This is a genomic window from Pseudomonas sp. B37(2017) (assembly GCF_002112885.1).
Lineage (GTDB): Bacteria > Pseudomonadota > Gammaproteobacteria > Pseudomonadales > Pseudomonadaceae > Aquipseudomonas > Aquipseudomonas paraglycinae.
The window spans coordinates 1-56123 of record NZ_NEIX01000011.1 but is presented as its reverse complement, the minus strand read 5'-3'; the positions used below and the strand labels follow the sequence as shown (position 1 = coordinate 56123).

Below are 56123 nucleotides of genomic sequence, written 5' to 3'. Positions count from 1 at the left end.
GTACTCGCGTGGCAGCGGCTCATGCCGGTTGGCGTGGGCTGGCGGCCGGCGTGCTGGAAGCCACACTCGACAGTCTGGACGTGCCCGCCGAAGACGTTCTGGTCTGGCTCGGTCCGGCCATCGGCCCGCAAGCCTTTGAAGTCGGCCCGGAAGTCCGGGAAGTCTTCATCAATCAATTGCCCGAAGCCGAGACAGCCTTTGTCCCGAGCCACAACGCCGGCAAGTTCATGGCCGACATCTATAAGCTGGCGCGGCTGCGTCTGGCGGCTCGTGGTGTCACCGCTGTTTATGGTGGCGGTTTCTGTACCGTGACCGATCCGCGCTTCTTCTCTTATCGCCGTGCATCGCGCACTGGTCGCTTCGCCTCCCTAGTCTGGCTTGAGGCGCCCAGCCTCACAAATACTGTTTCTTTTTGACGGCGTCTGTTTACATCATGCTGCGTTGCCGCTCCTCGCCATAGCGGGCTATGACTCGTCGCGGCGCCTTGCCTGACGAAAACAGCCACTCGCCAAAAGAGAAACGTATTTGCGAGGCTGGGCGCCCGCTAAGCTTGTCTGACCTGCATCAACTCCCTGACGCTTGAATCTTCCAGAATCGACCGCATCTATAGCGGTATCTGGCAGGTTTCTTTATTCAGGATGGTTTTTAGGTCCGGCCTGCTCAAAAGGAAGGTGACCCATGCGTATAGACCGTTTAACCAGCAAATTGCAGTTGGCGTTGTCCGATGCCCAATCCCTGGCTGTCGGCCACGATCATCCGGCCATCGAGCCGGCGCATTTGATGCAAGCCATGCTTGAACAGCAGGGTGGTTCGATCAAACCCCTGTTGATGCAGGTGGGCTTCGACGTCAACAGCTTGCGTAAAGAGCTGACCAAAGAGCTCGATCAATTACCGAAAATCCAGAACCCGACCGGCGACGTGAATATGTCGCAGGATCTGGCGCGTCTGCTCAACCAGGCCGACCGTCTGGCCCAGCAGAAGGGCGATCAGTTCATTTCCAGCGAGCTGGTGCTGCTCGCCGCGATGGACGAGAACAGCAAGCTCGGCAAGTTGCTGCTCGGCCAGGGTGTGAGCAAAAAGGCGCTGGAGAATGCGATCAACAACCTGCGCGGTGGCGAAGCCGTTAACGACGCCAACCACGAAGAGTCGCGTCAGGCACTGGATAAGTACACCGTCGACCTGACCAAGCGCGCCGAAGAAGGCAAGCTTGACCCGGTGATCGGCCGTGACGATGAAATCCGTCGCACCATTCAGGTTCTGCAACGCCGCACCAAGAACAACCCGGTGCTGATCGGCGAGCCAGGCGTGGGTAAAACCGCGATTGCCGAAGGTCTGGCCCAGCGCATCATCAACGGCGAAGTGCCGGATGGCCTGCGCGGCAAGCGTCTGCTGTCCCTCGATATGGGTGCGCTGATTGCCGGCGCCAAATATCGCGGCGAGTTCGAAGAGCGCCTGAAAGCGCTGCTCAACGAGCTGTCGAAGCAGGAAGGGCAGATCATTCTGTTCATCGACGAACTGCACACCATGGTCGGCGCCGGCAAGGGCGAGGGCTCGATGGACGCCGGCAACATGCTCAAACCGGCCCTGGCCCGTGGTGAACTGCATTGCGTCGGCGCCACCACGCTCAACGAGTACCGCCAATATATAGAGAAGGACGCGGCCCTCGAGCGGCGCTTCCAGAAAGTGCTGGTGGACGAACCGAGCGAAGAAGACACCATCGCGATCCTGCGTGGCCTCAAAGAGCGTTACGAGGTTCACCACAAGGTGGCGATCACTGACGGCGCGATCATCGCGGCGGCCAAGCTCAGCCATCGCTACATCACTGACCGGCAACTGCCGGACAAGGCGATCGACCTGATCGACGAAGCGGCCAGCCGCATCCGCATGGAGATCGACTCCAAGCCGGAAGTGCTGGATCGTCTGGAGCGGCGCCTGATTCAACTGAAAGTCGAATCCCAGGCGCTGAAGAAAGAAAGCGACGAAGCGGCGATCAAGCGCCTGGAAAAACTCCAGGAAGAAATCGTCCGTCACGAGCGTGAGTATTCGGATCTGGAAGAAATCTGGAACTCGGAAAAAGCCGAGGTGCAGGGTTCTGCGCAGATTCAGCAAAAGATCGAACAGTCCCGTCAGGAACTGGAAGCCGCGCGTCGTAAAGGCGACCTGAACCGCATGGCCGAGTTGCAGTACGGGGTGATCCCGGATCTGGAGCGCAGCCTGCAAATGGTCGACCAGCACGGCAAGAGCGAAAACCAGCTGCTGCGCAGCAAGGTGACTGAAGAGGAAATCGCCGAAGTCGTTTCGAAGTGGACCGGTATTCCGGTGTCGAAAATGCTCGAAGGCGAGCGCGACAAGCTGATGAAGATGGAAAGCCTGTTGCATCAACGCGTGATCGGCCAGGACGAAGCGGTGGTTGCAGTGGCCAACGCGGTGCGGCGTTCCCGTGCCGGGTTGTCCGACCCGAATCGCCCGAGCGGCTCGTTCATGTTCCTCGGCCCGACCGGTGTCGGTAAAACCGAGCTGTGCAAGGCGCTGGCCGAATTCCTCTTCGATACGGAAGAGGCGATGGTGCGGATCGACATGTCCGAGTTCATGGAGAAACATTCCGTGGCACGGCTGATCGGTGCGCCACCGGGCTACGTCGGCTATGAAGAGGGCGGTTATCTGACCGAAGCGGTACGGCGCAAGCCTTACTCGGTAATCCTGCTGGACGAAGTCGAGAAGGCGCACCCGGATGTGTTCAACATCCTGCTGCAGGTGCTGGAGGATGGACGCTTGACCGACAGCCACGGCCGTACGGTGGATTTCCGCAATACCGTGATCGTCATGACCTCCAACCTGGGTTCGATGCAGATCCAGGAACTGGTAGGCGATCGTGAAGCGCAACGGGCAGCGGTGATGGATGCGATTTCCACCCACTTCCGTCCGGAGTTCATCAACCGGGTCGACGAAGTGGTGATCTTCGAGCCATTGGCGCGGGATCAGATCGCGGGCATTACCGAGATCCAGCTGGGCCGTCTGCGCAGCCGTCTGGCCGAGCGCGAGCTGAAGCTGGAGCTGAGCCCGGAAGCGATGGACAAGCTGATTGCCGTCGGCTACGACCCGGTCTATGGCGCACGGCCGCTGAAGCGGGCGATCCAGCGCTGGATCGAGAACCCGTTGGCGCAGTTGATCCTGTCGGGACGTTTCCTGCCGGGCGAGACCGCGACCGGCGTCGTGGAGAACGACGAGATCACGTTCAACTGACGCTCGACGGTGGTGAAGTAATCAAGGCCTCGCACTGCGAGGCCTTTTTTTTCGTTAGGCTGTTGAACTCAAAGGAAAAGGCTTGTAAAGTGCGCCCCGCAGTCAGTCACCAAGACGGTTTCAGCTCACTGGGCAGAAATCTGAAATAAGTTGCAAATCATTAACTTGAAAGCAATTTAGGGGGTTGACAGAGGTGTTCTAGGTTGTAGAATAGCGCGCCTCAGACACACGAACGCAGCGATGCGAAAACGATGTCGAGAAGCTGCAAGTTTCACCGTTGTAAATTGAAATATGTAGTTCCGTGATAGCTCAGTCGGTAGAGCAAATGACTGTTAATCATTGGGTCCCAGGTTCGAGTCCTGGTCACGGAGCCAATTTCAAACCGGGGTATAGCGCAGTCCGGTAGCGCGCCTGCTTTGGGAGCAGGATGTCAGGAGTTCGAATCCCCTTACCCCGACCATTTTTGGGTCGTTAGCTCAGTTGGTAGAGCAGTTGGCTTTTAACCAATTGGTCGTAGGTTCGAATCCCACACGACCCACCATTTTTGAAACCAGGTAACACTGGGATCGAATCTTAAGATCAGAGGCCAAAAGCGCTGATCGAAGAAGGCGATCTTTGAAAGATCGCCTTTTTTTTACCGGGGTATAGCGCAGTCCGGTAGCGCGCCTGCTTTGGGAGCAGGATGTCAGGAGTTCGAATCCCCTTACCCCGACCATATTAAAAATCCTCGTATCGAAAGATACGGGGATTTTTTTTGCCCTCCGGAAATGTTTCATTCAAGTCGTCATACAACTTGCCGATAGCCCGCTAACTAAAGGGGCCTGCCATCGATCGCCCCTTGCATCCGGCCAATACAAGAAAAAGGGCGTTCGTCATGTTGCTTCGTCAGTTGAATATTGCTCCCCGTGCCGCCCTGGGCTTTGCCCTGATCGCGGTGCTGGTGGCGTTGCTCGGGGTGTTTGCGCTGGGGCAGATGTCGAGCATCCGCGACAGTGAAGTGGCGGTGGAGACACAGTGGCTGCCGAGCATTCGCGGCGGCGACGAGATTCGCGAGATCATGTTGCGCATCCGCACCATTTCCCTGCGCATGGCGCTGGATCAGGATCCGGCCAACATCGCCACGTACCGCAGCCAGATGGACACCCGCGACAAGGAGCTGAGCGAAAAAATCGCCGCCTACGACCGGCTGGTAACAACCCCGGAAGGGCAGCAGTTGTACGATCAGTTCAAGAAAACCTTTGCTGCCTACCGCACCGGCATCGCCCAGTCGTTCACCCTCGCCGAACAAGGCAAGCGCGATGAGCTGACCAAGCTGCTGCTGGTCGACATGAAAACCGTGGTCGACGGCTCCGGCAAACAACTCAATGACCTGGCCGACCTGTTCGCCCGCCAGGTCGCCGCCGAAAGCCAGAACTCTGCCGCCCACTACGAAACCTCGCGCACCATCGTGACCCTGTTCATCGCGCTGGCGGCGTTGGCGACCGTGGCCCTGGCCATGTTGCTGACCCGCAGCATCGTTCGCCCCCTGAGCGCCGCCGTCGACGCTGCTGAACACGTCGCCAGAGGCGATCTGACCCGTCCGATCGAAACCCACGGCAACGATGAGGTCAGCCGGTTGCTCAAGGCGTTGGCGACCATGCAGCAGAACCTGCGCGAAACCCTGCAGGGCATCAGCGGCTCGGCCACGCAACTGGCGACTGCTTCCGACGAACTGAGCGCGGTCACCCACGACAGCACGCAAGGGCTGCAACAGCAGAACAACGAAATCGAACAGGCCGCCACCGCCGTCAACGAAATGACCACGGCGGTCGAGGAAGTCGCCCGCAATGCGGTGTCGACGTCCGACGCCACCCGCCAGTCCAGCGAATCCGCGCAGTTGGGCCAGGAGCGGGTCAGCGAAACCGCCGGCGCCATCAACGCTTTGGCCAGCGAAGTCGAACACACCGGCGAGCTGGTGCAATCACTGGCCAATCAGTCGCAGGACATCGGCAAAGTGCTGGACGTGATCCGGGCGATCGCCGAACAGACCAACCTGCTGGCGCTCAACGCCGCCATCGAAGCGGCTCGGGCCGGGGAAAGCGGACGCGGGTTTGCCGTGGTCGCCGACGAAGTCCGGGCGCTGGCTTATCGCACGCAGCAATCGACCCAGGAAATCGAGCAGATGGTGCAGGGCATGCGCAGCGGTTCGAGCCTGGCGCTGGAATCAATGCAGGCCAGTGCCTCGCGGGCGGCCACCACGCTGGTGCTGGCCGAGCGGGCCGGTGAAGCGTTGCAGACGATCACGGCCTCGGTCCACGAAATCCACGAACGCAATCTGGTGATCGCCAGCGCCGCCGAAGAACAGGCGCAGGTGGCGCGGGAAGTGGATCGCAATCTGGTGAACATTCGCGATCTGTCGGTGCGCTCGGCGGCGGGTGCCGATCAAACCAACGCGTCGAGCCATGAGCTGTCGCAACTGGCCAACGCCCTGCAAGGCATGGTGCGGCGCTTCCAGCTGTAATCATGCAGGCGTGAAAAAGCCGCGCTTCTCATCAGGGAAAGCGCGGCTTTGTTTTGTCGGGCGTCTGAAAAATCAGGCACCGTCCTGGTCTTTCAGGTGTTCGAACAGGCCTTTCGGCATTTTCTTGCCATTGGCTTCGAAGTTGGCTTTGACGTTGTTGTACGCCTCTTGCTCGTCGATGAAGCCGTCGTGGTTGGTGTCGATCTTGTCGAAGTCGGACTTCGGCGCGACCTTCAGAAATTCGGCGCGCGAGACCTTGCCGTCGCCATCGGTGTCGGTCTTGGCCATCGACGCATCGCCGCATTTGCCTTCACCGCATTTGCCTTCCGGGGTTTTCACCGAGGTCTCGGCCGAAGCGACCATATAACCCTGGGCCAGCGGTTGTGCGGCGAACACCGAGCCGGACAGCATCAGGCCGCCGGCCAGTACGGCACCGACCAGGCCAAGGGAGTTTTTGCCGATTTTCGAAGTACGGGACATTGCATTCTCCTTCGGTTGCACAGCGCAACCACACGTTAAGGGCGATCAAGCCGGAGCAGGTGTGCTCGGGTGTGGCCATTAAGCGGTGGCGGTGTATCGCGTCTGTGTCGAGGAGCGGGGCGTTTGTAAGCGAAGGTGGGGAAAGCGGGGGGCAGATACAGTAGGAAACAGATCTTTCGATAAACACAAAACATTGTGGGAGCGAGCTTGCTCGCGAATGAGGCGGGTCAGCCGATGCATTTATCGACTGATCCACCGTCTTCGTGAGCAAGCTCACTCCTACAGGGTGTTACATCAGTGCAGCTTCAGGCGCGGCTCGGTGCCGCGTCCGATCTTGCTGCCCAGCATCAGCATCGCCGTGCGGAACGGCCCGTACAGCGCCATCTGGTGCATGCGGTACAGCGACACGTAAAACATCCGCGCCAGCCAGCCTTCGAGCATCACGCTGCCGGTCAGGTTGCCCATCAGGTTACCCACCGCCGAAAAACGCGACAGCGAAATCAGCGAGCCGTAGTCGGTGTATTTGTACTCCGGCAGGGTCTTGCCTTCGATGCGCAATTTCAGCGATTTGGCCAGCAGCGACGCCTGCTGGTGCGCAGCCTGGGCCCGTGGTGGAACGTTGCGATCGGAGCCCGGTTGCGGGCAGGCGGCGCAGTCACCGAAGGCGAAGATGTTTTCGTCGCGGGTGGTCTGCAGCGTCGGCAGCACTTGCAGCTGATTGATGCGGTTGGTTTCCAGACCGTCGATGTCCTTGAGGAAACCCGGTGCGCGGATCCCGGCGGCCCAGACTTTCAGACTGGCCTTGATCTCGTTGCCATCGGCGGTGATCAGGCTGTCGGCGGTGACCTGGCTGACCGAGGCGTTGGTCATTACATTGACCCCGAGTTTCTCCAGAGTCTTGTGTACCGGCCCGCTGATCCGTTCCGGCAGGGCTGGCAGCACCCGTGGCCCGGCTTCGATCAGGGTGATGTGCATGTTTTCCGGTTTGATCCGGTCCAGACCGTAAGCCGCGAGTTCGTGGGCGGCATTGTGCAGCTCGGCCGCGAGCTCAACACCCGTGGCGCCGGCGCCAACGATGGCCACACTGATCTGCTGGACCACATCGGTTTGCCCGGCGTGAGCACGCAGGTAGTGGTTGAGCAGTTGCTGGTGGAAACGCTCGGCCTGTTTGCGGGTGTCGAGGAACAGGCAGTGTTGCGCGGCGCCCTGGGTGCCGAAATCGTTGGTGGTGCTGCCGACCGCGATCACCAGCGAGTCGTAGGGCACTTCCCGTGCGGGGACCAGCTCGACGCCGTTTTCGTCGTAGGTGGCAGCCAGCTGGATCTTCTTCTGCTCACGATCGAGCCCGCTCATGCGCCCCAGCTGGAACTCGAAGTGGTTCCATTTGGCCTGGGCGACATAGTTGAGTTCGTCTTCGGAAGAGTTCAGCGATCCGGCGGCCACTTCGTGCAGCAGCGGTTTCCAGATGTGCGTGAGGTTCGCGTCGACCAGCATGATGCTGGCGGTGCCGCGTTTGCCCAGAGTCTTACCCAGACGGGTAGCTAACTCCAGGCCGCCGGCGCCGCCGCCGACAATGACAATACGATGGGACATAGGGATAGCTCGCAAGGTTTTGAAAGGAAATCGGTACGGCTACCCGAGCGAGCGCGATGCAGCTCATAGCGTCAGGTAACTGATAAATCGGCTCAACAGGCCCAGACCAATGGTCACTGCCAGCACCAGCACCAGGAGCATCCACGGCCGGAATGGCCGGCGCTCGACACGGTGTTGGGACAACTGCAGGTACTCTTCGACATGCTTCTGGTCTTCGGGGTTCAGGCGGCTGGTCATAAAGGCCTCGTCAGGTAGACGTTACTGAATGAGAACACGCTACAGCGGTTTTCAACCGGGATTGAACGCAGCATAGCCACTGTCCGGGACCGGTTCGACAGACACACTGTCCCCGAGGCGAATGATCCCGCTTTGTAACACTCGCGCGGTGATTCCGCCATGCCCGCGCACGGCCTGGAACGTTCCGGGGCCAAGGTTGTTTTGCAGACGCGCACACGGCTGGCACCAGCCTGTAGTTTCGAAAATCGCCTGACCAATGCGAAAGCGCCGCCCCTTGAGGCTGAACAGGTTGATCCCGCTTATAACGAGATTGCGCCGCAGATCTTCAGGCGTGACCGGTTGTTCGGCGGACCGGCCCATCAGGGCACTGATCACGGCCAGGTGTTCCCACTGAATCAGCGTCACCTGCCGCGCATTGCGTAACCCGGGCCGAGCGTGATCGCCGGTGAGCCCGGCTTCAAGCCGCGCCTCCACCGCATCGAGTGCGAGCATCGGCCCCCGTGACTCGGGGCGCACGCCAATCCAGCGCACGGATCCGATCCGCGGGACATCGGCAATCAATTGTTGAAGTGGTGTCATAGGCTGATCCCGACATCGAACACAATGCTGCGCCCCAGGTTGCCGCGCAGGAAATCCGGGGCATCGGGATGGGCGAAAAGCACTCGGGCAAAGGTCGGCCCGACCAGCGACAGCGAGCGCCAGCCCTGACGCAGGTATTCGGTGGGCGGCGGAAAATGGCTGTTCAGGTCGAGCACTTCGCGTTTGAGGCTGGCGAAGGCAATGATGTCCAGCTCGCCGAGATCCATGCCGCGTTCCTTGTAGTTGTGCGCTTTCTTGCGCAAGGTCGGCGCCAGTCTCAGCAGAAATTCATTGGCCGGAATCCGCCGTGGCTTGGCTTCACGCCGCACCAGTTGGCTGAGGGAAAACGCACTGCGCCGCCGTTGCAGCTCATCGCGCCATTCGTCGTTGAGCCGACGGCCCTCGTCGAGGACGAAAAACACCTCGAAATTGGCGTCGCGAAACAACACGTCCGGCGGCTCACCGGCGGGCGCGAATTCGTCGGCGCGATAAGGAATATTCAAGCCTTGCAGCAGGCGCTGGCAGACCCAACGCTCACGCTCCCATTTGCGGGCATTGGACAGGAAGGCGTTGGCTTGCTCGGCCGCGATGGTCAGCAGGCGTAAATAATCTGAGTCATCCATAGGCCCAAGCTTAGCGTTCAATTGCGACAAGCAGAAAGCTTTGCATCGGCAGATGTCCCGCCGCGCAGGTGTAGACTTCGCCGCAGGAGCGCCAATCAAGGGAGTCTGCGGTGCGAATGAAGGTGATGGGATCATGATCGGTGCAGAACTGCTGTCATCGACAAGTCTTACTTTCGGATGGCTGATTTACCTGCCGGTGCTGCTCTGGGCGATTGTCCGCGCACCGTGGGTCGAGCTGTTCAGCGACAACCGTCGTCAGCATTTGCTGTTCGGCACAGTGTTCGCGTTGTTTCTGCTGTGGCTGGTGCGCAGGGATTTCGACACCGGGGTGTCTTACCACTTCATCGGCATGACAGCGGTGACGCTGCTGCTGGACTGGCCGCTGGCGATCGTCGGCGGACTGGTGGCGCAACTGGGACTGGTGCTGTTGGGGCGTCAGGATCTGGTGGCCGTCGGGGTCAACGGCGCCTTGCTGATCCTGGTGCCGGTGCTGATCACCGAATGCGTGGCGATCCTGGTCGAGCGTGCGCAGCCGCGCAATCCGTTCGTGTACATCTTCTGTTCCGGCTTTTTTGCCGCCGCGCTGTCGGCGTTGTTCTGCCTGACGCTGAGCCTGACGTTGCTCTGGTACGACGGCCTCTTTGCCATGCCGGAATGGCTGGAGGATTTCATCGGTTACCTGTGGTTGCTGATTTTTCCCGAAGCCTTCATCAACGGCATGGTGGTCAGTGCCTTGGTGGTGTTCTGCCCGGAATGGCTGGAGACCTTCAACCGCACACGCTACCTTTCGGCGCCGTGGAAGGACGACGATCCCAAGTCTTGATCCACATCAAATCCACCCAGCGCGCCGCATTTCATGCTCGGCCAAATTCCTTCAGGAGCAGCGGTATGAGCGTGTACGAGTGGGCGAGGCAGGAAACCCGGCAGAGTCTGGAGATGGCACAGGAGGTGGGGTTCGATCCGGGCCTGAGCCTGCGCGCCTTGCTCAGTGCAGTGGTGCAGCAGAGCAAGGCGGTGCGCAACGCCGAAGAACTGGCCGACGAGTTGCGCTTCCTGGCGGAAAACCTCGACGACGATCAGGACTACGGCTTCATGCGGCCCTGAACGGGATCAGTGACGCGGATCGAAATCGCCGGAAAACAGTTCGTCCTCGGCATCCGGGGCCACGGGAATCTTGTGTTCTTCCGACGCCCAGGCGCCGAGGTCGATCAGTTTGCAGCGGTCCGAGCAGAACGGCCGGAATTTGTTCTCGGGGGTGAATTCCACGGGGGCGCCACAGGTTGGGCATTCTACGGTTGGGATCTGGCTCATGACTGGCCTCCGGATAAAGTCAGGTAAAAGTGATGCAGGCGCTCGACCTCGCTGTGCAGCCAGGCGAGGTCGCGGTCGTTGACCACCACGTCGTCGGCACGGCTGACGCGGTCTTCGCGGCTGGACTGGGCCTTGAGGATCGCCTGAACCTGCTGTTCGCTGGTCTGGTCACGCTGCAAGGTGCGTTCGATCTGCAGTTGTTGCGGGGCGTCGATCACCAGGATTCGCTGAGTCATCGCGTATTGCCCGGATTCGATCAAAAGCGGCGAGACCAGAATCGCGTAAGGCGATTGTGCCTGCGCCAGATGATGGGCGATTTCCTCGGCGATCAGCGGATGCAGCAGCGCTTCGAGCCAGCGCCGTTGCTCCGGCACCTCAAAGATCAGTTTGCGCAGGGCCGCACGATCCAGCGTGCCGTCGGCCTGCAACACATCGGGGCCGAAGTGTTCGGCGATCTTCGCCAGCGCCGGACGGCCCGGTTCGACCACCCAGCGCGCCGCGTGATCGGCGTCCACCACATGGATGCCGAGGTCGATGAAGTGCTGGGCGGCGGCGCTTTTGCCGCTGCCGATGCCGCCGGTCAGGCCGAGAATCCAGGGTTTTTCCACAGGGGTATTCATTTCAAACCGACAAACTGCCAATAGAAGCCGGTTATTTGACCACCCCAGAGCAAGGCAATCCAGCCGGCAATTGCCAGATACGGGCCGAAGGGGATCGGCGTCGAGGTTTTCTGGTCACGCAGCTTGAGCAAAATCACCCCGAGCACGGCGCCCACCAGCGAGGACAAGAGGATGGTCAGCGGCAAAATCTGCCAGCCGCCCCAGGCCCCGAGCAGTGCCAGCAGCTTGAAATCGCCGTGACCGATGCCGTCCTTGCCGGTGATCAGTTTGAACAGCCAGAACACCGACCACAGCGCCATGTAACCCAGCACCGCGCCCCACAGGGCATCGTGCAGCGGCACGAACAGCTCGAAGCTGTTGACGATCAATCCCAGCCACAGCAGCGGCAGCACCAGCACGTCGGGCAGCAATTGATGCTCGGTGTCGATCAGGCTCATGGCCAACAGGCCCCAGGTCAGCACGATCAGCAGGCACGCCGGCCAGCCGAAACCCAGGTGCCAGGCGATGAACGCCGAGAGCAGGCCGCAGGCCAGTTCGGTCAGCGGGTAACGCTTGCTGATCGGTGTGCTGCAACTTGAGCAGCGCCCGCGCAGGAACACGTAACTCAACACCGGGATGTTTTCCCACGCGCGGATCCGGTGGCCACAGTGCGGGCATTGCGAGTGCGGCAGCATCAGGTTGTAGGTGGGCAACGGCGCTTCACCGGGCAGCCCCAGCACATCGTGAGCCTGCTGGCGCCATTCGCGCTCGAGCATTTTCGGCAGGCGCCAGATCAACACGTTGAGAAAACTGCCGACCACCAGCCCCAGCAGCAGGGCGGTGATGACAAAGGCCAGCGGATAGAGACTGAAGAGTTCGTCGATAGGCATGTCAGATCGCTGAGCCGAGTTGGAAGATCGGCAGGTACATCGCCACTACGAGACCGCCGACGATCACCCCGAGCACCACCATGATGAACGGCTCCATCAGGCTGGTGAGGTTGTCGACCATGTTGTCCACTTCGTCCTCATAGAAACCCGCGACCTTGTCGAGCATCTCGTCCAATGCGCCGGACTCTTCGCCGATGGCGGTCATCTGCACCGCCATGTTCGGAAAGATGCCGGTGGAGCGCATCGAGAAGTTCAGCTGCATGCCGGTGGAAACGTCCTGACGGATACGCAGCACAGCGCGCTTGAACACCACGTTGCCGGTGGCCCCGGCCACCGAGTCCAGCGCTTCAACCAACGGCACACCGGCTGCGAAGGTGGTCGACAGGGTCCGGGCAAACCGCGCCACAGCGGACTTGTACATCAGCGTGCCCACCAGCGGCAGCTTGAGAAACCAGGCGTCGCGTCGGTCGCGCAGGGCCTGGGATTTTTTCAGGGCATGGCGGGTGCCGAAAAAACCGGCCACCAGCAAACCGAGAATCGCCCACCACCATTGCTGCATGAACTCGGACAGGCTGATCACCATCAACGTGAAGGCTGGCAGTTCGGCACCGAAGCCAGAGAACACCGACTGAAACTGCGGCACCACCTTGACCAGCAGAATCCCGGTAACCACCGCTGCCACCAGCACCACTGCGGACGGGTAGGTCATGGCCTTCTTGATCTTGGCCTTGAGGCTTTCGCTCTTTTCCTTGTAGGTCGCGACCCGTTCCAGCAGGGTGTCGAGCGCGCCGGACTGCTCACCGGCATCCACCAGGTTGCAGTACAACTCGTCAAAATACTGAGGCTTCTTGCGCAGCGCGGCGGCGAAGCTGTTGCCGGCGGCGACTTCCTGTTTCACCTCGTCGACCAGCTTGCGCATGGCCGGGTTCTCGAAGCCTTCGCCAATGATGTCGAACGACTGCAACAGCGGTACGCCGGCCTTCATCATGGTCGCCATCTGCCGGGTGAACAGGGCAATGTCCTGGGCCTTGATGCGCTTGCCGAAGCTCAGCAGCGAGGCGGATTTCTTGCGCACCTTCCCGGGGTTGATGCCTTGCTTGCGCAACTGGGCCTTGACCAGTGCGGGGTTCTGGCCGCTCAGCTCGCCGGTCACCTTGCTGCCTTTGCGGTCCGTGCCTTCCCAGGCGTAGACACTGACTTTCGCTGCCTTGACCGCCATGTTCAGTCCTTGGTGACCCGGTTGATTTCTTCAAGGCCGGTGATGCCTTGCATGGCCTTGATCAGGCCCGAGGTGCGCAGGTCGTTGAAGCCGTCCCGGCGCATCTGGGTATCGATTTCCAGTGAGTTGCCTTCGGCCATGATCAGCCGTTGCAGTTCGGGGGTGTTCTTCACCACTTCATAAATCCCCACGCGACCCTTGTACCCGCCGTTGCAGTGATCGCAACCAGAGGGCTCATAGATCGTGAAATGGCCGATGCGTTCCTCGGGGAAACCTTCCTTGATCAGGGTTTCGCGAGGGATTTCGATGGGTTTCTTGCAGTGGCTGCAGAGTTTTCGCGCCAGGCGCTGGGCAATGATCAGGCTCACCGAGGTCGCGATGTTGAAGCCGGGAATGCCCATGTTGTGCAGGCGGGTCAGAGTTTCCGCTGCGCTGTTGGTGTGCAGGGTAGACAACACGAGGTGCCCGGTCTGGGCGGCCTTGATCGCGATTTCGGCGGTTTCGAGGTCGCGGATCTCGCCGACCATGATCACGTCCGGGTCCTGACGCAGGAACGAGCGCAGGGCCTGGGCAAAGTCCAACCCTTGGCGTGGATTGACGTTGACCTGGTTGATGCCTTCCATGTTGATCTCCACCGGGTCTTCGGCGGTAGAAATGTTGATGTCGACGGTATTGAGGATGTTCAGCCCGGTGTACAGCGACACGGTCTTGCCCGAGCCGGTGGGGCCGGTCACCAGAATCATGCCTTGCGGCTGCTTGAGGGCGGCCATGTACAGGTCTTTCTGCTCCGGCTCGTAGCCGAGGGCATCGATGCCGATCTGGGCGCTGGACGGGTCGAGGATCCGCATCACCACTTTCTCGCCCCAGAGCGTGGGCAGAGTGTTGACCCGGAAATCGATCGACTTGCTCTTCGACAGACGCATCTTGATCCGCCCGTCCTGGGGTTTGCGCCGTTCCGAAATGTCGAGACTGGCCATGACTTTCAGGCGCGCGGCAATGCGCCCGGCGAGCTGAATCGGCGGCTTGGCCACTTCCCGCAGAATGCCGTCGGTGCGCACCCGCACCCGGTAATTCTTTTCGTAAGGCTCGAAGTGCAGGTCGGACGAGCCGCTCTTGATCGCGTCCAGCAGCATCTTGTGCACGAAGCGCACCACCGGGGCATCGTCCGCATCGATCCCGCCGAGCGTGTCCTGCTTGCTGTCGTCGACCGATTCGATATCCAGCCCGTCGAGGTCGACATCGGCCATCTCCTCCAGGCCGGTGGCGTGGGTGTCGAAGAATCTTTCAATGGCGTCGGTGAGTTTGTCGTCCTCGACCAGAATGGCTTCGGTGCTCAGCCCGGTGCTGAACTGAATGTCATTGATCGCCTGATGATTGCTCGGGTCGGAAATCCCCACGAACAGTTTGTTGCCGCGCCGCCAGAGGGGCAGGGCGTGGTGCTGACGCACCAGTTTTTCACTGACCAGGCCCTTGGGCTGGGTTTCCTTGTCGAGACAGTTGAGGTCGAGAAATGCCATGCCGAAATGCTCCGAGGCTATTTCGGCGACCTGCCAGCTCTTCACCAGTTTGTTCTGCACCAGGTAACTGACCAGCGACAGGCGATTGCGCTGCGCCTGTTGCCAGGCTTGCTGGGCACTCTTTTCCGTGAGCAATTCGGCCTGGACCAGTTGTTTGGCCAGACCGCTCAGAGCGATGTCATTCATGGGGTTTCCACATGCTTGCCGTTCATGACTTATAGCCTAGTCAAGTGACAGCGCCAAACGCGCGGGGTGCAGGTGACAAAAAGTGTCAGATAGTGCGGTTGCAGGTTGTAGGAATCGGCACGACAGCCGGATAGCGCCCAGCGGGCCGGGGCTCAAAGCGCTTGGCACGGGCTGTGCTGAGTCCTTTTCAGATCATGAGATTCCGACTCATGCATGGAGCGTGTCTATGAAGAAACAACAAGGTTTCACTCTGATCGAGCTGCTGATCGTTGTGGCGATCATCGGTATTCTCGCGACTGTGGCGCTGCCGCAGTACTCCAAATATCAGGCGCGGTCGAAGGTGACGGCGGGGCTGGCCGAGATCTCGGCGATGAAAGTGCCGTTCGAAGACATCATCAATCAAGGAACGAACCCCACACTGGCTGCCGTTAAAGGCGATGCGGGCACTACCACCTCCAACTGTGCACTGACCGCCTCGGGGACCGCTGCTGATGGAGCGGGCACCATCGTTTGTACGCTGGCCAATGCGCCAGCACCCGTAGTGGGCAAAACCATCACGCTCACACGTACTGCTGCCAACGGCTGGTCGTGTGCAACGACCGTTGCGCCGGACTACTCCCCTAAAGGCTGCGCAGCAAGCGGTACCTGATCCGCTTGGGAGTCCGAACGATGCCCCGCTCTGCGGGGCATTTTCGTCATGTCGACTACCTAGCAAAAGCTTCAATAATTTCAGGGTGTTAGGAACTTTCCGAAAAGCCGCAACTTGCATGTAGATATTTCACCGGTCATGCAATTTGCATGATTCCGAAAATATTCATAGTTTTTAAGTTGTTGATTTATAAGGTTTTATTGAGATTTTAAAAGTTGGCACAGCGTTCGCAATATCTCCAGTAACCCTGCTGACAAGACACGCAGCAGACTTTCCAGAAAAACAGGAGTTACTCGTATGAAGAAGTTCGCTATCACTGCCGCTGCTGCTACCGCGCTGACCCTGACCATGGCTTCGGGTGCATTTGCTCAATCGACTCAGACCACTCAGGCGCCAATGACCCTGGCTGCCGGTGAAGTCACCAAGGCGAAAGAAGCTACTTCCGATACCTGGATCACTACCAAAGTCAAAAGCGACCTGGTAACCGAAAAAGGCATTCCTGGTACCGACATCAAAGTCGAAACCAACAAAGGTGTGGTTTCCCTGTCCTCTGAGGTCGCCATCACCGAAGCCCAGAAAACCACCGCCGTGAACATCACCAAGAAAATCAAAGGCGTGAAAGCGGTCTCCGCTGACGGCCTGAAAGCCGAGTAAGGCAAGACTTCTCGCCTGAACCGGGAGAAGACGCGACAGGCGGGCCGAGCAATACGTCTGCCGCACTTTAGAGTTCATGCGAACGGCCACACGGAATGTGGCCATTACAGGCCCCGGCACATGTGTCGGGGCCTGTTCTATTTCAGGGGCAGGAAAAGTGCGGAGGTCAGTTGCCGCGCTTGCTGTTGATCTGCTTCAGGCGATTGCCTTCAAAGCGCAGGTATTGATACATGCCGTTGCTCGGGCCGTAGGTCCACTCCTCGACCTGAAACTCTTCACGACGGTTGGCGCTGCGCTTGTAACCGAGCAGATCGCGACTGACCGGCTCACCGCATTTCTGCAGCACCTCGCTGGCGCGGTCGCCAAGGCTCACCAGTTGGCTGCCGCAGCGCAGGGTATCGGACGCCGCAGCCTGGCTGGCGATCAACGCCAGCCCCAGTGCAGCCAGCCATTTGCAGTTCATCACTCGGCATCCAGATGCATTTGTGTCACCACTCGACCGTCGCTTTCCGCTTCTCCGAGATTGGCGTCGATGAAGTACACGCGATCGTCGGCCAGTTGGCCCTTGTCCACCAGGTAATCCTTGATGCTGCTGGCCCGGTCCTGACCGAGCTGGCGCAGCAGCACGTCGCTGGAGCTCCAGAACTTGATCACATCGGCGCGCATTTTCGCGGTGCGTTCTTCCTTGCCCAGATCCTTCCATTCGGCCGGGGGCTGGGTTTTCAGACGGGTGCGGTAGATGCCTTCGAGCAATGGACCTTTTTCGTTGTCCGGTACCTGGATCAGCGAAGCCTGAGCCGGCACCTTGTCGCCCCGGCGCTGGAGCATCTTGTAGTAGTTGTACTGGTATTCGCGTTCCAGGCGCTGTTCGGCGAGCAACGGACCGTCACTGCTTTTTGCCGCGGTGCCTTCGATTTCCAGGCGCAGGGCCGGCCGCTCCTTCAGCGCTTGCGACAGTTTCACCAGCGCCGCTTCGGCGTCTTTGCTCAGGTCGCTGGAACCCGGCGCGAAGGACACGGTGCCGAGGTCTTCCGAGCCACCACCACTGACCAGCCCGCCAATCAGCTTGAACGGTGCGGCGGCGGCCTTGACGATCAGGTTGCGCAGGGTCTGCCAGACAAGCGGCATCACGCTGAATTGCGGGTTGTTCAGGTCCCCGGTCACCGGCAGCTCGATGGAGATCTTGCCGTCGACGTCCTTGAGCAGGGCGATCGCCAGTTTCAGCGGCAGGCTCACGGCATCCGGGCTGTCGACTTTCTCACCCAGTTGCAGCTGCTCGACCACCACCTTGTTCTCGGCCTTGAGCTGGCCTTTGGTGATCAGGTAATGCAGGTCGAGGTTGAGCCGGCCCTTGCGGATCCGGTAGCCGGCGAACTTGCCGGAGTAGGGGGTCAGGGTGGTCAGTTCGACCCGTTTGAAACTGGTGGCGATGTCGAGGCTGGCCATCGGATCGAACGGGTTGACCGCGCCCTTGATGGTCACCGGCGCATAGCGGTCGACCTTGCCTTTGACGTCGACGCTGGCGGGCTTCGCCTGACGGCTGTCGATGGTGCCGATCTGGCCGTTGAGTTGCTGGATCGCGGTGGCAAAGTTCGGGGTCAGGCTGAAGTCGGCGAAGTTGGCCGAGCCGTCATTAATCGCTATGCCACCAATGTGAATGCCCAGAGGTTTGTCATTGCTCGCCGGCTTCGCCGCGGCGGTCTTCGCCCCGGAATCCGCCGGTTGCGGGATCAACAGGTCGTCGATGTTGGTGGTGCGGTCATCGTTGATCATGAACCGCGCGTACGGCTGGAACAGGTTGACCTTGTCGATCGACAGGCTGTCGCCGTGCTGATAATTCAGGCCTTCGACCACCACTTGCTGCCACTTGAGGAAGTCGCGGGTTTTCAGGGTGTCGAGGGTGTGCAGTTGATCGACCTGAGCGCGACCGGTGACGCTGAGGGCCAGCGGGTCAGTGCTTTTCAGGTTCACTTTCAGGTCGCTGCCGAGCATGCCGCTGCGCAGTTCGAGGCGAATGAACGGGTTGATGTAGGACTGGGCGACCCGCAGGTCGATGTCCTGGGTTTTCACGTTGAGCTGCGCGGTGACCGGGGCCAGGTTGACCACGCCGTCGGCGCTGATCTTGCCTTGCTTGCCCAGGCCGGTGTCGAGTTTGAGATTGAAAGGTGAGCCGTTGAGGCTGTCGAAATTTTGCAGATCGACGTTCAGCGGCGTGACATCCAGGGTGACTTCGGGCTTCGCCAAGCGGTCGGCCAGATGCACTTTGTAGTCACGCAGTTGCACGTCCTTGAGCAGCACTTGCCACGGCTTGCTCGGCGCGGTCGGCTCGGGTTTCGGCGAGTCGGCGGCCGCTGGTGTGCTTGCAGGTTCCGCAGCCGCTTTGGCGGCAGGTTTCGATGGCTGGCTGGCGAACAGTTTTTGCCAGTCCAGTTGTCCGTCCGCTTCCAGGGCTGCCCAGGTTTCCAGTTTCTGGCTGCGGATCTTGCCGACCACCACTTGCTGTTTGGCCAGGTCCACGGTGGTGTCGCTGACGTCGAGACGCTCGAGTTTCGCCAGTTGACGTCCGTCCGGCGCCTTGATGGCGAACGGCGCGATGTTGACCGCGACGTTGCTCAGCAGCAGTTCGGTTTCCTTGGACAGGTTGAGCTTGTAGTCGGTGCTCAGGCTGACGACACCCTCTTCCAGCACCAGTGGCACGGCGTCGCGCACGTAAGGCCAGAAGGCTTTCATCTTGCCGTCGGTGATCTTGAGGGTGCCTTCGGAGGCGATCGGAACCAGGCTGAAATTGCCTTTCCAGTCGATCTGCCCACCGGCCGGGCCGATCGCGACGAGGGTCATGTCGGCGTTGTCTTCAGGCAGGGTGCTGAGGTTTTTCAGCTCGAAATCGAGTTTGTCGTAAACGAATTCGATCGGCTCGCTGGGGCGCGCATCCACGAAGTGCAGGTTGCCGCCGGCCAGCTGGATCCGGTCGATGCGCAGTGGAAAGGGTTTGGCGTCGGGATCGGCCGGGGTGGGCTCGCTGGCCGGGAGCTTGAACAGACCGAGAAGATTGAGCTGACCGTCCTTGGCGAACAGGATCTCTGTTTTGGATTTTTCCAGTTCGATGTCGGATAGATGCAGGGCTTTGGTCCACAGACTGTCGAGTTGCAGGTTGGCGTACAGACGTTCGAAGCCGACCTGTTCCTTGCCCGGCTCGCCGATCACCAGGCCCCACAGTGTGAGTTCAAGGCTGAACGGGTTGAGTTCGATGCGCTGCAGATGCGCCGGCACCGTGGCGTAGTTGGCCAGTTGCTGATTCACCACCCTGAGCGCAATGCCCGGCAAAATCAGGAACCCCAGCAGGCTGTAGAGGGCCAGGGCAGTCAACAGGGCGCCAATCGCGCGAATCAATCCTTTGGGCATGTGCGGCTTCATCTGTCTGAATCGGAGTGCCTTGGAGTATGGCACGCGATTCCGGTTCCGAAGTACATCGCGCGAGACAGGATTGTTCAGATTTGTCTGCAATTTCTGTAGGAGCTTCCGAAGGCAGCTCCTGCAGGGGTAAAGGTCAGAGCTGCAGAATCAGTGTCTTCAACGGCGGTTGTTGATCCCGCGAAGGGAAGTCGGCACCTGGCGTCATCACGCTCCATTCACGCACCGGCCGCCCGGCTTTTTCGGCGCAGCGCAGCACCTGTTCGCGCCAGTCATCCATGCTGACTTTCGCCAGATTGTTGCAGCAGATCAGCACGCCATTCTCGGCGGTGGTCAGCAGGGCCGGCTTGAGCAGGCTTTGATAATCGCGCAGCAGGTCGACGGTGCCGAACGCGCTCTTGGCCCACGCGGGCGGGTCGAGCAGCACGAGGTCGTACTGGCGCTGTTCGAGGCGCTGATAGCTCGGCAGTTTCTGCCCGCGACGCTGACTGATCGGCAGGCCGGCCAGTTGGCGGATCGCCGGGAAGTAGTCGGACTGGATGAATTCCATGGTAGGCAGTTGCGGATTGAGCTGACCGTTCTCGCGCCCCACTGCCAGATTGCCCTCGGCGAAATCCAGGTTGCACACTTCGTGCGCCCCGCCGGCCGCTGCGCTCAGACCGACGCCGCAGGTGTAGGCAAACAGGTTGAGCACGCTTTTGCCCTTGGCGTGATCCTTGACCCAGCCGCGGGTGTTGCGCAGGTCGAGGAACAGCAGCGGATCCTGCCCGGCGTGGCGTCCGCGCACACGATAATTCAGGCCCCATTCGTGGCCGACCAGATCGGCCAGCGCGGCGTCGTCGGCGCGGTAGACGCTGTCTTCACGGTCGATTCGCGAGTTGCCACGGGAGCGGTCGTTGTAGACCAGCAGGGTTTCAAGGCCCAGGGTCTGGTTGACCATGGCGTGCAGTTGCAGCAGGTCTTCGCGCGCCAGGGTCTGGTGGAAACTTTGCACCATCAGTTGCGGGCCGTAGCGGTCGATGGTCAGGCCGCCGGCGCCTTCCTGGCTGCCATGGAACAACCGATAGCAGTCGGTGCCCTGGCGGTGCAGCTCGGCGAGCAGATCCTGGCGTTGATCGAGGGCGGCGCGCAGCGCCAGGTTCAAGGAAGACATGCGGGCGCCTTGCTGGAGGGAATCGGGGCGCGGGAGTTTAGCAGCAACTCGGCTGCAAGCGGCGAGCTTCAAAAGCTTGAGGCTCGCCACTTGCAGTTGCGCTTACTGGTTCAGGCGTTTATCGATCAAGCCCTGCACCACGCTCGGATCCGCCAGCGTCGAGGTGTCGCCGAGGCTGTCGAGTTCGTTGCAGGCGATCTTGCGCAGGATCCGCCGCATGATCTTGCCCGAGCGGGTCTTCGGCAGGGCCGGGGCCCACTGAATCAGGTCCGGTTTGGCGAAGCTGCCGATTTCCTTGCTGACGTGGGCCAGCAGTTCCTTTTTCAGCTCGTCGTTGGGCTCGGTGCCGTTCATCGGTGTGACGAACGCATAAATCCCCTGGCCTTTGACGTCGTGGGGATAACCGACCACGGCGGCTTCGGCGATGCTGTCGTGCAGCACCAGCGCACTTTCCACCTCGGCGGTACCGATGCGATGGCCGGAGACATTGATCACGTCATCGATGCGCCCGGTGATCCAGTAATCGCCGTCCTCGTCGCGGCGGGCGCCGTCGCCGGTGAAGTAGTAACCGGGATAGGGCTTGAAGTAGGTGTCGACCATGCGCTGCGGATCGCCGTATACGCTGCGGATCTGCGCCGGCCAGCTCGACTTGATCGCCAGCACGCCGCTGCCGGCGCCTTTGATTTCCTTGCCGTGCTCATCGAGCAGCACCGGTTGCACGCCGAACATCGGCTGTGTGGCGCAGCCCGGTTTGATCCGCTGGGCGCTGACCAGCGGGCTGAGCATGATGCCGCCGGTTTCGGTCTGCCACCACGTATCGACTATCGGGCAGCGTTGTTCGCCTACGACGTTGAAATACCATTCCCACGCTTCCGGGTTGATCGGCTCACCGACACTGCCGAGCAATCTGAGGCTTTGTCGCGAAGTTTCCTGCAAGGGGCCGGCGCCTTCACGCATCAACGCGCGCAGGGCGGTGGGGGCGGTGTAGAAAATGTTGACCTTGTGTTTGTCGATCACCTGCCAGAAACGCGAAGTGCTCGGGTAGCTCGGCACACCCTCGAAAATCAGCGTGGTGGCGCCGTTGGCCAGCGGGCCGTAGACGATATAGCTGTGGCCGGTGACCCAGCCGACGTCGGCGGTGCACCAGAACACTTCACCGTCGCGATAATCGAGGACGTACTTGAAGGTCATCGCCGCTTGCAGCAGGTAACCGCCGGTGGTGTGCAGCACGCCCTTGGGTTTGCCGGTGCTGCCGGAGGTGTAGAGGATGAACAGCGGGTCTTCGGCGTCCATCGGTTCCGGCGGGTAATCGTCGCTGACGTCGCGCACGGCCTGGTGATACCAGAGGTCGCGGCCTTCGACCCAGTCGACTTTGTTCTGGGTACGCTCGACCACCACGACGGTGCTGACATTCGGACAACTCTGGAGGGCCTTGTCGACGTTCTGTTTCAGCGGCACGAATTTGCCACCGCGCACGCCCTCGTCGGCGGTGATCACGGTGCGGCAGTCGGCGTCGAGAATGCGGTCGCGCAATGAGTCCGGGGAGAAACCGCCAAACACTACCGAGTGAATCGCGCCGATCCGTGCGCAGGCGAGCATGGCGTAGGCGGCTTCGGGGATCATCGGCATGTAGATGCACACCCGGTCGCCTTTTTTCACGCCACGGCTTTTCAGCACGTTGGCCAGGCGGCAGACGTGGTGATGGAGTTTGTTGTAGGTGATTTGCGTCGACTCGGCCGGGTCGTCGCCTTCCCAGAGGATGGCGGTCTGATCGCCGCGCGTTTCCAGATGGCGGTCGATGCAGTTGTAGCTGACGTTCAGCTTGCCACCGGCAAACCAGGCGGCGTCGCCGGTCTTCAGGTCATAGCGCTGGACGGTCTGCCACGGCGTGCTCCAGTCGAGGAAGCGGGTAGCCTGTTCGGCCCAGAAGGTGCTGGGGTGTTCAATGGATTCGCGGTACAGGCGCTGGTAGTCGTCCTGACTCAACTGTGCAGCCCGGCGGACGGCATCGGCTTTGGGGAACGTGCTGATATCGAACATGACGGTTCCTTATTCTTGTTGTGCGACAAGGATAAAGATGCGCCGAGAGCCGAGAGGGTTCAATACCTGTAAACAAACACCCCCTCATGGCGAGGGGGTGTATTCAGGGCAGGATCAGCCGCGGTGACGGCCGCGGAAGTAGTTGATCAGGCCTTGGGTGGACGGGTCTTCAGCGGCGGTTTCTTCGCTGCCGACCAGACGGTTGTACACGCCTTTGCCCAGTTCCTTGCCCAGCTCCACGCCCCACTGGTCGAAGGCGTTGATGCCCCAGACCACGCTTTGCACGAAGACTTTGTGTTCGTACATCGCCACCAGTGCGCCGAGACGGCGCGGGCTGATGCGCTCGACCACAAGGGTGTTGCTCGGACGGTTGCCCGGGATCACCTTGTGCGGTGCGAGTTTCTGCACCTGGTCTTCGCTCATGCCCTTGTCGCGCAGTTCCGCTTCGGCTTCCGGCAGGGTCTTGCCGAGCATCAGCGCCTGGCTCTGCGAGAGGCAGTTGGCGTACAGCCACTGGTGGTGGTCGGAGACCGGGTTGAAGCTGACGATCGGCACAATGAAGTCGGCCGGAATCAGTTGGGTGCCTTGGTGCAGCAACTGGTGGTAAGCATGCTGACCATTGCAGCCGACGCCGCCCCAGATCACCGGGCCAGTGTCGGTCGACACCGGGGTGCCGTCCTGACGTACGCTCTTGCCGTTGGATTCCATGTCCAGCTGTTGCAAGTGCTTGGTGATGTTACGCAGGTAGTGGTCGTACGGCAGGATCGCGTGGCTTTGCGCGCCCCAGAAGTTGCCGTACCACACGCCGAGCAGGGCCAGCAGTACCGGCATGTTCTGTTCGAACGGCGCGCTCTGGAAATGCTGGTCCATGGTGTAGGCACCGGACAGCAGTTCCTTGAAGTTTGACATGCCGATGGCCAGCGCGATTGGCAGGCCGATGGCCGACCACAGCGAGTAACGACCGCCGACCCAGTCCCACATCGGGAAGATGTTCTCTTCGCGGATACCGAAGGCCACGGCGGCGGCATTGTTGCTCGATACGGCGATGAAGTGGCGATACAGCTCGGCTTCCGAACCGCCCTGGGCCAGGTACCAGGCACGTGCGGCCTGGGCATTTTTCAGGGTTTCGAGGGTGTTGAACGACTTCGACGAAACGATGAACAGCGTGGTCTCGGCGCGCAGTTTCTGCGTCAGCTCGTGGAACTCGCTGCCGTCGATGTTCGCCAGGTAATGGCAACGCACGCCTTTCTGGGCGTAGGACAGCAGGGCTTCGGAGACCAGCTCGGGGCCGAGGAACGAGCCACCGATGCCGATGTTCACAACGTCAGTGATCGGCTTCTCGGTGTAACCGCGCCACAGACCGTCGTGGATGCGGCCCACGAGATCGGTGATCTGGTTCAGCACCTTGTGTACTTCAGGCATCACGTTGACGCCGTTGACCGACAGCTTGTCGCCAACCGGGCGACGCAGGGCGGTGTGCAGCGCCGGGCGGCCTTCGGAGGAGTTGACGATTTCGCCGTCGAACAGCGCCTTGATCGCGCCCTTGAGATCGACTTCATTGGCCAGACCCACCAGCAGGTTGCGGGTCTCGGCGTTGATCAGATTCTTCGAATAGTCGAGAAACAGTCCGCAGCTGCTGAGAGTGAACTGATTGAAGCGCTGCGGATCGGCGTTGAAGGCTTCGCGCATGCTGAAATCCTGCATGGCTTGGCGGTGGTCTTTCAACGCTTGCCAGGCAGGCAGAGCGGTAACGTCATGAGGAGTGCGGTAGTACGCCATCGCTGCGGTTTTCCTTTTTACTTGAACGGCCTTTTGAACTCTGAAAAGACCTCCCCGCCATGTTTGGGCGAGGGGGCAACTGCGTCGACACGATTACTTTGGCGCAGGGCGAATACAGTAAACCCAGCGCCGCGATCTGTCTTGGCTTTGTCTGACCTGTTTTCGGTACTTTTTTAACATTGATAACAGACGGGGCCGACAGACGGCGAGTAATGCGAGCAAGTCCCTGCTTATCGCGTGGCGTCGAACGGCAGGAAGTTTGCCCGATGGGCAGGTGCTCAGCAATACGGTCTGGAAGTGCGTGCACACGCTGTGGGAGCGGGGTTGCTCCCACAGCGTTTGCCGGTGTTCAGGCGGGGGTATCGAGATTCAGATGCAGGTTGTCGATCAACCGGGTGGTGCCGAGGAAGGCCGCGACCAGAATCACCAGATCGCGATCCTCCGCCGTTGCCGGACGCAGGGTCAGGGCGTGGCGGATTTCCAGGTAGTCCGGACGCAGGCCGGCGGCTTCCAGTTGCTGGCGTTGCGCCTGGATCAGGGCAGGGAAGTCGCGCTCGCCTTGCTTGATCGACTCGGCAATGCTGCTCAGGGTGCGATAGACCACCGGCGCCACGGCGCGCTGTTCTTCACTGAGGAATCCGTTGCGCGACGACAGCGCCAGACCGTCGGCGGCGCGTACGGTCGGCTCGCCAATGATCTGGATCGGCATGTTCAGGTCGTGCACCAGCGCGCGGATCACCGCCAGTTGCTGGAAGTCTTTCTGGCCAAAGATCGCCAGGTCCGGCTGGACCATGTTGAACAGCTTGCTGACTACCGTCGCCACGCCTTCGAAGTGCCCCGGACGGCTGGCGCCGCACAGGCCTTCGGACAATTGCGGCACGCTGACCCGGGTCTGACCGGCCATGCCGTCGGGGTACATTTCCTCGACGGTCGGGGCGAACAGCAGATCGCATCCGGCTTCCAGCAGTTTTTCCTGATCCGCCGCCAGGGTGCGCGGGTACTTGTCGAGATCTTCGCCGGCGCCGAACTGCAGCGGGTTGACGAAAATGCTCGCAACCACGAAGTCCACACGCTGGGTGGCCTTGGTGATCAGGGCAATGTGGCCGCTGTGCAGGTTGCCCATGGTCGGCACGAAGCCGATGCGCTTGCCTTCACTGCGGGCGCGCGCCACGGCGGCGCGCAATTCACGTACGGTTTTGACGGTGTTCATGCAGAGAATCCGTGTTCGATCCCGGGGAAAGTGGTGGCTTTGACTTCACTGACGTAAGCCTTCAGCGCGGACTGGATGCTGTCCTGACCCTGCATGAAGTTCTTCACGAACTTCGGCACGCGACCGCTGATCGACAGGCCGAGCATGTCGTGCAGTACCAGCACCTGACCGTCGGTATCCGAACCGGCGCCAATGCCGATCACCGGGATTTTTACAGCCTGGCTGATTTCAGCCGCCAGTTCGCTCGGCACGCATTCGAGCAGCAGCATGGCTGCACCGGCCTGCTCAAGCGAGATCGCGTCGGCGCGCATCTGGCGTGCCTGGTTCTCGTTACGGCCTTGCACTTTATAGCCACCGAGAATGTTCACGGCTTGCGGGGTCAGGCCCATGTGGGCGCAGACCGGCACACCGCGTTCGGCCAGCAGGCGGATCGAGTCCGCCAGCCACAAGGCGCCTTCGACCTTGACCATGTGTGCGCCGGCCTGCATCAGCAGGGCGCTGTTGGTCATGGTTTGCTCAAGGGTGGCGTTGGCCATGAACGGCAGGTCGGCCAGGATCAGGGCATCAGAGTTGCCGCGTTTGACGCTGGCCACGTGGTAGGCCATTTCTGCGGTGGTCACCGGCAGGGTGCTGTCGTGACCCTGCAGGACCATGCCGAGGGAGTCGCCCACCAGCAGCACTTCGACACCGGCCTCGTTGCAGGCGTGGGCGAAGGTCGCGTCATAGCAGGTCAGCATGGTGATCTTTTCACCTTTCTGCTTGAGGCTCTGGAGCGTGGTCAGGGTGATGGCTGGCATGTAAAAAATCCTCGTTCAGGCGCTTTGGAAACTACTGCGAGTAACGCGCGTGATTCGTCATCTATTCAGGCGCACGCTCTTTTGTCGTGCTTATAAGGCCTGGATTGCGCCCTTGTATGCCGGGTTGGCGGCAGCGGGACGCCTATAGTCGTGATGAGGCCTCAGGAAGTCAATTGCATGTGTTACCGCATTGTTACGAGGGGAGTGTTACCGGCGTTACTGATGCGATTCAGCGGGCCGGCGGGCCTGATCGGCGGGTTTTTTGTCCTACAAGAAAGCAAAATGCGGGAGCCGGTTGGCTCCCGCATCAGCGGTGTGTGTCAGGCGTTAGAGAGGCGTTCGAGGCCGACGAACGGGCAGGCTGCGAGAAGATCGGCAAGAGCGCGGCCATCGGCCAGACGCAGATCTTCGGGCGCCAGTTCGGCCAAGGGATAGAGAACGAACGCGCGTTCCTGCATGTGGTAATGCGGGACTTTCAGGCGCGGTTCGTCGATCAGGTGATCACCGAACAGCAGGATGTCCAGATCCAGCGTGCGCGGGCCCCAGCGCTCCAGGCGTTCGCGGCCCTGATCGTTTTCGATCGCCTGCAAGGCATCGAGCAGATCCAGCGGGGCAAGCGCGCTATCGAGTGCGGCGACCGCGTTGGTGTAACGCGGTTGGCCCGGCAGTAGCGAGTCGCTTTGGTAGAAGGCAGACACACCGACCAGCTCGGTGTCGGGCAATTGCCCCAGTGCGTCGACCGCGCTGCGCAGTTGTTCGGCCGGGTCAGCCAGGTTGCTGCCCATGCCGATGTAGATGCGTTCCATGCCTTATTCGCCCGTGGCGCTCGGTGCGCCAGCGCGTTTGCGCTTGGAACCGCTGCTGCGGCGACGCTTGCGCGGTGCGCCACTGGCGTCATCACCCTTACCGCTGAGATCACGGATCATGTCGCGACGTTCGCTGTCGTTGGCGTCCTGATAATCGGTCCACCATTCGCCCAAGCCATCGGTCTGCTCACCGGCGCTCTCACGCAGCAGCAGGAAATCGTAGCCGGCGCGGAAGCGCGGATTGTCCAGCAGCAGGTCGGCGCGTTTGCCGCTGCGGCGTGGCAGGCGTTCCTGCATGTCCCAGATCTCGCGGATCGGCATGGTGAAGCGTTTCGGAATCGCAATACGCTGGCACTGTTCGGCGATCAGTTCGTGAGCGCCTTCCTGCATGGCCGGAATCGGCGGCATGCCGCGCTCTTGCAGACGCAACACGCGGGCCGGCAGGGCAGGCCACAGCAGCGCGGCGAACAGGAACGCCGGGGTCACCGGTTTGTTCTGTTTGATCCGCAGGTCGGTGTTGGTCAGTGCTTCGCTGATCAGCGTGTGGGTGTATTCCGGGTTGTGTTCCAGCGCATCGGCACTGGCCGGGAACAGCGGCGCGAACAGTTGCAGGTCGACCAGCATCTCGAAGGTGATGGCACCGTGACCGGAGAGGAACAGCTTGAGCACTTCCTCGAACAGGCGGGCCGACGGAATCTCGCGCAGCATTGGCGCCAGTTCGCGAATCGGCTGCACGGTGTGCTTCTCGATACCGAAATTGAGCTTGGCGGCGAAACGCACGGCCCGCAGCATCCGCACCGGGTCTTCCTGGTAACGCTGCTTCGGGTCGCCGATGAGGCGGATCAGGTGGTTGCGGATGTCGTGCACGCCGTTGGCGTAGTCGAGGATGCGTTCGCTGACCGGGTCGTAATACAGGGCGTTGATGGTGAAGTCGCGGCGTTGCGCGTCCTCTTCCAGTGTGCCGTAGACGTTGTCACGCAGAATGCGCCCGCTCTCGTTGCGCGAAGACTGGTTGCTGTCTTCGTCGTCTTCGTTTTGCGGGTGATTGGCGCGGAAGGTCGCGACTTCGATGATTTCGCGACCGAAATGGATGTGTACCAGCTTGAAGCGGCGACCGATGATCCGCGCATTGCGGAACTCGGCACGAACCTGCTCGGGGGTGGCGCTGGTGGCGACGTCGAAGTCTTTGGGCGTGATGCCCAGCAGCATGTCTCGCACGCAACCGCCAACCAGGTAGGCCTGGTAGCCGGCGCCCTGCAGACGTTCGACGATGTTGACCGCGTAACGGCTGAATTGCGCCTTCTGCAGCGAATGTTGGCCGCTGTTGAGGACTTCAGGCGTGCTACGGATGTGTTGCGTACGACGCAGGGGAGTTCGGAATGACTGGAACAGCTTCTTCAGCATGGGATGCACTGTTTGAAGGAATGTTCGGCCATACCAGAGAATGACCGCATGATGGGCCGGGATTCTAGCATTTAGTCGAGGGATGGTGTAGGACGCTGCCGTTTTGCGCTGCAAGCCGCAGGCTAGAGGGGATGAAGATGCGTCAGAAGGGGGGATTTGCCGTAAAGGAGAAACTACAAGGGGAGCCGAAGCTCCCCAAGAAGTAGTTGCGTGCTCTTTTTATTATTGATTCGGGCTTCTTGTTTTTGTTGAGTGCCCTCGCCATGAAGCTTTTTCTTCATGACCCTCCCAATCGGGAGCCAAGAGCAAACGGATTGCTTTGGTCGCTGTGTTGCAGTGATCTTGCGATCCAACCAGTACAGGCTCTGTCTTAAGACAGTTTTTGTTGTTCTCGGCCTGGTCGTGGGGCTAGCCCCAAATACAACGCCTCTCCAAAAGAATCAGTTAGCTGCGCCTCTCGCCGTCTTGTTTTTATTGTGCGTGAGTCGATTCGTCTTATTTTTATTGTCTTGTGCATTGCTTGTTATTGTTCTTGTACCAAACATATAGCAGGTGCCGTGCCAACTTTTGCGAACCCCAATAAAACAAGGGGTTAGGTCGATATAACCGTTTTCGCAGGGCGAAAAAAAGCCGGGGTTTCGTTACCGATAACCCCGGCTTCTGTTACGTGAAAAGACTGAGGTAACAGTTTTTTCACATCCTCAACCGTTACCCGCACACTCGACAGGTAACGTTCAGCTCTCGCTGGCGACCCCGGTCTTGCGCCGTGGAATGCCCAGACGCTGACGACGTTCCCACAGGCATTTGCGGCTGACGCCCAGTTTGCGCGCCAGTTCGGTCTCGGTCATGTGGTCCTGATGCTCGAGTACGAAATGCTGGAAGTAGTCTTCCAGTGACAGATCTTCGGTCGGTTCGTGGCTGCTGTTGCTGGCGTTACCGGGCTGTTGAGCCGGCAGGCCGATGAATTCGTCGTCCTCCAGATCGCCCAGCTCGATGTCGATGCCCAGCAGGTCGGCAGAAATTTCCGGGCTTTCGCTCAGAATCACGGCGCGCTCGACGGCGTTTTCCAGCTCCCGCACGTTACCCGGCCAGGAATAGTGCCGGATCGCCTGTTCGGCATCGGCGGCAAATTTCAGGTCGGTGCGGTTGATGCGGGCGCTCTGACGAGCAAGGAACGCATTGGCGATTTCGTTGACGTCGGCGCCACGCTCGCGCAGGGCCGGCAGTTTCAACGCGATCACATGGAGGCGGTAGTACAAGTCTTCACGGAACTGACCGATTTTCGCCAGGCTCTTGAGGTCCCGGTGGGTCGCGGCGATCAACCGGACATCGACCTTCTGCGACTGAACCGAGCCAACCCGGCGAATCTCGCCTTCCTGCAATACGCGCAATAGGCGAGCCTGGGCTTCCAGTGGCAATTCGCCGATCTCGTCGAGGAACAGCGTGCCGCCGTCCGCCGCTTCCACCAGACCCGCGCGACCGGCGCTGGCACCGGTGAACGCACCTTTCTCGTGACCGAACAGTTCGGACTCGATCAGGCTTTCCGGGATGGCGGCGCAGTTCACCGAGATCATCGGCGCCTTGGCGCGTTTCGACAGGTTGTGCAGGGCGCGGGCCACCAGTTCTTTACCGGTACCGGATTCGCCCTGGATCAGCACATTGGAATCGGTCGGCGCGACTTTACGGATCTTGCCGTAAAGGTCCTGCATCGGCGGACACGAGCCGATGATGCCGATTTCGCCATTGCTGTTGTCGATGGCGGATTTGCCGCTGCCATTGGCCGATTTCGCGGGAGCCGCTTCGCCAGCGGCAGGCGCCGACTGGCGATCGCGCAGGATCCGCGCGACAGCCTGAAGCATTTCATCGTGGTCGAAAGGCTTGGCGATGTAATCCACCGCGCCCATCTTCATCGAGTCGACCGCCGAGCGCAGGCTGGCGTAGCTGGTCATGATCAGCACCGGCGTGCCCTGGCCGAGCTTGATGAGCTCGGTGCCCGGAGCGCCCGGCAGTCGCAGGTCGCTGACGATCAGATCGAATGTGGGAATACTGAAGCGTTCTTGTGCTTCCTGCACTGAACCGGCTTCGCTGACCTGATACTGGTTGCGTTCCAGCAGGCGGCGCAAGGCGGAGCGGATAATGGTTTCGTCTTCGACGATCAAAATGTGCGGCATTGATTCGATACTCTCGACGGTCTCAGTTCACAGCGGACGTCGCTTCGACATGGCGCGGCAATGTCACCCGGATACAGGTGCCGCGCTGGCTCTGAACATCAGCCGGGCTGTCGATGGTGATTTGTCCATAATGCTCTTCAACGATGGAATAGACCAGTGCAAGGCCCAGACCGGTGCCTTCGCCAGGATCCTTGGTGGTGAAGAAGGGTTCGAACAATCGGTCCATGATGCTCGACGGAATACCGCTGCCTTCGTCTTCGACGATCAGATCGACCGTGTGTTCGCCGGCTTCACTCTTCACGCGTACCGCACTGCCGGCAGGCGAGGCGTCACGGGCGTTGGAGAGCAGATTGATCAAAACCTGGGCGAGCCGCTGCGGATCGCCTTCGACCCAGTGATCGGGATCGCACAGGTTGTAGAACTGGACTTCGAAATTGCGCCGGTTCAGGGCCAGCAGGCCGATGGCGTCCTGGGCTACTTCCGCCAGACAGACGGGCTCGTCGCTGTGCTGATGGCTGCCGGCGTGGGCGAAGCTCATCAACGACTGGACGATGCGTGAAACGCGCTTGGTCTGCTCGAGGATCTGGCCGCTGATTTCCGTCAGCTCACCGTCCTCTTCGCGCTCTTCCCGCAGGTTTTGCGCGAGGCAGGCGATGCCGGTGATCGGATTGCCGATTTCGTGAGCAACACCCGCTGCGAGTCGACCGATGCTGGCCAGACGCTCGGAATGCACCAGTTTGTCTTCGAGCATCTGGGTTTCGGTCAGGTCTTCCACCAGCAGCACCAGGCCGCTGTTGCCCGGTGCCAGCGGCTCGTCGATGGCCGCTTTGTGCAGGTTCAGCCAGCGGGTCTGGCCGTCGAGGGCCAGATGCTGTTTGTGCAAGTGCTCGTCGGGCAGGTGGATGAAGCCTTGCAACAGATCTTTCCACGGATTGGCGATGGTGCTCAGGCGCGAGCCGACCACCCGTTGCGCGGCAATCCCGGTCAGTTCTTCCATGGCCTTGTTCCACATCAGGATCTCCTGATCCTTGGCCAGCGAGCAGACGCCCATCGGCAGTTCCTGCAGGGTCTGGCGGTGGTAGCGGCGCAGGGCGTCGAGTTCGGCGGCCAGCCCGGTCAGACGCGAGTGGTAATCCTCGAGGCGGCTTTCAATGAAGTGGATGTCTTCGGTGACGTAGTTTTCGCCGCCGGCCTTGTAGGGCAGGAAGGTTTCCACCATGTCCTGGGCGACGCTCGGGCCCATCAGGCCGGAGAGGTTGGCTTCGATCCGGTCACGCAGGCGGCGCAGGGCATAAGGGCGGCGCTCGTCGAATGGCAGATAAAGGTCGCGCAGGGCCTGTTCGACTTCTTTCTGCGCAGCCTTGGCGCCCAGCGGCTTGGCCAGTTGCGTGGCGAACTCTTGCGGGGAGGCTGCGTGCAATTCGCGGCGCTGCGGACGACGTACGTTATCCACAGCGCAGGCTTCGGCAGCGCTGGCCTCTTCCGGGCTGGCATTGGTGAACAGCGAAATCAGCGTGAACATCAGAACGTTGGCCGCCAGCGAGGCGATGGCTGCCATGTGCCAACTGGTGTCGTCCAGCACGTAGATCATGTTCAGCAGCGGAATATAGAAACCCTGCAGGTTGCCGACCAGCGGCAAGAGCATGGTCACTACCCACACCACAATCCCCGCCAGCAGACCGGCGATAAAGCCGCGGCGATTGGCGGTCGGCCAGTACAGCACCGACAGCACACCCGGCAGGAATTGCAGGGTCGCGACGAAGGCGACGATGCCAAGGTTGGCCAGATCCTGCTCGGCGCCCAGCATCAGATAGAAGCAGAAACCGGCCATGATGATCGCGACGATCAGCGCCCGGCGGGTCCATTTCAACCAGCGATAGATATTGCCCTCGGCCGGTGGCTGGTAGAGCGGCAGCACCAGATGGTTCAGTGCCATGCCCGACAGCGCCAGCGTGGTGACGATGATCAGGCCACTGGCCGCCGACAGTCCGCCGACGTAGGCCAGCAACGCCAGCGACTTGCTGTTGGCGGCGATGCCGATGCCGAGGGTGAAGTATTCCGGATTGGTGGTGGCGCCGAGTTTCAGGCCGGCCCAGAGAATCAGCGGCACGGCCAGGCTCATCAACAGCAGGAACAGCGGCAGGCCCCAGCTCGCGCTGACCAGCGAGCGCGGGTTGAGGTTTTCAGTGAAGGTCATGTGATACATGTGCGGCATCACGATCGCTGAGGCGAAAAACACCAGCAGCAACGTGCGCCACGGGCCTTCCTGCAATGGCGTGTGCAAGGCGGCGAGGGCGGTCTGGTTCTGCAGCAGCCACAGTTCGAGCTGTTGCGGGCCGTCGAATACGCCGTACAGCGCGTAGAGGCCAACGCCGCCGAGGGCGGCCAGTTTGATCACCGATTCGAAGGCAATCGCGAACACCAGCCCTTCGTGCTTTTCACGGGTGGCGATATGACGGGAGCCGAAGAAGATCGTGAACAGAATGATCAGCGCACAGAACGCCAGGGCCACGCGATTCTGCACCGGTTCGCCGGTGAGGATGCCGATGGAGTCGGCCACGGCCTGGATCTGCAACGCCAGCAACGGCAATACGCCGATCAGCATGAAAATCGTGGTCAGCGCACCGGCCCAGGTGCTGCGAAAGCGAAAGGCGAACAGGTCCGCCAGCGACGACAGTTGATAAGTGCGGGTGATCTTCAGAATCGGATACAGCAGCACCGGCGCCAGCAGAAACGCGCCGGATACCCCGAGATAACTGGACAGAAAACCGTAGCCGTACTGATAGGCCAGACCCACCGTGCCATAGAACGCCCACGCACTGGCGTAGACCCCCAGCGACAGGGTGTAGGTCAACGGATGGCGAATGATCGCCCGCGGGATCATGCCCCGTTCACTGATCCACGCCACCCCGAACAGCGCGGCCAGGTAGGCGGCGCTGATCAGCAGCATCTGGGTCAGGCTAAAGCTCATCGGCATCTTTTTGGCTCTGCAGGATGAAGGTCACGACAATCAGGATCAGCCAGAGCAGATAAGGGCGATACCAGGCGCCCGTAGCGTCGATCCACCAATCCATGATGGCGGGAGAAAACAGGTAGATCCCCACGACCAGAAGCAGGACCAAGCGATAGATGTACATCCCGGCCTCTCTTTTTTATGCGCGTGCCCGAAAACGTGCGGCGATGGTAACGGATGGGCGCGCCACTGCAAGTGTCGTCACAGCAGTTGCGCTTCGGGCAGGGTCAGTGTGCGCGGGATTTTCAAGGCATCCCAGTGGGCGCTGCCCCAGTTCAACAGTTCCTGCGGCGAGGCGTGGGCCAGTTCGAGCCCCGGGTTTTGCCCCAGTGCGCGCAAGGCCCGCAGCAACAATGGTGTGGCCTGATCGGCTTCCAGCGGTGGCGAGCGATAGGACTTGCCGAGCTTGTTGCCGTCCGGCTGGGTAATCAGTGGCAGATGCAGATAGCGCGGCTGGCGCAGGCCCAGCAATTCCTGCAGATAGAGCTGGCGTGGCGTGGAGTCGAGCAGATCGGCACCGCGCACGATGTCGGTGATGCCCTGCCACGCGTCGTCCAGTACCACCGCCAGTTGGTAGGCGTAGAGGCCGTCGCGGCGGCGGATCACGAAATCTCCCACGTCACGGCCCAGGTGCTGGCGGTATTCGCCCTGCACCCGGTCGATGAAGTGGTATTCCAGCTCTGGCACGCGCAGGCGGATCGCGGCGTCTTCCTGACCATGGCCGGCATTGCGGCACAGTCCCGGATAAATGCCGTGGTACGGCTCCAGTTGTTTGCGCGAGCAGGTGCAGGCGTAGGCCAGGCCATGATTGAACAGGCTGTCGAGGACTTGAGCATAGGCTTCGTGCCGGTCGCTCTGGCGGACCATTTCGCCGTCCCATTCGAAGCCATAGCTTTCCAGTGCCTTGAGAATCGCCGCTTGCGCGCCCGGCTCTTCGCGAGGCGGATCGAGATCTTCCATGCGCACCAGCCAGCGGCCATTCACCGAGCGGGCATCCAGATAAGAAGCGAGCGCCGCTACCAGCGAGCCAAAGTGCAGGTGTCCACTGGGGGTCGGGGCAAAGCGGCCAATGTAGGCGGGGGAGGTGTTGGCAGTCATGAGGGCGATGTTACTTGAGAGTCAAAGAACAGCAGAAACAAAAACGGAGCGTTCGCACGCTCCGTTTTTCGTTCAGGCCGGGATTATTTGCCGACCTGCTTTTCCTTGATTTCCGCCAGGTTCTTGCAGTCGACGCACATGTCGGCAGTCGGACGGGCCTCGAGGCGCTTGACGCCGATCTCGATGCCGCAAGAGTCGCACCAGCCGTACTCTTCGTCTTCGATCAGTTGCAGGGTCTTGTCGATCTTCTTGATCAGTTTGCGCTCGCGGTCGCGGGCGCGCAGCTCGAGGGCGAACTCTTCTTCCTGACTGGCACGGTCGGCCGGATCAGGAAAGTTGGCCGCTTCGTCTTTCATGTGATCAACAGTGCGGTCGACTTCCTGCATCAAGTCCAGTTTCCACTTGGTCAGGATCTTGGTGAAGTGCGCGCGCATTGGAGCGCCCATGTACTCTTCGCCCGCTTTCGGGACGTAGGGTTCGAAACCGCTGAGTGTCTGACTTGCCTGTTGCTTTGCTTGGGTGGGCATGAAATGGACCGCCTCTACTCTTGTAATCCATTGCGCAGGATTGCTCCATCACCGACACCTGCCGGCCCTGCGGCTGCAAGCGGGCGAACTTACCAGATCAATTCGGCCCGCGCTACTCCCGGATGTCGAGCGCGCGGCCAGTGGGGCTTGCAAATGTTTGCCAAGCCATGTCCGGCAATGTTGCAGACCTGCTCAATCACTGATTTTAGTCAATCCTGGAGCGTACGCCCGGGTCGTTACAGTCCAGTGTTCTTGAGGCTGTGACCGTTGCGGGTTCTCGCTCGTTCCGGCAGATGGGTAGAATCGTTTCTTTTCCCTCGTTGAAGGAAGGCCAATGGCTCAGCCCTACAGTGCGCGCAGTCGTGCGATCGAACCGTTCCATGTGATGGCGTTGCTGGCGCGGGCCAATGAATTGCAGGCCGCCGGCCACGACGTGATCCACCTGGAAATCGGCGAGCCGGACTTTACCACCGCCGAACCGATCATCCGCGCCGGCCAGCAAGCCCTGACAGACGGGAAAACCCGTTACACCGCGGCCCGTGGCATTCCCGAGCTGCGCGAGGCGATTTCCGGCTTCTATCAAGCGCGCTACGGCCTGAACATCGACCCACGACGGATTCTCATCACGCCGGGCGGCTCCGGCGCGTTGCTGCTGGCCAGCGCGTTGCTGGTGGATCCGGGCAAGCACTGGCTGCTGGCCGACCCCGGCTATCCTTGCAACCGGCATTTTCTGCGACTGGTCGAAGGCGCGGCGCAGCTTGTGCCGGTCGGCCCGGACGTTCGCTATCAACTGACGCCGGACCTGGTGGCGCGCCACTGGGATCACGACAGCGTCGGCGCGCTGGTCGCTTCGCCAGCCAACCCGACCGGTACGATTCTGACACGCGATGAGCTGGCCGGTTTATCCACAGCCATCAAGGCGCGTCACGGGCATCTGGTGGTGGACGAGATCTATCACGGCCTGACTTACGGCACCGACGCAGCCAGTGTGCTGGAAGTCGATGACAGTGCATTTGTCCTCAACAGTTTCTCCAAATATTTCGGCATGACCGGATGGCGCCTCGGCTGGCTGGTGGCGCCGGATGCGGCGGTCAGTGAGCTGGAAAAGCTCGCGCAGAACCTCTACATCAGCGCGCCAAGCATGGCCCAACACGCAGCGCTGGCCTGTTTCGAGCCGGACACCATCGCGATTCTCGAAGAGCGCCGCGCCGAGTTCGGCCGTCGTCGCGACTTCCTGCTGCCGGCATTGCGTGAACTGGGTTTCAACATTGCCGTGGAGCCGGAAGGCGCGTTCTATTTGTATGCCGATATCAGCCAGTTCGGCGGCGATGCCTTCGCGTTCTGTCGGCATTTTCTCGAAACCGAACATGTAGCGTTTACTCCAGGGCTGGATTTCGGTCGCTATCAGGCCGGTCATCATGTGCGTTTTGCCTACACGCAAAACCTCCCTCGGCTACAGGAAGCGGTGGAACGCATAGCCCGTGGCTTGAAGAGCTGGCAAGGCTGATGCGCTTTCATCCTCCTCTTGAAGAAGGCCGGTTGATCCGCCGTTACAAGCGTTTTCTCGCCGATATCGAAACCGTTGGCGGCGAGTTGCTGACCATTCATTGCCCGAACACCGGCTCGATGCTCAATTGCCAGGTTGAGGGCGGGCAGGTCTGGTTCAGCCGTTCCAATGACCCCAAGCGCAAATTGCCTGGCACCTGGGAAGTCGGCGAAACCCCGCAGGGCCGACTGTTTTGCGTGAACACCGGGCGCGCCAATGCACTGGTCGAAGAAGCCTTGCAGGCCGGCGTCATCAGTGAGCTGAACGGATTTACCGGGCTCAAGCGCGAAGTGGCATACGGACAGGAAAAGAGCCGGATCGATTTTCGCCTCGACTATCCGACGGGCCCGGCCTACGTGGAAGTGAAAAGCGTCACGCTCGGTTTCGACGGTACGGCGGTGGCAGCGTTTCCCGATGCGGTGACAGAGCGCGGCGCCAAGCATTTGCGTGAGCTGGCGCATCTGGCCCGGGACGGGATTCGCGCGGTGCAGTTGTACTGCGTCAATCTCACCGGCATCGAAGCGGTGCGTCCTGCCGAGGAAATCGACTCGGCCTACACCGCTGCGCTGCGCGAGGCGGTGGCGTGCGGGGTCGAAGTCCTGGCGTACGGCGTGCGTTTGAGCCATGAAGAGATGGTGATCGACCGGCGCCTGGACGTGCTGCTCAACGGTTAAACATCGATCCATAGCCCTTGCGCGTCTTCACGGCAAGGGATGGCCGTCAGCGATTGCCCGGCGCACGGGCCGGCGACGCATTCACCGTCCTCGATCAGAAACAGTGCGCCGTGGGTTGCGCACTGGATCAGGCTGTTGCTCGGGTCGAGAAACTGGTCGGGGTGCCATTCCAGGCCAACGCCCCGATGCGGGCAGCGATTGAGATAGACGTAAGCCCGCCCCGCGCGGCGCACGGCAAACAGTTTTTTCCCGTCGATATCGAAACCGCGACTGCCGTCCTCAACCAGATCGGCGCCCGCGCAAAGAAACTTCATGGCTATCCTCAAATGTCGGCTCGTGTCTGGATATGTCCGAGCTTGACGTTCAAATGCAAACAATTATCAAATGGCCGCCTTCGCCCGTGGCGAGGTGACCGCTGCCGAGGATACTTGGCCTGCCGTTCCGATGCCCGGGAAAACCTTTCAAGGAAGCTGTCTATGCGCCTGAGTACCCGCGTTGCCGTGCTGTGTGTCGGACTTTGGGTCAGCCACCAGGCTGCAGCGGCCGAGTTGCCGCAACGTTGGGTCAGCGCCGGCGGCGCGTTGTCGGAGTGGGTGAGCGCGCTGGGTGGCGAGTCCAAGTTGGTAGGCGTCGACACCACCAGCCAGCATCCCGAGTCTCTCAAGTCGCTGCCGAGCATCGGCTATCAGCGCAGCTTGTCGGCCGAAGGCATTCTCAGCCTGCGCCCGGACATCCTCATCGGCACCGAAGAAATGGGCCCGCCGCCAGTGATTTCGCAGGTTCGCAGTGCCAAGGTGCAGGTGGAATTGTTCTCGGCTCAGCCGGATCTGCCGACGCTGGAAAAAAATGTCACTCATCTGGGGCAGTTGCTGGGTGCCGAAAGCCAGGCCGCGCAATTGCTGCAGAGTTATCAACAGCAACTTGATGCGCAAAAGGCGCGAGTGGCTGAAGCGCAGACCCAGCAAAAAGCGCCGGGGGTGTTGTTGCTACTTGGGCATGCCGGCGGAAAACCGTTGATTGCCGGCAAAGACACCGCCGCCGACTGGCTGCTGCAGCAGGCGGGCGGGCATAACCTTGCGACCCACACCGGGTACAAACCGTTTTCCGTGGAATCCCTGGCCAGTCTCGATCCTGAAGTGCTGGTGTTCGCTGACCGCGCGCTGACCGGCGACGCGGCGAAAGCGGCGCTGTTCAAGGAAAACCCGATCCTCAATTCCAGCCGTGCGGCCAAGGCCGGACGCGTGCTGGAGCTGGATCCGACGCTGCTGGTGGGCGGGCTCGGGCCGCGTTTGCCGGCTGCGCTCAAGACCCTGTCTGACGGTTTCTACCCGGCCCAGAGCGGCCAATGACCACGCTGGTCAAACCCCGTGGCTTGTTCATCGGCCTGATCTTGCTGTGCCTGCTGGCGATCTGGCTGTCGCTGGCGTTGGGGCCGGTCAGTCTGCCGTTGTTCGATACCTTGCGCGCAGCGCTGCGCATGATCGGTGTGCCGCTGGCGCCGGACGGGCTGGAACAGGCTGAACTGATTCTCGGGCAGATTCGTCTGCCGCGTACGTTGCTGGGGCTGGCCGTCGGTGGCGTGCTGGCGCTGTCCGGGGTGGCGATGCAGGGGCTGTTTCGCAATCCGCTGGCCGATCCGGGGCTGGTCGGCGTCTCGAGCGGCGCGGCGTTGGGCGCGGCGGTGGCGATTGTCGGCGGTTCGTTTTTTGGCGGATTGCCGGAGTGGTTCGGACCTTATCTGCTGTCGGTTTGCGCGTTTCTCGGTGGCCTTGGCGTAACGGCGTTGGTCTATCGACTAGGCCGCCGTAATGGGCAGACGAATGTTGCGACCATGTTGCTGGCGGGTATCGCTCTGACGGCGTTGGCCAGCTCGGCGGTGGGGCTGTTTACCTATCTGGCTGATGACGCGACATTGCGCACGTTGACGTTCTGGAACCTGGGCAGCCTCAACGGCGCGAGCTATGCGCGGTTGTGGCCGCTGCTGATCATCACCGCCGGTGTTGCACTTTGGCTTCCACGGCGGGCGAAGGCGCTCAATGCGTTGCTGCTCGGCGAATCGGAAGCCGGGCATCTGGGGATCGATGTAGAACGGCTCAAGCGCGAGCTGGTGTTCTGCACGGCGCTGGGTGTCGGTGCGGCGGTGGCAGCGGCGGGCATGATCGGTTTTGTCGGGCTGGTGGTGCCGCATCTGGTGCGCTTGCTCGCGGGGCCTGATCATCGGGTGTTGCTGCCGGCATCGGTGCTGGCCGGGGCGAGTCTGTTGCTGCTGGCGGATCTGGTGGCGCGGCTGGCGCTGGCGCCGGCGGAACTGCCGATCGGCATCGTCACGGCGTTCATCGGTGCGCCGTTCTTCCTTTATCTGCTGCTGCGAGGGCGTGCCTGATGCTGCGTGCGCACAATCTGCACATCCGCCGTGGCCGCAAGACCGTTCTGGCCGATGTCAGCCTGCAACTCGAACCGGGCGAAGTGCTTGGCGTGTTGGGGCCGAATGGCGCCGGCAAAAGCACCTTGCTCGGCGCGCTGTGCGGTGAGCTGAGCGCGCACGAGGGGGAAGTGCTGCTGGACGGTGAGGCCTTGAGTCATTGGAGTGGCACTCAGCGCGCGCAGCGGCTGGCGGTGTTGCCGCAGGTATCGACCCTGGATTTCGCCTTTCGTGTTGAAGAAGTGGTCGGCATGGGGCGTCTGCCTTATCAGAGCGGGCGGGTGCGCGATGACGAGATCGTCGCTGCCGCATTGCGGGCGGCCGATGCCGGGCACCTGAGTGGCCGCAGTTATCTGGCGTTGTCCGGCGGCGAGCGTCAGCGCGTGCATCTGGCGCGGGTGCTGGCGCAGCTCTGGCCGGGGCAGGCGGGGCAGACGTTGCTGCTCGATGAGCCGACCTCGATGCTCGATCCGTTGCATCAACACACGACACTGCAAGCGGTGCGCGAATTTGCCGATCGCGGCGCGGCGGTTCTGGTGATCCTGCATGATCTGAATCTGGCGGCGCGCTATTGTGATCGCATCCTGCTGCTTGAAGGCGGTCTCCCGGTCGCACTGGATACGCCGCAACAGGTGTTGCGCCCTGAATCGCTGAAGGCGGTTTTCGGTCTGGAAGTGCTGGTGCAGCCGCACCCGGAGCGCGGGCATCCGCTGATCATCGCCCGCTGATGTCGTCATCGAGGTGAGGGTATGCGCGGGATTCTGCTGTTGGCGGTGTTGTGGCTTGCGGGTTGCCAGCATGTTGCGGAGCCGCCGGTCGTGGGCGAGATCCGTGATCTGCGTAGCGGCGAGAGTCTGACGGCGCAGCAATTACTGACGCAACTGAGCAGGCCCTCGCGGGTGATTATCGGCGAACAGCATGACAACGCCGATCACCATGCCCTTCAATTGTGGTTGTTGCAGAACCTCGAAGAAACGCGACCCCAAGGCAGTCTCCTGTTGGAAATGCTGACGCCCGATCAACAGTCGCGGGTTGATGATGTGCGACATGCCACAACGCCACCGGTTGATCTTCCCGCTGCATTGGCCTGGCAGGACGGTTGGGACTGGAATCTCTACGGCCCGATTGTGCGGTTCGCCCTGACGCAATCCTGGCCGTTGCTGGCAGCCAACCTCGATAACATCGAAATTCGTGCGTTCTATCGCGATCCTCCGGTTTTGAGCGGTGAGCGCAGCAACGCCAAATCCGTGAAAGAGACGCTGTTGGAGCAGATCGGCGATTCTCACTGCGGCTTGCTGCCGTCATCACAAATGCCGGCGATGCTGGCCGTTCAACAACAACGGGATCGGCGCATGGCCTCGCGTTTGTTGGCGGCGCCTGCGCCTGCCTTGTTATTGGCGGGTGCGTATCACGCGCGCAAGGATGTGGGGGTGCCGCTGCATGTGCTGGATTTGGGCGCGCCCGAAGCGCCGACGGTGCTGATGCTGGCGGAGCAGGGCAGTCAGATTACGGCGGCGATGGCTGATTATGTCTGGTACACACCCGCCACCCCGAAACCGGATTATTGCGCCGAGATGCGTAAACAGTTCAGTAAAAAATGACTTTTCCACAGGCAAAAAAAGACCCGGTAAAAACCGGGTCAAATAACCGTGATTAGCCTGATGAGGAGATAATCTGAGAGTCCGAACCAAGGGCTTTTCAGAATATCGACTGATCTCGCGACCAGTTGTGATAATCATAGCGATTCTCATTACCAAGTCAACTGCTGTTTTTTCATTTCTGTCGTTTTGTCCCGGCAATGGCGTAAACGCCCGGTGAATCCGGGCGTCAGATCTGGGCTGTGAGCTGCTTGTTGAGCTGGTCGATACGCCGCGCCATGCTTTCGATCAGGCTGTGGGCGATTTTCGGATTGGTGCGGGTCATGCTCAGAAACTGATCGCCGGGAATCAGCATTACGGTGCTCGCCTCCCGGGCAATGACCGTCGCGTTGCGCGGCTCGCCAGTAAACACCGCCATTGCGCCGAATATTTCATCCCTGGGCACGTCGCCTACCTTGTGCCCGTTAACAAACGCTTCGGCGTGTCCTTCGATAATCACGAACACATGGTCGGCGTCATCGCCTTGGCGGATCAGAACGTCACCGGCTTCAACCCGCATGAAACCGTTGGTGCTGCGAAACTCGCGCGGCTTGAACTCGGCGACTGCGTGCGCCAGCAACGCCATTTGCCCGAGCAGGTAGCGCAGAAACTGCTCCGAGCGCGACGTTTCGCCGTACACATGTTGAAACAAATCGCTTCGGCGATAGGGCAGTAATGTCAGCGGGCTGTCCGAGTACAGCGTGCAATCCGCCCATTCCGGACCCTGTTGCAGGCCGATCAAATCGCCCTCATGCCAATAGAACAGACCACGTCCACCCAGCCGGCCGGTGACGACACCTTGAGTGAGCAAGAACAACTGGTCGTCCGGCAAACGTGCCAACAGATCATCCGTGGCTTCAAGTTCCAGCGCTGGCCCGCACGGCGGCAGGCCTTCAAGCCATTGCGCAGGCAAGCTCTGCAAGTGGTTGATCAATGCATCGGCCTGGGCCGATTGTTCCCCGAGCAGGTACATGGCGTTCAGTGCCCGTTAGTTCTTGTGGCGAGAGGAAATGGCTTCCAGCTGCTTGTTCAGCGCATCCTTGCGTTCGGCGGGAATGTCGTTCCAGTGCACATCCATCAACGCCCCTTCGATCGCGTACAACAACACCTTCGACGCCCGGAACCCGCGAGTGCGCACGGCCCGGTAGGCATCCACCGCACCGAGGCGACGCAAGTCGGAGGCGCTATGGATGCCCACGGCATGCAGCCATTGCGCCGACGTCTTGCCAAGATTCTTCAGGTGTTGCAGTTCATCATTCATCAAGCCTCCTTGCGACGGCCGAATGGTGCGTGGGCGAGCTTCTCAGGAGTGTAGCCATCAGTAGGAAAAGCGTGGTTGTTTGGTCGGATTCAACGCAAACGCTTCTAAGAAACGTCAGTTTTCACTGATGAATCAGGACGGGGAGGGCGAGGGAGAATTACCAATAGCACGCAGTCCAGCGCAAAGCGGGGGCGCTGGACGGTTCAGGTTTTTAAAAGCTTCAGCGGGTGCGATAACGCAGGCGCGTACCGAAATTCATCGACATCAGGATTTCGTCGGCACTCAGTTCCGGCGGGAAGTAGGCCCCGGAGATCTGCGCGTGGGCCAGGCTCGCGCCCTCCAGCGAGGCGTTGCGAAAGTCGATGCCGCGCAGGTCGGCGGAACGGAAGTAGGCGTCCCGGAAATCCACGCCATCGGCGTTCAGTTCACGCAGGTCGAGGCCACGAAAATCACCACCAACCATGTCGATCGGGCCGTCTTTCGGGCGCTCATTGTTGAAACCTGTGATGTCGTCTTTGTGCAGCAAGGCATAAAGCGGGGTGTCGAGAAGTTTCGGCTGGCTCATGTCAAATCACCTGTTGGTTTTATGACGCCAGTATAGTGCCACTATTTGACGGCCGTGAAGCGAGCGAGGGCTTCACGGCCGAAATAGTTTCTTACAGACCTGGCAGGCGCTGGCGAATCTGCGCCACGACGGTGTCGAGGGTGCCGGATTCATTGGTCTGCACGCGCTTGCTGCGCAGGATTTCTTCCGGCGTCAGGGCTTCGCGGTTGGCCTGTTGTGCTTCGATCACGGCGAGGGTCGCGTCGGACGGATCCTTCTTGTCCGCCTGACGAATCGCCAGCCAGCTCTCGATCACGGCCTGCGGAGCATTGCAGTCAAGGATCAGGAATGGCGCGCCAGTGGCTTCGGCGACCTTGGCGGCGTTGTCGCGTTGTTCGCGCTTGAGGTAAGTGGCGTCGATCACCACCGGGAAACCGGCGTGCAGGATCACTTCGGCGATTTCATGCAGACGAGCATAAGTCGCAGTGCTGGCATCGGCGCTGTAGATCCCGGCCTGAACATCATTGGCAACGGTTTGCTCGCCGAACAGACGTTTGCGCTCGACATCGGAGCGCAGACGGATCGCGCCCAGCGCTTCGACCAGGCGCATGGCCACATGGCTTTTGCCTACAGCGGACACGCCGTGGGTAATCGCCATGAAGCGCGAAGGAATGGTGCTGTAGCTTTCCGCCAGGTTGGCGTAGTTGCGGTACTGGCGCAGGGTGGTGGCGCGCTGCACCGGAGTGGCGTCGGCCGGCATGCTGAACAGTGCAACCTTTGCACGTACCAGCGCACGGTAAGCCTTGTAGAAGTTCAGCACTTCCAGGCCTTGGTAGTCGCCGGTCAGTTCCAGATACTGGCTGATGAAACGACGGGCCAGGGATTTCAGGCCACGGTCTTCCAGGTCCATCGCCAGGAAACCGGTGTCAGCCCAGACGTCGGTGAAGCGGAATGGCTCGTTGAATTCGATGCAGTCGAAGATCACGACTTTGCCGTCGATCAGCGTGGCGTTGCCCAGGTGAATGTCACCGTGGCATTCGCGAGTGAAGCCGTCGGCCTTGCGCTTGGCGAACAGCGGTTTCAGGCGATCGAAGCTGCTTTCAGCCCACGCTTGCAGAGCATCAAGTTGCAGCAGGTCGTTCTTGTCGCTGAGGAACGGCAGGATCTGTTCGAAGTTCTGGCGCACCGGCGCCATTACGCTTTCAGGGGTGCCAGCATCGTGCTCGGCCGGGACTTTCGGCGCGTTGAGGTGGAAGCGGGCGATCTGTTCGGCCATCGCGTCAATGTGCGCGGTGGTCAGCTCGCCGTTGGCTTGCAGGGTGCTGAGCAGGCCGGTCTGCGGGAACTGGCGCATTTTCAGCACGTATTCGATGGCCGGGCCTTCGCCGCCCAGTTGCGGGGCTTCGGCGCTACCGGTCACTGGAATCACTTCCAGATACAAATCTTCGGTCAGGCGCTGGTTAAGGCGCAGCTCTTCACCGCAGAAGTGCTCGCGGGAGTCGAGGCTGGTGAAGTCGAGGAATCCGAAATTCACCGGTTTCTTCACTTTATAGGCATAGGGACCGGTGAGCAGTACCCACGAGATATGGGTCTCGATGACCTGGAACCCTTCGACGGGATGCGGGTAGAGGGCCGGGTTTTGCAGGGCAGCGATCAGGGACTGGCTCACGGACGATCCTTCAGAGACTGGGGGAAATTCAAGGCGCTCATTATGGCCGCTCGCCAGCCCGACGCAAACCTCGGAGCGCTCCTGTTGAGTATGAATAAAGTGCGTATAATCCGCCGCCATGACTCGTACTCGATCCCCCCGTACCCCTAAAAAACCAGCTTCCCGGGGCCTGCGCCCATGGTTGGGCTGGGCCCTTAAACTCAGTCTGGTCGGCCTTGTGGTGCTGGCCGGCTTCGCCGTTTACCTTGATGCCGTGGTGCAGGAGAAGTTCTCCGGCAAGCGCTGGACCATCCCGGCCAAGGTGTATGCGCGCCCGCTTGAGCTGTTCGTCGGACAGAAGCTGAGCAAGGACGATTTCCTCACCGAACTCGATGCCCTGGGCTATCGCCGCGAAGCCGTGAGCAACGGTCCCGGCGCCGCGGCGGTCAATGGCAACACGGTTGATCTGAATACCCGTGGCTTCCAGTTCTACGAAGGCCTCGAGAAACCGCAGCCGGTGCGCGTGCGTTTCTCCGGCGATTATGTGGCCGAACTCTCGGCGACCAACGGTTCGAAGCTCTCCGTGGTACGCCTGGAGCCGCTGATGATCGGCGGTATCTACCCGAAAAACCTCGAAGACCGGATTCTGATCAAGCTCGATCAGGTGCCGCCGTATCTGCTGGAAACCCTGGTCGCCGTGGAAGACCGGGATTTCTACAGCCACTGGGGCGTGTCGCCGAAATCGATTGCCCGTGCCGTTTGGGTCAACACTTCGGGCGGCAAGATGACCCAAGGCGGCAGTACGCTGACCCAGCAACTGGTCAAGAACTTCTACCTCACCAACGAACGCAGCCTGACCCGCAAGCTCACCGAAGCGATGATGGCGATGCTGCTTGAGCTGCATTACGACAAAAAGGAAATCCTTGAGGCTTACCTCAACGAAGTCTTTGTCGGTCAGGACGGCCAGCGTGCGGTGCACGGTTTCGGTCTGGCCAGCCAGTTCTTCTTTGCTCAGCCTTTGTCTGAGCTGAAGCTGCACCAGGTAGCGTTGTTGGTCGGCATGGTCAAAGGTCCGTCCTATTACAACCCGCGTCGCAACCCGGAGCGGGCGCTGGAGCGACGTAATCTGGTGCTCGACGTGCTTGAGCAGCAGGGCGTTGCTTCCGCCGAACAAGTGGCCGCCGCGAAGAAAATGCCGCTGGGCGTGACCACGCGCGGCAAGCTGGCCGACAGTTCTTTCCCGGGCTTCATCGATCTGGTCAAACGCCAGTTGCGTGAAGACTACCGCGACGAAGACTTGACCGAAGAGGGCCTGCGGATCTTCACCAGTTTCGATCCGATCCTGCAGATGAAAGCCGAAGCGTCGGTCAACGACACCTTCAAGCGCCTGTCCGGTCGCAAGGGTTCCGACGACGTGGAAGCGGCGATGGTCGTGACCAACCCGGAAACCGGTGAAGTCCAGGCCATGATCGGCAGCCGTCAGGCGAGTTTTGCCGGCTTCAACCGCGCATTGGATGCCGTGCGGCCGATCGGCTCTCTGATCAAGCCGGCGGTTTATCTGACGGCGCTGGAGAAACCGAGCCAGTACACGCTGACCAGTTGGCTGTCGGACGACCCGCTTTCGATCAAAGGCGCGGACGGTCAGGTCTGGAAACCGCAGAACTATGACCGTCGCTCCCACGGTACGGTGTTCCTGTATCAAGGGTTGGCACATTCCTACAACCTCTCTACCTCGCGTCTCGGTCTGGCGGTCGGTGTTCCGAATGTCCTCAAGACGCTCGCGCGACTGGGCGTAACTCGCGAGTTTCCGGCGTTTCCTTCGATGTTGCTCGGCGCTGGCGGCATGACCCCGATCGAAGTCGCGACCATGTACCAGACCCTGGCCAACGGCGGTTTCAACACGCCGATGCGCGGGATCCGCAGCGTGCTGACTGCCGATGGCGAGCCGCTCAAACGTTATCCGTTCCAGATCGAGCAACGGTTCGATCCGGCCTCTATCTATCTGATCCAGAACGCCATGCAGCGGGTCATGCGTGAAGGTACTGGCAGTTCGGTTTATAACGTGTTGCCAAGAACCCTGACACTGGCGGGCAAGACCGGTACCAGTAACGATTCGCGCGACAGCTGGTTTGCCGGTTTCAGTCAGGATCTGCTGGCGGTGGTCTGGCTCGGCCGTGACGACAACGGCAAGACGCCGTTCACCGGGGCCACCGGTGCGTTGCAGGTCTGGACCAGTTTCATGCGCAAAGCCGATCCGCTGCCGCTGGACATGCCGCAGCCGGATAACGTGGTGCAGGCCTGGGTCGATTCGCGTACCGGCCAGGGCTCCGATGCCAACTGTCCGAGCGCCGTGCAGATGCCGTATATTCGCGGCAGCGAACCGCCACCCGGCGCCTCCTGCGCGGGCGAAAGCCCGGCATCGGGCGAGTCGGTGATGGATTGGGTCAAGGGCTGGATGAATTAAGCAAAGAGGGTTTCAAGTGAACAAGTGGTTGATTCCAGCGGTGACCGCCGTGGCTTTGCTCAGCGGCTGCTCCACCGTACAGCGTGGTTCGATTCCGGTTGTGGACTCCGGCACTGCCGTATCCAACAGCGAGCGCATTTCGGCCAATGGCGGTTTCCGTCAAACGACGGTGAAACGTCCTGCACAGGCCCAGACCCAGGCGATCCCGCAAGGTGATACCGGTGTGGTAGTGATGGTGCCGGGCGGCGCAGCGGCTTCGGCACCGATCAGCTCTTCGCCGATCGTTCCGGGCCCGGCGTCCGGCGGCATCACGCCGGGGCCGTACAACCCTTCGGCGGTCGAGTCGGCGCCGATCAGCTCCGGCAGCTACAGCATGCCTTCGACGCCCAGCGGCATTCCTTCGGCCAGCAGTGGCGGCGGTCTGTCTGCCGATGAACAACTGGACGGCCCGGTTCTCGCACTGTTGAGTACTGCGCAACAGCAGCAGGCCGGTGGCGACCTCAACGGCGCATCTTCCAGCCTGGAGCGTGCACAGCGTGTAGCGCCGCGCGAGCCGCAAGTGCTTTACCGTCTGGCGCAGGTGCGCATGGCCCAGGGCGATGCGCCGCAAGCCGAGCAGACCGCTCGCCGTGCACTGACCATGGCCAATGGTCGTCCGGACTTGCAGGCCAGTCTGTGGGAATTGATCGCTCAGGCACGTGAGAAGCAAGGTGATTCCGCCGGCGCCACTCTGGCCCGTCAGAAGGCCAAGGTTTCGCTGTGATGGACAGTCGTTTCTCCAAGGTCGCCGATCAATTGCTCTTGATCGAGCGTGAACTGCGCGCCCAGGGCTGGTGGGATGACGTCCAGCCCTCGGTCGAAGCCTTGAGCAGTGTCGAGCCGTTTTCGGTCGACACCCTCGATTTCGAGCAGTGGCTGCAATGGATCTTCCTGCCGCGGATGAAGATGATCCTCGAACAGGATCTGCCATTGCCCAATGCCTCGGGCATTCAGGAAATGGCCGAGATGGTTTTTGCCCAGCGCAATCTGCAGGGCAAGGATCGGCAGCTTCAGGTATTGCTCAAAGAGTTCGACCTGCTGATCACCGCTTCGCGCTGAACCGGAAACTGCCAGTGGTTACTGGCAGTTTTCCGCAATCTGTTTTTGTGCCTCCGCAGTACGTTGCTGGCGCTGGTCGTCGCTCAGCCGCCGCAATTCTCCCTCTACCTCCTCCCTCAAACGCGGATTGTTCTGCAGTTGCGCGAGATTCGTGCGCGCCTGTTCGCAAAATGCCGTGAGCTGATTCTGTTGCTCGGCCACTTGCTTCTTGACCTTGTCATCGATGGCTTTCTGGTCGCCCAGCGCGCCGCTGCCAGGTAATGCGGCAGGTATTGGTGCGGTAGAGGAGGGCGTCTTCACGGCGGTGGATGACTGCCCTTGTGGTGGCTGCTGATCGAAATGGGTGACGCCCTGGGCATCGACCCATTTGTAGATCTGACCGGCCATACACCATGGGCTGGCGCCGATTAGCAGAGTTAAGAGAAGCGTTCGCATGCTGATTCCTTGGCAAAACTGCGCAATTGAAGCTAACAGAGTAGCGGTTTCCAGGTTTTTTCTTGCGTTCTCATGTGCTTACCCACAATTAAGCACATAGACGACTTGACTTGCAGAGGGCGAAACAGAAGAATCCAAAGTCCGCTGTACAGGGACTGCCAGAAGCAGACCCTCTCGGCAGATCATGAGGCGCATATCCGCGTCGACCTGTTACACCCGCAACGCGTTACCTCGCGCTGGGTGGGAAAGGCCCGCAACACTTGGGACGATCCCAATACTTGCTCAGTCAGTGCTGACGTAGTCGGCGACCACCGTCGCTCATGCTCTGCCGAGAAGTAAACCTATTAAGACCCGTTCGCTTTTTTGTGGACGGTATTCTGGCGTTTTAGAGGTGAACAACGTGGAGCTTTTATCTGGCGGTGAGATGCTCGTCCGCTTTTTGCGTGACGAAGGCGTCAAATATATCTACGGGTACCCGGGTGGTGCTCTCCTTCATGTTTACGATGCCCTGTTCAAAGAACCGGAAGTGACCCACATCCTGGTTCGTCACGAACAAGCGGCTACCCATATGGCTGACGGCTACGCCCGTGCCACCGGTAAAGCCGGCGTGGTATTGGTGACTTCCGGTCCAGGCGCCACAAACGCCATCACCGGTATCGCCACCGCTTATATGGATTCGATTCCAATGGTGATCATTTCCGGTCAGGTGCCAAGCACCATGGTCGGCACCGACGCGTTCCAGGAAACCGACATGATCGGTATCTCCAGGCCGATCGTGAAGCACAGCTTCATGATCAAGCACGCGTCCGAAATCCCGGAAGTCATGAAGAAGGCCTTCTACCTGGCGCAATCCGGTCGTCCGGGCCCGGTCGTGGTCGATATCCCGAAAGACATGACCAACCCGGCCGAGAAGTTCGAATACATCTTCCCGAAGAAAGCCAAACTGCGTTCCTACAGCCCGGCCGTTCGCGGTCACTCCGGGCAAATCCGCAAGGCGGCAGAAATGCTCCTGGCGGCCAAGCGTCCTGTGCTGTACTCCGGCGGTGGCGTGATCCTCGGCAACGGCTCCGCGCCGCTGACCGAGTTGGCGCAAATGCTCAACCTGCCGGTTACCAATACCTTGATGGGCCTGGGTGGCTACCCTGGCACTGATCGTCAGTTCATCGGCATGCTCGGCATGCACGGCAGCTACACCGCGAACCTGGCGATGCACCATGCCGATGTGATCCTGGCGGTCGGTGCGCGTTTCGACGATCGCGTGATCAACGGCGCGCCGAAGTTCTGCCCGAACGCCAAGATCATTCACATCGACATCGACCCGGCTTCGATTTCCAAGACCATCAAGGCCGACGTGCCAATCGTGGGTCCGGTGGAGAGCGTCCTGACCGAAATGGTCGCGATCCTCAAGGAAATCGGCGAAACCCCGAACAAGGAAGCCGTTGCCAGCTGGTGGAAGCAGGTTGATGAGTGGCGCGGTGATCGCGGCCTGTTCCCTTACGACAAGGGCGACGGCAGCAAGATCAAGCCACAGACCGTGATCGAAACCCTGTGCGAAGTGACCAAGGGCGACGCCTTTGTGACCTCCGACGTGGGCCAGCACCAGATGTTTGCTGCGCAGTACTACAAGTTCAACAAGCCGAACCGCTGGATCAACTCCGGTGGCCTGGGCACGATGGGCTTCGGTCTGCCGGCCGCGATGGGTATCGCTCTGAGCTTCCCTGACACCGATGTTGCGTGCGTCACCGGTGAAGGCAGTATCCAGATGAACATCCAGGAATTGTCGACCTGCCTGCAATACGGTTTGCCGGTCAAGATCGTCATCCTGAACAACGGTGTTCTGGGCATGGTTCGTCAGTGGCAGGACATGAGTTACGGCAGCCGTCACTCGCACTCCTACATGGAATCCTTGCCTGACTTCGTCAAGCTGGCTGAAGCCTATGGCCACGTCGGCGTGCGCATCACCGAATCGAAAGATTTGAAGTCGAAGATGGAAGAGGCGTTCGCCATGAAAGATCGCCTGGTGGTGATCGATATTTCGGTCGACACCAGCGAGCACGTCTATCCGATGCAGATCAAAGACGGCTCCATGCGCGATATGTGGCTGAGCAAGACGGAGCGTACCTAATCATGCGGCACATTATTTCCTTGCTTCTGGAAAACGAACCCGGTGCTTTGTCTCGCGTAGTCGGCCTGTTCTCGCAGCGCAACTACAACATCGAAAGCCTGACCGTTGCGCCAACCGAAGACCCGACCCTGTCGCGTCTGACGCTGACCACAGTCGGCCACGATGAAGTCATCGAGCAGATCACCAAAAACCTGAACAAGCTGATCGAAGTGGTCAAGCTGGTGGACCTGTCGGAAAGCGCTCACATCGAACGCGAACTGATGCTGGTCAAGGTCAAGGCCACTGGCGCCCAGCGCGCCGAGATCAAACGCACCACCGATATTTACCGTGGACAGATCGTCGACGTCAGCGCCAGCGTGTATACCGTTCAACTGACCGGTACCAGCGACAAGCTCGACAGCTTCATTCAGTCCATCGGCACCGCATCGATTCTGGAGACCGTCCGCAGTGGCGTCACCGGTATTGCCCGCGGCGACAAAGTACTCAGCATCTAAACCAAATTAGCGAATGGCCTGAACGGCCTGGATATAAAGGGGAAATTCATGAAAGTTTTCTACGATAAAGACTGCGACCTGTCGATCATCCAGGGCAAGAAAGTTGCCATCATCGGTTACGGCTCCCAGGGCCACGCCCAGGCGTGCAACCTGAAAGATTCCGGTGTCGACGTTACCGTCGGTCTGCGTAAAGGTTCGGCCACCGTTGCCAAGGCTGAAGCCCATGGCCTGAAAGTGACCGACGTGGCTGCCGCTGTTGCCGGTGCCGACCTGGTCATGATCCTGACCCCGGACGAGTTCCAGTCCCAGCTGTACAAGAACGAAATCGAGCCGAACATCAAGAAAGGCGCCACCCTGGCCTTCTCCCACGGCTTCGCGATCCACTACAACCAGGTTGTTCCGCGTGCCGACCTCGACGTGATCATGATCGCGCCGAAAGCACCGGGCCACACCGTACGTTCCGAATTCGTGAAGGGCGGCGGTATCCCTGACCTGATCGCGATCTACCAGGACGCCTCGGGCAACGCCAAGAACGTTGCACTGTCCTACGCCGCCGGCGTGGGTGGCGGTCGTACCGGCATCATCGAAACCACCTTCAAGGACGAGACCGAAACCGACCTGTTCGGCGAACAAGCCGTTCTGTGCGGCGGTACCGTTGAACTGGTAAAAGCCGGTTTCGAAACCCTGGTTGAAGCTGGCTATGCGCCGGAAATGGCCTACTTCGAGTGCTTGCACGAACTGAAACTGATCGTTGACCTCATGTACGAAGGCGGTATCGCCAACATGAACTACTCGATCTCCAACAACGCTGAATACGGCGAGTACGTGACCGGCCCGGAAGTGATCAACGCCGAATCCCGTCAGGCCATGCGCAACGCCCTGAAACGTATTCAGGACGGCGAATACGCCAAAATGTTCATCAGCGAAGGCGCAACCGGCTACCCTTCGATGACCGCCAAGCGTCGTAACAACGCCGCTCACGGTATCGAAATCATCGGCGAGCAACTGCGCTCCATGATGCCGTGGATCGGTGCCAACAAGATCGTCGACAAAGCCAAAAACTAAGTCGTCGAACCTTGTATGAAAAAACGCGGCCTAGGCCGCGTTTTTTCGTATGGGCGGGCGGTTCTGGTATAAAGCTGCATCGTTTGTGGCCGAACCGTCGTCCCAGACACCTGTCGAAAATGTCCAATCCGTTGCAAGGTACTGTCCATGAGCGAACGTCCCGAAGAGCCGAACCAGGCTTCCGACGCCGAAAGCCTGCTGCCCATCGATGAGCACATCGAAGAAGGGCATGACGCAGAAGGCCGTAAAGTCCGGCATCGTGGTATCTATCTTCTGCCGAATCTGTTCACCACTGCGAACCTGTTCGCAGGGTTCTATTCCATCATCAACTCGATGAGTGCCCAGGCTGCGCTGAGCGCCGGTGACTCGGCGAATGCGAGCAAGTACTTTGCCTTTGCTGCCATCGCGATTTTTGTCGCCATGGTGCTCGACGGTCTTGATGGTCGCGTAGCGCGCATGACCAATACCCAAAGCGCCTTCGGCGCCGAGTACGACTCGCTGTCGGACATGGTCGCCTTTGGTGTCGCGCCGGCATTACTGGCATTCGGCTGGGCGCTGGGTGACATGGGTAAGGTCGGCTGGATGGTTGCCTTCATTTATGTGGCGGGTGCGGCATTGCGTCTGGCGCGCTTCAACACTCAGGTAGGTACCGCCGACAAGCGCTACTTCATCGGCCTGGCCAGCCCGGCTGCTGCTGGTGTGGTCGCGGGTATTGTCTGGGCGTTCAGTGATTACGGGATCCAGGGTTCGAAGATGTCATTCCTGGTTGCACTGATGGTGGCGGCTGCCGGCATGCTGATGGTCAGCAACATCAAGTACAACAGCTTCAAGGAGCTGGATTTGAAGGGGCGCGTGCCTTTCGTGGCGATCCTTGCGGTGGTGCTGGTCTTTGCCGTGGTGTTCAGCGATCCGCCTCGCATTCTGCTGCTGGTGTTCCTCGCTTATGCCGCGTCGGGCCCGGTGCAGTATCTGTTGCATCTTCGTCGTCACAAACACGCCGAGTGATGTAATTTCCCTCATACTCCGCAGTCTATGGTGCATCTGTCCTCCAAAGCTGCGGAGTTGCCATGCTGATCAAAGTCCCCAAAGCGTCCGATTGCCATGAGTCGGACGTAACGCCTGAATCCATTTATCTCTCTCGCCGACAATTGCTCGGAGCGACTGCGGCCGGTTTGGCCGTGAGCACTTTGCCGCGCTGGGCCAGTGCCGAAGAGGCTGCCCGCTATGCCGATGTAGAGGCCGGAAAAGCGCCCGCCTGGTTTGCCGAGAAGTTGCCCTCTGTCAAATGGGGCGCGGTGAACGTCAAGAATGAGGCGATCACACCTTTCAAGGACGCCACCCATTACAACAACTTCTATGAGTTCGGTACCGACAAGGGTGATCCGGCGGCCAATGCCGCTTCCTTGAAAACCGAACCATGGACTGTTGTCGTGGACGGGGAGGTGGGTAAGCCTGGGCGTTATGCCCTGGAAGACTTCATGAAGCCTTACCAGCTGGAAGAGCGTATTTATCGCCTGCGTTGTGTCGAGGCGTGGTCGATGGTGATTCCCTGGATCGGTTTTCCCATCTCGGCACTGTTGAAGCAGGTAGAACCTACTTCGAATGCCAAATACATTCGCTTCGAAACCTTGCAGGATCCGAAGAGCATGCCCGGACAGCGTTCGGGATTTGCCCTGATCGACTGGCCTTATGTAGAAGGTTTGCGTCTGGATGAGGCGATGAATCCCTTGGCGATTCTGGCGGTGGGCATGTATGGCCGCGAATTGCCAAACCAGAACGGTGCGCCGTTGCGTTTGGTGGTGCCGTGGAAGTACGGCTTCAAGAGCGTCAAATCCATCGTGCGGATCAGTCTGGTCAGCGAACAGCCGAAGACAACCTGGCAGAGCATTGCTGCGGATGAGTACGGGTTCTATGCGAATGTGAACCCTACTGTCGACCATCCACGCTGGACTCAAGCGCGGGAGCGGCGACTGCCTAACAGTCTGTTCAAGCCGAATGTGCGTGATACGCAGATGTTCAACGGCTACTCGGATGAGGTCGCTTCTTTATATACAGGGCTCGATCTGCGGAAGAACTACTGATGCGATATCCGATCTGGCGCGTAGGCGTTTTCCTGGTTGCGGCGATCTGGCCGCTGTTGTGGTTCTATCAGGCTTTTGCGGATCTGCTTGGGCCAGATCCGGGGAAGGTTCTGGTTGATCGGCTAGGGCTTGGGACATTGGTATTGCTGTTGATCACCCTGAGTATGACGCCGCTGCAGAAACTTACGGGGTGGGCCGGGTGGATTGCCGTGCGCCGTCAGTTGGGGCTCTGGTGTTTTGCCTATGTGGTTCTGCATCTTTGCAGCTATATGGCGTTCATTCTCGGTTTCGACTGGTCGCAACTCGGTGTCGAGCTGCGCAAACGTCCCTACATCATTGTGGGTGCTCTGGGTTTTCTGGGGTTGTTTGCATTGGCGATTACCTCCAACCGATACAGTCAGCGCCGTTTAGGTACCCGCTGGAAGAAGTTGCACCGGCTGGTGTATGTGATTCTCGGGTTGGGATTGCTGCATATGTTGTGGATTGTGCGTGCTGATCTTAAGGAGTGGGCAATCTATGCCTTTATAGGTGTTTTCCTTTTGGTGCTGCGTATTCCTCCATTGACCCGCCGGATCCCGCGTTTGATGGGTAAAAAGCAGGTTTTTCAGGAAAAGCGAAATTAAGGGTTGACGGCAGATTCTGAGTCTCTATAATTCGCCCCACTTCCGGCGCAGTCGAAACGGAAAACTCCTTGAGACTCAATGAGTTAAGTAGGTTTCGAGAGCGGGTCGCTTCAGTTCATCGAAGTCTGGAAGGAGTTGGAGATTCCGGTTTGTCTGGCGCTTTCAACGGTTCGATCTTCTCGGTCGAAAGCGGAGAAAAAGAGGTGTTGACAGCAGCGTGTAACGCTGTAGAATTCGCCTCCCGCTAACGAGAGATCGGAAGCGCAAGTGGTTGAAGTTGTTGAAGAAATCTTCGAAAGCTTCTGAAAATAATCACT

General features: G+C 60.3%; 52 protein-coding genes, 4 tRNA genes and 1 pseudogene (1 of these 57 running past the window's edge). 26 read left to right on the top strand and 31 right to left on the bottom strand.

Annotated elements, in window-relative coordinates; genetic code table 11:
• From pgeF to CAF90_RS23680, 7 genes are all read left to right on the top strand, one after another.
• A protein-coding gene (gene pgeF / locus CAF90_RS23710; RefSeq protein WP_085608690.1) for a peptidoglycan editing factor PgeF crosses the window boundary here: on the top strand, positions 1-416 show its 3' portion. 334 nt of this gene lie to the left of the window's left edge; the window shows 416 of its 750 coding nt (coding positions 335-750); its start codon lies off the left edge, out of view; it ends in the stop codon at positions 414-416.
• 262 nt (positions 417-678) lie between these two features.
• Positions 679-3243 (top strand): ATP-dependent chaperone ClpB, encoded by a 2565-nt coding sequence (gene clpB, locus CAF90_RS23705; RefSeq protein WP_007959569.1) that lies wholly within the window; start codon positions 679-681, stop codon positions 3241-3243.
• A 298-nt stretch (positions 3244-3541) separates the two neighbouring features.
• Positions 3542-3617 (top strand) — tRNA-Asn (locus CAF90_RS23700).
• A gap of 9 nt (positions 3618-3626) precedes the next feature.
• A tRNA-Pro gene (locus tag CAF90_RS23695) sits at positions 3627-3703 on the top strand.
• Positions 3704-3708: 5 nt separating this feature from the next.
• Positions 3709-3784, top strand: a tRNA-Lys gene (locus CAF90_RS23690).
• A gap of 97 nt (positions 3785-3881) precedes the next feature.
• Positions 3882-3958: transfer RNA gene (locus tag CAF90_RS23685), tRNA-Pro, on the top strand.
• Positions 3959-4117: 159 nt separating this feature from the next.
• On the top strand, positions 4118-5743 hold the full coding sequence (locus CAF90_RS23680; protein ID WP_085608689.1) for a methyl-accepting chemotaxis protein: 1626 nt from the start codon (positions 4118-4120) through the stop codon (positions 5741-5743).
• A 72-nt stretch (positions 5744-5815) separates the two neighbouring features.
• On the opposite strand, the gene CAF90_RS23675 is transcribed toward CAF90_RS23680, so the two are convergent.
• From CAF90_RS23675 to CAF90_RS23655, 5 genes are all read right to left on the bottom strand, one after another.
• Positions 5816-6223, bottom strand: coding sequence for a hypothetical protein (locus CAF90_RS23675; RefSeq protein WP_007959573.1), 408 nt, complete (start codon positions 6221-6223; stop codon positions 5816-5818).
• 294 nt (positions 6224-6517) lie between these two features.
• Entirely contained in the window at positions 6518-7816 is a 1299-nt protein-coding gene (locus CAF90_RS23670; protein WP_064599500.1) for an NAD(P)/FAD-dependent oxidoreductase, read from the bottom strand.
• Positions 7817-7879: 63 nt separating this feature from the next.
• Entirely contained in the window at positions 7880-8053 is a 174-nt protein-coding gene (locus tag CAF90_RS23665) for a DUF3094 domain-containing protein (protein ID WP_007909875.1), read from the bottom strand.
• A 51-nt stretch (positions 8054-8104) separates the two neighbouring features.
• Positions 8105-8632, bottom strand: a complete 528-nt coding sequence (locus CAF90_RS23660) for an MOSC domain-containing protein (RefSeq protein ID WP_085608688.1) — start codon at positions 8630-8632, stop codon at positions 8105-8107.
• Positions 8629-9255, bottom strand: a complete 627-nt coding sequence (locus CAF90_RS23655; protein ID WP_007959580.1) for a DUF1780 domain-containing protein — start codon at positions 9253-9255, stop codon at positions 8629-8631. The genes CAF90_RS23660 and CAF90_RS23655 overlap by 4 nt, the downstream gene beginning before the upstream one ends.
• Positions 9256-9388: 133 nt before the next feature.
• Here CAF90_RS23655 and CAF90_RS23650 point away from each other — a divergent pair, with 133 nt between their 5' ends.
• Complete coding sequence (locus CAF90_RS23650; RefSeq protein ID WP_085608687.1) at positions 9389-10078, top strand: energy-coupling factor ABC transporter permease; 690 nt, start codon at positions 9389-9391, stop codon at positions 10076-10078.
• A 65-nt stretch (positions 10079-10143) separates the two neighbouring features.
• Positions 10144-10359 carry a hypothetical protein gene (locus tag CAF90_RS23645; protein ID WP_085608686.1) on the top strand — a complete coding sequence of 72 codons (216 nt, stop codon included), beginning with the start codon at positions 10144-10146 and terminating at the stop codon, positions 10357-10359.
• Positions 10360-10365: 6 nt separating this feature from the next.
• Here the strand turns inward: CAF90_RS23645 and yacG are convergent, their stop codons facing one another.
• The 5 genes from yacG to pilB are packed head-to-tail and all read right to left on the bottom strand — an operon-like array spanning position 10366 to position 14977.
• A complete protein-coding gene (yacG, locus tag CAF90_RS23640) occupies positions 10366-10566 on the bottom strand; it encodes a DNA gyrase inhibitor YacG (RefSeq protein WP_007959585.1) in 201 nt (66 codons plus the stop codon).
• Entirely contained in the window at positions 10563-11186 is a 624-nt protein-coding gene (coaE, locus tag CAF90_RS23635; RefSeq protein WP_085608685.1) for a dephospho-CoA kinase, read from the bottom strand. Before coaE ends, yacG begins: the two co-directional genes overlap by 4 nt.
• Entirely contained in the window at positions 11183-12055 is an 873-nt protein-coding gene (locus CAF90_RS23630) for an A24 family peptidase (RefSeq protein ID WP_085608684.1), read from the bottom strand. Before CAF90_RS23630 ends, coaE begins: the two co-directional genes overlap by 4 nt.
• Position 12056: 1 nt before the next feature.
• Positions 12057-13274, bottom strand: coding sequence for a type II secretion system F family protein (locus CAF90_RS23625; RefSeq protein ID WP_085608683.1), 1218 nt, complete (start codon positions 13272-13274; stop codon positions 12057-12059).
• A 2-nt stretch (positions 13275-13276) separates the two neighbouring features.
• Positions 13277-14977, bottom strand: coding sequence for a type IV-A pilus assembly ATPase PilB (gene pilB / locus CAF90_RS23620; protein WP_085608682.1), 1701 nt, complete (start codon positions 14975-14977; stop codon positions 13277-13279).
• A 226-nt stretch (positions 14978-15203) separates the two neighbouring features.
• Between pilB and CAF90_RS23615 the strand changes: the two genes are divergently transcribed.
• A complete protein-coding gene (locus CAF90_RS23615; RefSeq protein ID WP_085608681.1) occupies positions 15204-15626 on the top strand; it encodes a pilin in 423 nt (140 codons plus the stop codon).
• 297 nt (positions 15627-15923) lie between these two features.
• Positions 15924-16280 carry a BON domain-containing protein gene (locus CAF90_RS23610; protein ID WP_085608680.1) on the top strand — a complete coding sequence of 119 codons (357 nt, stop codon included), beginning with the start codon at positions 15924-15926 and terminating at the stop codon, positions 16278-16280.
• A gap of 166 nt (positions 16281-16446) precedes the next feature.
• Here the strand turns inward: CAF90_RS23610 and CAF90_RS23605 are convergent, their stop codons facing one another.
• The 14 genes from CAF90_RS23605 to dksA form a co-directional block, all read right to left on the bottom strand.
• Positions 16447-16743 carry a DUF2845 domain-containing protein gene (locus tag CAF90_RS23605; RefSeq protein WP_007959599.1) on the bottom strand — a complete coding sequence of 99 codons (297 nt, stop codon included), beginning with the start codon at positions 16741-16743 and terminating at the stop codon, positions 16447-16449.
• Entirely contained in the window at positions 16743-19694 is a 2952-nt protein-coding gene (locus CAF90_RS23600; RefSeq protein ID WP_085608679.1) for a DUF748 domain-containing protein, read from the bottom strand. The genes CAF90_RS23605 and CAF90_RS23600 overlap by 1 nt, the downstream gene beginning before the upstream one ends.
• Positions 19695-19827: 133 nt before the next feature.
• Complete coding sequence (locus CAF90_RS23595; protein ID WP_085608678.1) at positions 19828-20844, bottom strand: class I SAM-dependent rRNA methyltransferase; 1017 nt, start codon at positions 20842-20844, stop codon at positions 19828-19830.
• Positions 20845-20946: 102 nt separating this feature from the next.
• Complete coding sequence (acs, locus tag CAF90_RS23590; RefSeq protein ID WP_085608677.1) at positions 20947-22884, bottom strand: acetate--CoA ligase; 1938 nt, start codon at positions 22882-22884, stop codon at positions 20947-20949.
• A 114-nt stretch (positions 22885-22998) separates the two neighbouring features.
• Positions 22999-24663: a glucose-6-phosphate isomerase gene (gene pgi, locus CAF90_RS23585; protein WP_007959603.1), complete on the bottom strand. Its 1665-nt coding sequence runs from the start codon at positions 24661-24663 to the stop codon at positions 22999-23001.
• Positions 24664-25012: 349 nt separating this feature from the next.
• Entirely contained in the window at positions 25013-25873 is an 861-nt protein-coding gene (gene panC, locus CAF90_RS23580) for a pantoate--beta-alanine ligase (protein WP_007959604.1), read from the bottom strand.
• The gene (panB, locus tag CAF90_RS23575) at positions 25870-26670 is read right to left on the bottom strand and encodes a 3-methyl-2-oxobutanoate hydroxymethyltransferase (protein ID WP_039771642.1); all 801 of its coding nucleotides are present in this window, start codon (positions 26668-26670) and stop codon (positions 25870-25872) included. The genes panC and panB overlap by 4 nt, the downstream gene beginning before the upstream one ends.
• 320 nt (positions 26671-26990) lie before the next feature.
• Positions 26991-27476 (bottom strand): 2-amino-4-hydroxy-6-hydroxymethyldihydropteridine diphosphokinase, encoded by a 486-nt coding sequence (folK, locus tag CAF90_RS23570; protein WP_085608676.1) that lies wholly within the window; start codon positions 27474-27476, stop codon positions 26991-26993.
• 3 nt (positions 27477-27479) lie between these two features.
• Positions 27480-28880, bottom strand: a complete 1401-nt coding sequence (locus CAF90_RS23565) for a polynucleotide adenylyltransferase PcnB (protein WP_007959609.1) — start codon at positions 28878-28880, stop codon at positions 27480-27482.
• Between the two features lie 734 nt (positions 28881-29614).
• Positions 29615-31051, bottom strand: a complete 1437-nt coding sequence (locus CAF90_RS23560; RefSeq protein WP_085608675.1) for a sigma-54 dependent transcriptional regulator — start codon at positions 31049-31051, stop codon at positions 29615-29617.
• 22 nt (positions 31052-31073) lie between these two features.
• Positions 31074-34028: a sensor histidine kinase gene (locus tag CAF90_RS23555; protein WP_170929421.1), complete on the bottom strand. Its 2955-nt coding sequence runs from the start codon at positions 34026-34028 to the stop codon at positions 31074-31076.
• On the bottom strand, positions 34012-34188 hold the full coding sequence (locus CAF90_RS29380) for a hypothetical protein (RefSeq protein WP_003176118.1): 177 nt from the start codon (positions 34186-34188) through the stop codon (positions 34012-34014). Before CAF90_RS29380 ends, CAF90_RS23555 begins: the two co-directional genes overlap by 17 nt.
• 77 nt (positions 34189-34265) lie before the next feature.
• Positions 34266-35162: a tRNA glutamyl-Q(34) synthetase GluQRS gene (gluQRS, locus tag CAF90_RS23550; protein ID WP_085608673.1), complete on the bottom strand. Its 897-nt coding sequence runs from the start codon at positions 35160-35162 to the stop codon at positions 34266-34268.
• An 83-nt stretch (positions 35163-35245) separates the two neighbouring features.
• Entirely contained in the window at positions 35246-35689 is a 444-nt protein-coding gene (gene dksA / locus CAF90_RS23545) for an RNA polymerase-binding protein DksA (RefSeq protein ID WP_007959616.1), read from the bottom strand.
• 334 nt (positions 35690-36023) lie between these two features.
• On the opposite strand from dksA, the gene CAF90_RS23540 reads away from it, so the two are divergent.
• The gene (locus tag CAF90_RS23540; RefSeq protein WP_085608672.1) at positions 36024-37196 is read left to right on the top strand and encodes a pyridoxal phosphate-dependent aminotransferase; all 1173 of its coding nucleotides are present in this window, start codon (positions 36024-36026) and stop codon (positions 37194-37196) included.
• Positions 37196-37909 carry a DNA/RNA nuclease SfsA gene (sfsA, locus tag CAF90_RS23535; protein WP_085608671.1) on the top strand — a complete coding sequence of 238 codons (714 nt, stop codon included), beginning with the start codon at positions 37196-37198 and terminating at the stop codon, positions 37907-37909. The genes CAF90_RS23540 and sfsA overlap by 1 nt, the downstream gene beginning before the upstream one ends.
• Here the strand turns inward: sfsA and CAF90_RS23530 are convergent.
• Positions 37906-38223, bottom strand: coding sequence for a Rieske (2Fe-2S) protein (locus CAF90_RS23530; protein WP_085608670.1), 318 nt, complete (start codon positions 38221-38223; stop codon positions 37906-37908). The genes sfsA and CAF90_RS23530 overlap by 4 nt on opposite strands.
• 162 nt (positions 38224-38385) lie before the next feature.
• Between CAF90_RS23530 and CAF90_RS23525 the strand changes: the two genes are divergently transcribed.
• From CAF90_RS23525 to CAF90_RS23510, 4 genes are read left to right on the top strand one after another with little or no spacing between them, the layout of a single operon-like run.
• Positions 38386-39258 (top strand): hemin ABC transporter substrate-binding protein, encoded by an 873-nt coding sequence (locus tag CAF90_RS23525; protein ID WP_085608669.1) that lies wholly within the window; start codon positions 38386-38388, stop codon positions 39256-39258.
• A 50-nt stretch (positions 39259-39308) separates the two neighbouring features.
• Positions 39309-40292: an iron ABC transporter permease gene (locus CAF90_RS23520; protein ID WP_170928972.1), complete on the top strand. Its 984-nt coding sequence runs from the start codon at positions 39309-39311 to the stop codon at positions 40290-40292.
• On the top strand, positions 40292-41059 hold the full coding sequence (locus CAF90_RS23515; RefSeq protein ID WP_085608668.1) for a heme ABC transporter ATP-binding protein: 768 nt from the start codon (positions 40292-40294) through the stop codon (positions 41057-41059). Before CAF90_RS23520 ends, CAF90_RS23515 begins: the two co-directional genes overlap by 1 nt.
• Before the next feature lie 21 nt (positions 41060-41080).
• Complete coding sequence (locus tag CAF90_RS23510; protein WP_085608667.1) at positions 41081-41932, top strand: ChaN family lipoprotein; 852 nt, start codon at positions 41081-41083, stop codon at positions 41930-41932.
• Between the two features lie 226 nt (positions 41933-42158).
• Here the strand turns inward: CAF90_RS23510 and CAF90_RS23505 are convergent, their stop codons facing one another.
• From CAF90_RS23505 to CAF90_RS23490, 4 genes are all read right to left on the bottom strand, one after another.
• A complete protein-coding gene (locus CAF90_RS23505; protein ID WP_085608666.1) occupies positions 42159-42941 on the bottom strand; it encodes a Crp/Fnr family transcriptional regulator in 783 nt (260 codons plus the stop codon).
• Positions 42942-42956: 15 nt separating this feature from the next.
• Complete coding sequence (locus tag CAF90_RS23500) at positions 42957-43229, bottom strand: TfoX/Sxy family protein (protein ID WP_003228231.1); 273 nt, start codon at positions 43227-43229, stop codon at positions 42957-42959.
• A 220-nt stretch (positions 43230-43449) separates the two neighbouring features.
• Positions 43450-43794, bottom strand: a complete 345-nt coding sequence (locus CAF90_RS23495) for a pentapeptide repeat-containing protein (RefSeq protein ID WP_007959639.1) — start codon at positions 43792-43794, stop codon at positions 43450-43452.
• 91 nt (positions 43795-43885) lie between these two features.
• Positions 43886-45442 carry a bifunctional aminoglycoside phosphotransferase/ATP-binding protein gene (locus CAF90_RS23490; RefSeq protein ID WP_085608665.1) on the bottom strand — a complete coding sequence of 519 codons (1557 nt, stop codon included), beginning with the start codon at positions 45440-45442 and terminating at the stop codon, positions 43886-43888.
• 118 nt (positions 45443-45560) lie between these two features.
• Between CAF90_RS23490 and mrcB the strand changes: the two genes are divergently transcribed.
• Genes mrcB through CAF90_RS23475 form a run of 3 tightly spaced genes read left to right on the top strand, consistent with a single transcriptional unit; the run spans position 45561 to position 48983 of the window.
• Positions 45561-47885 carry a penicillin-binding protein 1B gene (mrcB, locus tag CAF90_RS23485; protein ID WP_085608664.1) on the top strand — a complete coding sequence of 775 codons (2325 nt, stop codon included), beginning with the start codon at positions 45561-45563 and terminating at the stop codon, positions 47883-47885.
• 16 nt (positions 47886-47901) lie between these two features.
• Positions 47902-48648, top strand: a complete 747-nt coding sequence (locus CAF90_RS23480) for a hypothetical protein (protein WP_007959642.1) — start codon at positions 47902-47904, stop codon at positions 48646-48648.
• Positions 48648-48983 (top strand): YqcC family protein, encoded by a 336-nt coding sequence (locus CAF90_RS23475; RefSeq protein ID WP_064599443.1) that lies wholly within the window; start codon positions 48648-48650, stop codon positions 48981-48983. The genes CAF90_RS23480 and CAF90_RS23475 overlap by 1 nt, the downstream gene beginning before the upstream one ends.
• Positions 48984-49001: 18 nt before the next feature.
• Here CAF90_RS23475 and CAF90_RS23470 read toward each other — a convergent pair whose 3' ends face one another.
• Complete coding sequence (locus CAF90_RS23470) at positions 49002-49418, bottom strand: DUF4124 domain-containing protein (RefSeq protein WP_007959651.1); 417 nt, start codon at positions 49416-49418, stop codon at positions 49002-49004.
• Positions 49419-49818: 400 nt separating this feature from the next.
• On the opposite strand from CAF90_RS23470, the gene CAF90_RS23465 reads away from it, so the two are divergent.
• The 6 genes from CAF90_RS23465 to msrQ all read left to right on the top strand — a co-directional run bounded on the left by CAF90_RS23465 (position 49819) and on the right by msrQ (position 55806).
• On the top strand, positions 49819-51543 hold the full coding sequence (locus tag CAF90_RS23465) for an acetolactate synthase 3 large subunit (protein ID WP_085608788.1): 1725 nt from the start codon (positions 49819-49821) through the stop codon (positions 51541-51543).
• Positions 51544-51545: 2 nt separating this feature from the next.
• Positions 51546-52037, top strand: a complete 492-nt coding sequence (gene ilvN / locus CAF90_RS23460) for an acetolactate synthase small subunit (protein WP_003176102.1) — start codon at positions 51546-51548, stop codon at positions 52035-52037.
• A 48-nt stretch (positions 52038-52085) separates the two neighbouring features.
• Positions 52086-53102, top strand: a complete 1017-nt coding sequence (ilvC, locus tag CAF90_RS23455; protein ID WP_007959661.1) for a ketol-acid reductoisomerase — start codon at positions 52086-52088, stop codon at positions 53100-53102.
• A gap of 147 nt (positions 53103-53249) precedes the next feature.
• On the top strand, positions 53250-54107 hold the full coding sequence (pssA, locus tag CAF90_RS23450; RefSeq protein WP_007959662.1) for a CDP-diacylglycerol--serine O-phosphatidyltransferase: 858 nt from the start codon (positions 53250-53252) through the stop codon (positions 54105-54107).
• A 62-nt stretch (positions 54108-54169) separates the two neighbouring features.
• Positions 54170-55183, top strand: coding sequence for a protein-methionine-sulfoxide reductase catalytic subunit MsrP (gene msrP / locus CAF90_RS23445; protein WP_085608663.1), 1014 nt, complete (start codon positions 54170-54172; stop codon positions 55181-55183).
• Positions 55183-55806: a protein-methionine-sulfoxide reductase heme-binding subunit MsrQ gene (msrQ, locus tag CAF90_RS23440; protein ID WP_085608662.1), complete on the top strand. Its 624-nt coding sequence runs from the start codon at positions 55183-55185 to the stop codon at positions 55804-55806. The genes msrP and msrQ overlap by 1 nt, the downstream gene beginning before the upstream one ends.
• Positions 55807-55916: 110 nt before the next feature.
• Here the strand turns inward: msrQ and CAF90_RS29635 are convergent.
• Positions 55917-56123 (bottom strand): annotated as a pseudogene (locus CAF90_RS29635) (hypothetical protein); the annotation flags it as partial.

What these genes read in the sequence shown, in the direction of transcription:
- clpB (WP_007959569.1), top strand. Translation starts at nt 679, where the DNA reads ATGCGTATAGACCGTTTAACCAGCAAATTGCAGTTGGCGTTGTCCGAT.
- CAF90_RS23680 (WP_085608689.1), top strand. Translation starts at nt 4,118, where the DNA reads ATGTTGCTTCGTCAGTTGAATATTGCTCCCCGTGCCGCCCTGGGCTTT.
- CAF90_RS23675 (WP_007959573.1), bottom strand. Translation starts at nt 6,223, where the DNA reads ATGTCCCGTACTTCGAAAATCGGCAAAAACTCCCTTGGCCTGGTCGGT.
- CAF90_RS23670 (WP_064599500.1), bottom strand. Translation starts at nt 7,816, where the DNA reads ATGTCCCATCGTATTGTCATTGTCGGCGGCGGCGCCGGCGGCCTGGAG.
- CAF90_RS23665 (WP_007909875.1), bottom strand. Translation starts at nt 8,053, where the DNA reads ATGACCAGCCGCCTGAACCCCGAAGACCAGAAGCATGTCGAAGAGTAC.
- CAF90_RS23660 (WP_085608688.1), bottom strand. Translation starts at nt 8,632, where the DNA reads ATGACACCACTTCAACAATTGATTGCCGATGTCCCGCGGATCGGATCC.
- CAF90_RS23655 (WP_007959580.1), bottom strand. Translation starts at nt 9,255, where the DNA reads ATGGATGACTCAGATTATTTACGCCTGCTGACCATCGCGGCCGAGCAA.
- CAF90_RS23650 (WP_085608687.1), top strand. Translation starts at nt 9,389, where the DNA reads ATGATCGGTGCAGAACTGCTGTCATCGACAAGTCTTACTTTCGGATGG.
- CAF90_RS23645 (WP_085608686.1), top strand. Translation starts at nt 10,144, where the DNA reads ATGAGCGTGTACGAGTGGGCGAGGCAGGAAACCCGGCAGAGTCTGGAG.
- yacG (WP_007959585.1), bottom strand. Translation starts at nt 10,566, where the DNA reads ATGAGCCAGATCCCAACCGTAGAATGCCCAACCTGTGGCGCCCCCGTG.
- coaE (WP_085608685.1), bottom strand. Translation starts at nt 11,186, where the DNA reads ATGAATACCCCTGTGGAAAAACCCTGGATTCTCGGCCTGACCGGCGGC.
- CAF90_RS23630 (WP_085608684.1), bottom strand. Translation starts at nt 12,055, where the DNA reads ATGCCTATCGACGAACTCTTCAGTCTCTATCCGCTGGCCTTTGTCATC.
- CAF90_RS23625 (WP_085608683.1), bottom strand. Translation starts at nt 13,274, where the DNA reads ATGGCGGTCAAGGCAGCGAAAGTCAGTGTCTACGCCTGGGAAGGCACG.
- pilB (WP_085608682.1), bottom strand. Translation starts at nt 14,977, where the DNA reads ATGAATGACATCGCTCTGAGCGGTCTGGCCAAACAACTGGTCCAGGCC.
- CAF90_RS23615 (WP_085608681.1), top strand. Translation starts at nt 15,204, where the DNA reads ATGAAGAAACAACAAGGTTTCACTCTGATCGAGCTGCTGATCGTTGTG.
- CAF90_RS23610 (WP_085608680.1), top strand. Translation starts at nt 15,924, where the DNA reads ATGAAGAAGTTCGCTATCACTGCCGCTGCTGCTACCGCGCTGACCCTG.
- CAF90_RS23605 (WP_007959599.1), bottom strand. Translation starts at nt 16,743, where the DNA reads ATGAACTGCAAATGGCTGGCTGCACTGGGGCTGGCGTTGATCGCCAGC.
- CAF90_RS23600 (WP_085608679.1), bottom strand. Translation starts at nt 19,694, where the DNA reads ATGAAGCCGCACATGCCCAAAGGATTGATTCGCGCGATTGGCGCCCTG.
- CAF90_RS23595 (WP_085608678.1), bottom strand. Translation starts at nt 20,844, where the DNA reads ATGTCTTCCTTGAACCTGGCGCTGCGCGCCGCCCTCGATCAACGCCAG.
- acs (WP_085608677.1), bottom strand. Translation starts at nt 22,884, where the DNA reads ATGTTCGATATCAGCACGTTCCCCAAAGCCGATGCCGTCCGCCGGGCT.
- pgi (WP_007959603.1), bottom strand. Translation starts at nt 24,663, where the DNA reads ATGGCGTACTACCGCACTCCTCATGACGTTACCGCTCTGCCTGCCTGG.
- panC (WP_007959604.1), bottom strand. Translation starts at nt 25,873, where the DNA reads ATGAACACCGTCAAAACCGTACGTGAATTGCGCGCCGCCGTGGCGCGC.
- panB (WP_039771642.1), bottom strand. Translation starts at nt 26,670, where the DNA reads ATGCCAGCCATCACCCTGACCACGCTCCAGAGCCTCAAGCAGAAAGGT.
- folK (WP_085608676.1), bottom strand. Translation starts at nt 27,476, where the DNA reads ATGGAACGCATCTACATCGGCATGGGCAGCAACCTGGCTGACCCGGCC.
- CAF90_RS23565 (WP_007959609.1), bottom strand. Translation starts at nt 28,880, where the DNA reads ATGCTGAAGAAGCTGTTCCAGTCATTCCGAACTCCCCTGCGTCGTACG.
- CAF90_RS23560 (WP_085608675.1), bottom strand. Translation starts at nt 31,051, where the DNA reads ATGCCGCACATTTTGATCGTCGAAGACGAAACCATTATCCGCTCCGCC.
- CAF90_RS23555 (WP_170929421.1), bottom strand. Translation starts at nt 34,028, where the DNA reads ATGCCGATGAGCTTTAGCCTGACCCAGATGCTGCTGATCAGCGCCGCC.
- CAF90_RS29380 (WP_003176118.1), bottom strand. Translation starts at nt 34,188, where the DNA reads ATGTACATCTATCGCTTGGTCCTGCTTCTGGTCGTGGGGATCTACCTG.
- gluQRS (WP_085608673.1), bottom strand. Translation starts at nt 35,162, where the DNA reads ATGACTGCCAACACCTCCCCCGCCTACATTGGCCGCTTTGCCCCGACC.
- dksA (WP_007959616.1), bottom strand. Translation starts at nt 35,689, where the DNA reads ATGCCCACCCAAGCAAAGCAACAGGCAAGTCAGACACTCAGCGGTTTC.
- CAF90_RS23540 (WP_085608672.1), top strand. Translation starts at nt 36,024, where the DNA reads ATGGCTCAGCCCTACAGTGCGCGCAGTCGTGCGATCGAACCGTTCCAT.
- sfsA (WP_085608671.1), top strand. Translation starts at nt 37,196, where the DNA reads ATGCGCTTTCATCCTCCTCTTGAAGAAGGCCGGTTGATCCGCCGTTAC.
- CAF90_RS23530 (WP_085608670.1), bottom strand. Translation starts at nt 38,223, where the DNA reads ATGAAGTTTCTTTGCGCGGGCGCCGATCTGGTTGAGGACGGCAGTCGC.
- CAF90_RS23525 (WP_085608669.1), top strand. Translation starts at nt 38,386, where the DNA reads ATGCGCCTGAGTACCCGCGTTGCCGTGCTGTGTGTCGGACTTTGGGTC.
- CAF90_RS23515 (WP_085608668.1), top strand. Translation starts at nt 40,292, where the DNA reads ATGCTGCGTGCGCACAATCTGCACATCCGCCGTGGCCGCAAGACCGTT.
- CAF90_RS23510 (WP_085608667.1), top strand. Translation starts at nt 41,081, where the DNA reads ATGCGCGGGATTCTGCTGTTGGCGGTGTTGTGGCTTGCGGGTTGCCAG.
- CAF90_RS23505 (WP_085608666.1), bottom strand. Translation starts at nt 42,941, where the DNA reads ATGTACCTGCTCGGGGAACAATCGGCCCAGGCCGATGCATTGATCAAC.
- CAF90_RS23500 (WP_003228231.1), bottom strand. Translation starts at nt 43,229, where the DNA reads ATGAATGATGAACTGCAACACCTGAAGAATCTTGGCAAGACGTCGGCG.
- CAF90_RS23495 (WP_007959639.1), bottom strand. Translation starts at nt 43,794, where the DNA reads ATGAGCCAGCCGAAACTTCTCGACACCCCGCTTTATGCCTTGCTGCAC.
- mrcB (WP_085608664.1), top strand. Translation starts at nt 45,561, where the DNA reads ATGACTCGTACTCGATCCCCCCGTACCCCTAAAAAACCAGCTTCCCGG.
- CAF90_RS23475 (WP_064599443.1), top strand. Translation starts at nt 48,648, where the DNA reads ATGGACAGTCGTTTCTCCAAGGTCGCCGATCAATTGCTCTTGATCGAG.
- CAF90_RS23470 (WP_007959651.1), bottom strand. Translation starts at nt 49,418, where the DNA reads ATGCGAACGCTTCTCTTAACTCTGCTAATCGGCGCCAGCCCATGGTGT.
- ilvN (WP_003176102.1), top strand. Translation starts at nt 51,546, where the DNA reads ATGCGGCACATTATTTCCTTGCTTCTGGAAAACGAACCCGGTGCTTTG.
- ilvC (WP_007959661.1), top strand. Translation starts at nt 52,086, where the DNA reads ATGAAAGTTTTCTACGATAAAGACTGCGACCTGTCGATCATCCAGGGC.
- pssA (WP_007959662.1), top strand. Translation starts at nt 53,250, where the DNA reads ATGAGCGAACGTCCCGAAGAGCCGAACCAGGCTTCCGACGCCGAAAGC.
- msrP (WP_085608663.1), top strand. Translation starts at nt 54,170, where the DNA reads ATGCTGATCAAAGTCCCCAAAGCGTCCGATTGCCATGAGTCGGACGTA.
- msrQ (WP_085608662.1), top strand. Translation starts at nt 55,183, where the DNA reads ATGCGATATCCGATCTGGCGCGTAGGCGTTTTCCTGGTTGCGGCGATC.